Origin of the sequence: Gordonia sp. p3-SID1431 (genome assembly GCF_025143765.1) — a bacterium.
Lineage (GTDB): Bacteria > Actinomycetota > Actinomycetes > Mycobacteriales > Mycobacteriaceae > Gordonia > Gordonia hongkongensis.
This window is the reverse complement of sequence record NZ_JAMBDT010000035.1, coordinates 1-46,008: the sequence shown is the minus strand read 5'-3', so window position 1 is coordinate 46,008 and position 46,008 is coordinate 1. Positions and strand designations below refer to the sequence as shown.

Sequence of the window (46,008 nt, the reverse complement as noted above, 5' to 3'; positions counted from 1 at the left end):
GACCACGCCTCGGGCGAGTCGAGGGTGACGCCTCGCTCGGCCGCACGCGCTTCTGCCGCGTGCACGTCCGCCATCAACGCGAGCGCTCGGTCCCGCGCCTGCGCCTCGACGCTGTCGCCGCCGGCGACGACCGTCACGGTCAGGGTCTCCGCGGGGATGGTGTCGACGGGATAACCGGCCGCGGTGAGCCGTTCGAGGACCTTCTGCACCAGGGCGAGAGCGGGCTGGGTCGTGGCGACGCCGTCGAACACCGAGCCGCGGCGCTTCTCGGCCGCCTTGCGTTCCTCCCATTCCCGGATCTGGGTCTCCAGATCCGAGTGGGCGCCGGACAGCACACCGGGGGTCCGGCCGGTCACCTTCGACGTGAAACTCCGTGCGACGTCGTCGATGTCGAACGGCGACTGCGGGTCGTCGGCGGCGATGCGCGCGTGGAACAGCACTTGCAGCAGGAGGTCGCCGAGTTCTTCACGGAGCTCCACGGGGTCACCGGCCTCGATGGCGTCGAGCAACTCGTAGACCTCTTCGAGCAGGTAACGCCGCAACGAGTGGTGCGTCTGGGTGCTCTCCCACGGGCCGTTCCGACGCAATGTGTCCATCAATGCCACGGACTCGAGAAGCGCCATGCCGGAGACCGTCTGCGCCGCGATGACGTCTTCCCCGCGCGCGATTCGCGCCTGCACCAGCGGATGTTCGGGATCGGTACTGACGAGCACCGATCCCGGATCGACGGGTGCGTCGTCGAAGACGGGTTCGACGTGGTCGAACTCCCACAGCATCGCCGCGGGCACGTCCTCGGTGACCTGCACCGGCCCGGCTAGACACGAGCGTGCGCGGATGGGGATCAGGTCTGGCCGCGCCGGGTCCAGCAGCACCACCGTCACGTGACCGGCTCCGGCCGCAATTGGGTGAGGAAGGTCGTCAGGTACTCGATCAGTTCGTCGTCGCGCAGGCGCGCCGACCCCACGCCTCCGGTGCGCGGGATGGGCAGCGTGACCACCGACGTCGTCGCCCGGTAGGTGGCCGACGAGTACAGGCGACGAAGACGTACCTGCTCGCTGTCGAGCAGCGACAGCGGCGAGATCTTCATTCCCTGTCCGGCGAGACCGATCTCGGTGATCCCCCGCTCCCGGCATCGCAAGCGCAGCCGGGCGATGGACGCCAGCCGCGTGGTCTCCACCGGTGGTGGGCCGTAGCGGTCGTTGAGTTCGACGAGGACCGAGTCGACCGCGGCGTCGTCGGTCGCCGACGCGAGCTTGCGGTACGCCTCGAGACGCAGGCGGTCGGAATCGACGTATTCGACCGGGATGTGTGCGTCGACGGGGAGGTCGATGCGCACCTCGCCCGTCTCCCGGGATTCGACGGGCTTCCCGTCCGCGGCGGCACGGTAAGCCTCCACCGCCTCGCCGACCAGCCGGACGTAGAGATCGAAGCCGACGCCCGCGACGTGCCCGGACTGCTCGGCGCCCAACACGTTTCCGGCGCCGCGCAACTCGAGATCCTTCAGCGCCACCGCCATTCCCGCGCCGAGCTCGTTGTTCTGCGCGATCGTCGCCAGGCGGTCGTAGGCGGTCTCGGTCAGCGGCCGGTCGGGGCTGTAGAGCAGGTAGGCGTATCCACGCTCGCGGCTGCGACCGACGCGACCGCGCAGCTGATGTAGCTGCGAGAGGCCGAGGTTCTCGGCGCGGTCGACGATCAGGGTGTTGGCGTTCGAGATGTCCAGACCGGTCTCGATGATCGTCGTACAGACCAGCACGTCGTACTCGCGATTCCAGAATCCCGACACCGTGCGCTCGAGCTGATCCTCGCCCATCTGCCCATGTGCGACAACGACTCTCGCCTCCGGGACCATCGCCGCGATGTCCTTGGCCATCTTGTCGATGGTCGACACCCGGTTGTGCACGTAGAAGACCTGGCCGTCACGCAACAGCTCGCGGCGGATGGCGGCGGCGACCTGCTTGGGCGCGTAGGCGCCGACGTAGGTGAGCACCGGGTGCCGTTCCTCGGGCGGGGTCAGGATCGTCGACATCTCGCGAATCCCGGCCATCGACATCTCCAGCGTGCGCGGGATCGGGGTGGCCGACATCGTCAGCACGTCGACATGGGTGCGCAGCGACTTGATGTGTTCCTTGTGTTCCACACCGAACCGCTGCTCCTCGTCGACGATCACGAGTCCGAGGTCTTTCCATACGATCCCGGTCTGCAACAGTCGGTGGGTACCGATGACGACGTCGACCTCGCCCTTCGACATCGCCTCGGCGATCTCGCGTGACTCCTTGGCATCGGTGAAACGCGACAGGCCGCGCACGCGCACCGGGAAGCCGCTCATCCGTTCGGTGAAGGTCTGCAGATGTTGTTGCGCGAGAATCGTCGTCGGGACCAGGACCGCGACCTGCTTGCCGTCCTGGACGGCCTTGAAGGCGGCACGGACGGCGATCTCGGTCTTGCCGTAACCGACGTCGCCGACGACGACGCGATCCATCGGCACCGCACGTTCCATGTCGGCCTTGACCTCGGCGATGACCGTGAGCTGATCCACGGTCTCGGTGAAGTCGAAGGCGTCTTCCATTTCCTGCTGCCACGGGGTGTCGGGACCGAATGCGTGTCCGGGCGCGGCGTGGCGGGCGGCATAAAGCTGTACGAGCTCGCCGGCGATCTCGCGAACAGCCTTGCGCGCCTTGCGCTTCGTGTTCTGCCAGTCCGACCCGCCGAGTTTCGACAGCGACGGCTGTTCGCCGCCGACGTACCGCGAGAGCTGGTCGAGTGCGTCCATCGGGACATACAACCGATCGGCCGGCTGGCCGCGTTTGCTCGAGGCGTACTCCAGGACGAGGTACTCGCGCCGGGCACCCGAGACGGTCCGCTCGATCATCTCGACGAACCGGCCGATGCCGTGCTGGTCGTGCACCACCAGGTCGCCGGCGGCCAGGGCGAGCGGGTCGACCTGGTTGCGCCGCTTCGCCGGCAGCCGGCGGCCGTCCCGGACGTTCGCGACCCGTGTACCGGTGAGGTCGGCCTCGGCGACCACCACGAGACCCGCGTCGGGACAGACGATCCCGGCACGCAGCGGCGCGCAGAAGACGGTCACCTCGCCGGGCTGCGGCCGATGCCCGGGTTCGGCGATCACGTAGGGCACCTCGGCGTCGGACAGTCGTTCGCCGACACGCTGCGCGGTGCCCTTGCCCGCCACCACGATCGCCGCCGTCTTGCCGTCGGAGACGTGGGCGCGCAACTGCGCGAACGTCGCCGCGATCTCGCGGTCGTCGCCCCGTGGCGCCGGGCCGGGAGCCAGGTCCAGTTCGAGTTCGTCACCGCTGCCGGTCGCGAGTGGACTCAGGGTCCACCAGGGCCGGCCGGCGGCGAGCGTCGCCTTCCGCACCTCGTCGAGAGAGCGGTACGCGCTGGCCTGCAGGTCGATGCCGAGGCTCTCCGACGACCGGCCGTCGATCGGCGCCGAGGCGCCCATGGCGGCGGCGGTCCACGACGCCTCGAGGAACTCCGCACCCGTCTTCGACAGATCGGAGGCCCGGGTCCGCACCTTCTCCGGGTCGAGGATGAGGACCCGTGTGCCGTCGGGGATCACCTCGGTCAGCAACTGCATGTCGCCGTCGACGAGCGCGGGGATCAGCGCCTCCATCCCCTCCACCGGGATGCCCTCGGCGAGTTTGCCCAACATCTCGGTCATGGTCGTGTCGCCCGGATCGGCGGCCGCGAGATCGGCGGCCCGCGCACGGACCTTCTCGGTCAGGAGCAGTTCACGGCACGGGTGAATCCGCACCTCGCTGGTCTCGACCTCGGGCTGGCTGCGCTGGTCGGCCACCGAGAACGCACGCATCTCGGTGATCTCGTCGCCCCAGAACTCCACGCGCACCGGATGATCGGCGGTCGTCGGAAAGACGTCGAGGATGCCGCCGCGTACCGCGAACTCGCCGCGTCGGCCGACCATGTCGACGCGCTCGTAGGCCATCTCGACCAACTGGGACAGCAGTGCGTCGAAGTCGACCTCGATGCCCTCACGCAGGGTCACCGTGGCGACGTCGGCGAGGCCCGGTGCCATCGGCTGGACGAGCGAGCGAACAGTGGTCACGACGACCCGCAGCGGGGTGTCGCCGGGGTTCGCCAGGCGGTGCAGCACGGCCAGTCGCTGTCCGACGGTGTCTGCACTCGGGGAGAGCCGCTCGTGCGGCAGCGTCTCCCAGGACGGGAACTGTGCGACGGCCCCGGCGTCGTCGAGGAGTTCGCCCAGCTCGGCCGTCAGATCGTCGGCCTCGCGGCCGTTGGCCGACACGACCAACAGCGGCGCCTGCGCATCGGTGACCAGGCACGAGACGAGGAAGGGGCGCGCGGCATCCGGCGCGGTGATGTCCAGTCGGCGCTCGTCGCGGTGCTTGTGCACCTCGCGGAAGGACTTGTCCGCACACGCGAGTGTGGCCAGACCGGACAGGGCAGACAGCGTCGACACTCCGTCGATTGTATGGGTCGCCGATCGGCCCGCCCTGCCCGGTCGGCGGACTCGTCCCGACGGAGTTCTCGCCGTCGGCGCCCCTGCCCTACTCTCATCGGCATGAGCGACCGCACCTCCGGCGCGACCTCGCCCCCGATCCGCGTGTCAGACGCGATGATCGACGATTGCGAGGCCGTCGCGGACATCTACGCGCACTACGTGCAGCACACCGTCGCGACCTTCGACTACCTGGTTCCGTCGGTCTCGCAGTGGCATGCCAAGCACGCCGCGATCACCGCTGCGGGCCGGCCGTTCGTGGTGGCCCGCGCGGTCGACGACGGGGTCGAGCACGTCGTCGGATACGCCTACCTGGGGACGTTCCGGACGATGCCCGCGTACGACCTGTCGACCGAGGACTCGATCTACGTGCGGCCCGGTCACGGGGGGCGCGGGATCGGCACCGCGTTGATGTCCGCGCTGCTCGCCCGCGCCGACCCGGACAACGTCCGCCAGATCGTCGCGGTCATCGCCGCGACCGGGGGTGAGGGCTCGATCGCATTGCACCGGCGGTTCGGATTCGACGAGGTGGGTCGCCTGCGCGCCATCGGTCACAAGGCCGAGCAGTGGATCGACTGCGTCTACATGCAGAAGGACCTCTGGAACGGCGACGATGCTCCCGTCGCGGGCGCCTGACCGGCCTGGCCACCGGGTCGGGGTCAGCCGTCGCTCAGCGTTCCAGACCCGCGGCCTCGGCAGCCGCGTCGGCCAATCCGACGCCGGTGCCCTCGTAGATGTGGAACGCCACGTCGGCCCCTCGCTGGAGTAACTCGTCGCGTTCGTCGTCGTACTGCGCGACGACGGCGATGGTCCCCGTGACGCCGAGCTCCTCGATCCGTTCGAGCGCCACGAGATTCGAGCCGTGGAAGGGCATGGCCAGGACGAGCAGTTCGAGGTCGCCGACGCCGACGGCCCGGTCCCAGAAATCGGTCTCGGTGGCGTCGGCGTCGAGTACCCGGACACCCTGCTGGGCCAGTTCGCTCGCCTTGAGCGGGTCGTTCTCCACGCCGATCACGGGCAGGCCGTATTCGTCGATCAGCCGGTCGTAGACCGAGTGGCCGACGCGACCCATCCCGAGGACGAGTACGCGCGCCGGCGCCAGCACGATCGGCGCGTCGTCGGGGTGCGCCCGGGCGGCGGCCGTGGTCGGGACGAACGCCGACAGCCGGGTCACCAGGCCCGTGCCGCGTCGATTGACGAGGGTGGAGAACACGAAGCTTCCCGCCACCGCGACCGATGTCACCACCAGCCAGTTCTCGCCGATGATGCCTGCCCCCACACCGGTCGCGATCACGATGAGCCCGAATTCCGAGAAGTTGGCCAGAGCGAGTCCGGTGAGGATCGACGTCCGGCGACGCAGGCCGAACAGCGAGAGGACCAGCGTGTACACCGCTCCCTCGAGCGGCAGCAGGATGAGCAGGAGCAGGCCGAGCAGCACGGTCTCGGTCGTCGGTGTGACGTGCAGGCCGATCGACACGAAGAAACCGACCAACAGCAGCTCACGCAAACCGAACAACGTCCGCGACAACTCCCCCGCACGCGGGTGCGAAGCGAGGAGGACGCCGATGATCATCGCGCCGAAGTCGCCCTTGACACCCACGGATTCGAAGAGCCAGTAGCCGGGTACGAGCGCCATGACGATCCCGAACAACGTCTGCAACTCGCCGTGGCCGAGGGTGTTCCACAACCGCCGGACGATCCACGCGCCGGGGATCAGCAACACCAGGGCCAGCGCCCAGGGGCTCGGCGGCTCGCCCTGCATGGCGGTCAGATAGACGACGGCGACGATGTCCTGCAGCACGAGGACGCCGATGGCGATCCGGCCGTAGAGGGAATGCGACTCCGACCGCTCGTCGAGTACCTGGACGACGAACACCGTGCTCGAGAAGGACAGCGCAAATCCCAACAGCGCCACCGTCTCCCAGCCCTCGCCGGCGAGCAGCCGCACCCCGATGGCACCCAGGACGCCGAGGAAACCCATTGTGAGCCCGAGGATGACGAGCAGGTTCGCCGCCGTGGTGATGACGACCTCGCGCCGGAGCAGCATCCGCACGTCGAGCTTGAGCCCGATCGTGAACAACAGGATCGTGACGCCCAGTTCGGCCATCGTGTCGATGATCGGCAGTTCGTCGATTCCCGGTGCGTGCAGGATGAACCCCGCGGCGAGGTAGCCGACGAGGGTCGGCAGGCGGGCCACACGTGCGAGGAACCCGCACGCGAAGATGACGACCAGGTAGATGCCGACGGTCTCCACGCGCGGCGCCTCAGCGGGATGCGATGGCCGGCCGGCCGGCGCCGTGCGGGGTCGACATCGGTTGATCCTTCCGGCCGGGGGACGCAGAGTGAATCAACAATAGACGCGGTCCGGGCCCCGTGCCGGGCACCTCGGGTCGGGTGTGGGCCGGGCCCCCGGTCATGCGTCGTCGACGGTGGTCCGCTTGCGCGATTCGACGTAGTCGGGCCCGACGAGTTCGGGATCGGGTTCGAGTCGGGTGAGCCCGTTCCAGCACAGGTTGACCAGGTGCGCCGCCACGACCTCCTTCGACGGTTCGCGGACGTCGAGCCACCACTGCGCCGTCACCGACACCATCCCGACGAGCGCCTGGGCGTAGAGCGGTGCGAGGGCGGGATCGAAGCCGCGTCGTTCGAAGTCCCCGGCCAGGATGTGCTCGACCTGACTGATCGCGTCGTTCAGGAGACTCGAGTAGGTCGCCGTCTCGTCCGTGCTCGCGGTGCTGTCGCCGCGGACCAGGATGCGGAAGCCGTCGGTGCGCTCTTCCATGTACGTCAGCAGCGCGAGTGCGACCTGCTGGATGCGATAGAGCGAGCGGTTCTTCGACAGCGACGAGGTCACCATCTCCAGCAGGGTCTCCATCTCACGGTCGACGACCACCGCGTACAGACCTTCTTTGCCGCCGAAGTGCTCGTAGACGATAGGTTTCGAGACACCGGCGCGCTGCGCGATCTCTTCGATCGACGTGCCCTCGAAACCCCGTTCGGCGAACAGCCCGCGCGCCACCTCGATGAGCTGCAATCGCCGTTGCGCGCCGGTCATCCGTGCCCGCGGCGCGCGCTGCACCTCCGCCGAACCCTCCGATGGACGCCCGATAGCCATGGGCCCAGCGTAGTGGTGCATCTCGGGAGATTCCGAGCGGTCGCGCGAGGTCGGGTTCAGTACAGGCTGGACCAGTACGACCAGAATCGCACCGCGATCAGCACGATCACGAGGCCGACCGCCGCGACGAGGATGGGGGCGTGATTGCGGGCCAGGGCGAGCGCGACACGGGACCGCGAGGTGAGACCGCTCGCGTGCGCGTTGCGCACGCTGACCAGGACGAAGATCGGCAGCGTGACCGCCCAGACGACCATGCAGTAGGGACACAGCGCCCCGATCGAGTAGAGGCTCGAATAGATCAGCCACCCGATGAAGACCGTCGCCGCGGTGACCCCGACCTGTAGCCCCGCCCAGTACCAGCCGGCGAGGCGCGCCCCGGCCAGCAAGGCCATCCCGGTGGTGATCGCGACCGCGAAACCGGCGATCCCGAGCAGCGGATTGGGGAACCCGAAGAGCGCCGCCTGCGGCTGCGCCATCACCGAACCGCAGCTCAGCACCGGGTTGAAGTTGCAGGACGGCACGTAGTCGGGGTCGGCGGCCAGTTCGAATCGTTCCACGGTCAGCACGAACGCGGCGACGAAGCCGATGGCCCCGCCGACACTCAGCACCCAGGCGACGATGCGCGTCCAGGAACGCACGGCCTCGGCCAGGTGGGCCCGATCGTCGTCGGGTCCGACCTCCGAGCTGGTCAGCGCAGTCTCACTCACCCATCCAGGATGGCACCGCGTCGAGCGGAGATCGACCCACGCCGCGTGAAAGTCACACTGGATCGGTCCAAATGTCGGCAGTCTCGTTCAACTCTGCGTAATGTCGACGCAGACACCGGGGGTGGGACACCGGGGATGGGACACCGACAGTGCAATTGTGGGATTACCTCAGCGAGAACGCCCGATCACTCACTTTTCTGACCTATCAACACGCGTCGCTGTCATTCCAGACAGTGCTCGTGGGTACGGCCGTGGCGATCCTCATCGCCGCCGTGGTCTATCGCCTCCCGCTCGCCAGCGCGCTGACGCTGACGTCGAGCCGTGTGGCACTGACCATTCCGTCGCTTGCCCTCCTGGCCCTGTTGATCGTGCCGTTCGGACTCGGTGTGACGCCGTCGTTTCTGATGCTGGCCTTCTTCGCCACGCTGCCGGTGATCGGCAACGCGGTCGTCGGCCTACGGTCCGTGCCGCCGGCCGTGGTCGAATCCGCCCGCGGCATCGGGCTTTCGAGATGGCGCATCCTGCTCACCGTCGAGTTGCCGATCGCCTGGCCGGTGATCCTGACCGGCATCCGCGTGTCGACCCAGATGATCGTCGGTGTCGCCGCGATCGTCGCCTACGTCCTCGGCCCCGGCCTGGGATCGCTGATCTTCAACGGGCTTTCCCGCCTCGGTGGTGCCAATGCACTCGAAATGGCGCTCGCCGGAACGATCCTGATCGTCATCATCGCCCTCGTCTTCGACGCTCTCCTGGTTCTGCTCGGCCGACTCACCATCTCCAAGGGACTCTCATGACCGACTCCGCCACCTCGTCCGCGCCGAACGGCAACAACCGCAACGTCACCGGCGAGTCCATCCGCCTCGACGGCGTGGCCAAACGTTACCGAGGAGCCACCACACCGGCCGTCGCCCGTCTCGACCTGGAGATCGACGCCGGTGACATCGTCGCCTTCGTCGGCCCGTCCGGATGTGGCAAGACGACGACGCTGAAGATGATCAACCGCCTCATCGAACCCACCGAGGGTCGCATCTACATCGGCGGACGCGATGTCACCGCCGAGAACCCGGACAAGCTGAGGCAGTCCATCGGTTACGTCATCCAGTCCGGCGGCCTCTTCCCGCACTGGTCGGTGAGCAAGAACATCGGTGCCATCCCGCGAATCCTGAACTGGGACAAGAAACGTATCGCCGAGCGCACCGAGTACCTGCTCGACCTCGTCGGACTCGACGCCGCGACCTTCGCCGACCGGCTCCCCAAGGACATGTCCGGCGGCCAGCAGCAGCGGGTCGGCGTCGCACGCGCCCTCGCCGCCGATCCCCCGGTGCTGCTGATGGACGAGCCGTTCGGCGCCGTCGATCCGATCACCCGAGCACGCCTGCAGGACAAGCTGATCGCGATCCAGCACGAGCTGGCCAAGACCATCGTCATCGTCACCCACGACTTCGAGGAGGCGACCAAACTCGGCGACAAGGTGCTGATCCTCTCCGAGGGCGGTCACATCGAACAGTTCGCGCCGCCGGAGGAGATCCTGGCCAATCCGGCGAGCCCGTTCGTCGAGGAGTTCGTGGGATCGGGTGCGACTCTCGCCCACCTGACCCTCACCCGCGTCCGCGATGTCGACTTCAAAGAGGTGATCACCGCCCGCGTCGGAGAACCGTCCGGCGCCGTGGTGACCCGCGCGAAGGCGGCCGGCGAGGACTGGGTCGCCGTCGTCGACCAACACGGCCGCCCACGCGCCTGGCCGTCGGTCGAGGAGATCCGCGCCAAGCCGGAGGTCTCCGACTACCTCGACCATCGCCTCCCGGTCGTCGCCAAGTCCTCGACGCTGAACGACGCCCTCGACTCGATGCTCGCGACGAGCCAGGGCGGCGTGCTCGTCACCGACGGACGCGGCGCGGTCGTCGGGGCACTGAACATCGCCTCGGTGATGGAAGCGATCCGCGGTCAGCTCGCGACGGTGCGGGAAGATGACGACCACGGCGGCTATCTCGACCACGCCGAGGGTTCGGCTCCCGTCGAGACCCCGGTCGTCGCGGCCGACGACGAGCCCGGCCTGGAACCGGCCGCAGGCGCCGGTTCCGCGACAGCGCCGGTGGGCACGCCCGAGACGAGCGCCGAGCGGTGACGGGTTTCATCGCCGAAGAGGCGAGGATCACCGAGACCGCGAAACCGCCTGCCCCGGAGTCGGTCCCGAGCGGCTTTCGACGACGGCTCTCCCGTATCCCCATCGACGTGTGGTTCGAACCGCTCGTGATCGTGGTCGTCGGCGTGGGTTTCGCCATCTGGTACGCGAACACCACGTTCACCACCACCGAGAGCGCGTCGATGTCGTGGGCCGCGCTGCGCGCCACCATCCTCGATCACATCCAACTGACCCTCGTCGCCACCGTCATCGTCGTCGTGATCGCGATCCCACTGGGTATCGCGCTCACCCGACCGTCGCTCCGGTGGCTCAACCCGATCGCGGTCAACATCGCCAACATCGGGCAGGCGGCGCCGGCGATCGGTCTGCTGGTGCTGTTCACCTTCTGGCTCGGCACCGGTTTCAACACGGCCGTCGTCGGCCTGGTCGTCTACGCGGTGCTCCCGATCCTGCAGAACACCATCGTCGGATTGCGTCAGGTCGATCAACGGACCGTCGAGGCATCCCGGGGCATCGGCCTGTCCGCCGTCCGCACCCTCGTCCAGGTCGAACTCCCGCTCGCCGTACCCGTCATCCTCAACGGGGTGCGGACCGCACTGGTGATCCTGGTCGGCACCGCCACCCTCAGCACGTTCATCGGCGCGAACAGCCTCGGCACGCTCATCACCACCGGCATCACACTGTTCCTGCCCAAGCTGCTGGTCTCGGGCGCGATCCTGGTCGCCCTGCTCGCCATGACGATCGACTGGCTCGGCCGCCTCGTCGAACTCGTCGCGACACCACGGGGGATCGCATGATGACACGGTCGCAGTCGGCCCGCTCGCTGCGCTCCCGGCGCCGGTCACATTCGGCCCGCTCGCTGCGCTCCCGGCGCCGGTCACATTCGGCCCGCTCGCTGCGCTCCCGGGCACTCGCAATCCTGGCTGCGTCGGCGGCCCTCGTGATGACGCTCTCGGCGTGTGGTCTGGTGAGTTCGTCCGGAACCTTCCGTCCCGCTTCCCTTCCCGGCGGTGAACGCCCGCTGGAGGGCACGTCGGTCGCCGTGACGTCGAAGAACTTCACCGAACAGGTCCTGCTCGGCAAGATCACCGCGACCTATCTGGCAGCGGCCGGGGCCGACGTCGACGACCTCACCAACGCACCGGGTTCGATGTCCTCGCGGCAAGCGGTTCTCAACGGTGACGCCGACATCGTGTGGGAGTACACGGGCACCGCCTGGCAGACCTATCTCGGTGAGACGGAGACCATCGCGGATCCGCAGCAGCTGTACGAGCGCGTCCGTGACGCCGAACGCGCCAACGGTGTCGAGTGGCTCCCGCCTTCGTCGTTCAACAACACCTACGCATTCGCCGCCTCGGCGCCGACGGCCGAGCGGTTGAACGTCACCAAGATGTCCGACATCGCGAAGCTGCCAGAATCCGAGCGGACGTTCTGCATCAACGATGAGTTCCTCTCGCGCGCGGACGGTTTCATCCCCATGCTGGAGGCATACGACATCCCGCTCGACGCCCCCGGCGGCGTGCCCAAGAGCAACGTGACGACCATGGACTCCGGCGTCGTCTACACCTCGACCGCACGGAGCGAACCCTGCAACTTCGGCATGGTCTACTCCACCGACGGCAGGATCAAGAACCTCGACCTCGTCGTCCTGGAAGACGACAAGAAGTTCTTCCTGCCCTACAGCGGCTGCCTCGTGGTGAGCACCGGCGTCAACGACGCGAACCCGGAAATCGCCGAACTCATGGCTCCCGTGTCGGCGAAACTCACCGACGAGCTCATGCAGGAACTCAACGGACTCATCGACATCGACGGCGCCGACCCCTCCGACGTCGCCTACGACTGGCTCGTGAAAGAAGGCTTCATCGTCCCGGTCGACTGACCGTCGACTCACAGTCAATGAGACTGGTTCGGTGCGTAGACCGTCATCCAATGCGGGTGCAGGCGAAAGTAGATGACCTCGACGTCCCAGTCGAACGCATCGTCGCCGTAGATCGTCTTGAAGTGGGCCACCAACTCGGGCCAGTCATCGGCGCGGTCGCCGTCGAGCGGATTGAGGATCTCGACCGTCCCGTGCGTGAACACCCCGAGCTCCTCGCCCTGGATGTGAGCCGCGCTGGCGGCCGGACGGGCGGCGAGGTGCCGAGCCTTCGCAGCTGTGCGCGCCGTGCCGAAGATCCACTTCCCGTGGAGGAAATGCCCGTCGACGGCGCTGATCCTCGGCTCGCCCGCCGCGGTCACGGTCGAGAGCGCGAGAACACGCATGCCCGTCAGGATGTCGACCAATTGCGGTGCGCCGACCGTGTTCTCGCTGCTGATGATGGACCGCAGATGATCAGTCGATCGGGACAGGGACGCGTCGAGAAGGGTCTGCAGTTCGTGTAGTTCATCCGGGGTCTCGTACATGGTGGGCGTCCTCGTGGCTGCTCGTCGGCGACGACCGTCGTCACCGGAGAACCTCATGGTGCCACCGGGACCCGGTTATGAGACCTTTCCGCGGCCGACCGTTCTTGCTGACTCCAACGGGAGACCCAGGGGCGGTGCCTCCGGATGCAGCGCCGCACACACGGCGAGAAGGTCCACGTCGACACGACGCCGGATGCCGGTGAGCAGCGCCCTCAACGACGACCGCCCACCGGCGCGTCGTCCGAAACCCTCTGCCGCATAGCCGGTCATCTCACTTCCGTCGCAATCCCCATGCGGCCGCCAGCAATTCATGCGACGCCAGCCGATGGTCGAAGTCGTGGGTGACGCTGGTGACGAGCAGTTCGTCGGCGCCGGTCACCCGCACGAGTGTGCGCAGCCCGTCCACGACGGTGTCGGGGTCGCCGACGAACTGGGTGCGCACGCGATCGTCGACCAGCGGGAGCGCGTCATCGTCGAGCGGCCGTGCCGTGTCAGGGTCCGGGTAAGGTTGCGCGCCGGCTCCGCTGCGGATGCCGTACACCCAGTGTCCGTAGGTGGATGCACGGTGCCGTGCGGTCGATTCATCAGCGGCGACAACGACATCCGCGGAGACGACCACATACGGCTCGGCCAGGACCGGCGACGGCCGGAACGCACTTCGGTATGCCTCGACGGCCTCCAGGACCGTGCTCGGGCTGACGTGATAATTGGCGACGAACGGCAACCCGCGCGCACCTGCGGTCTGGGCGCTCTGCCCCTTGCTGCTCCCGAAGATCCAGACCGCCACGTCGGCGCCCTGCCCCGGCACCGCGGTCAGTTCGACGTCGCGGTGACTGAACCCGCCCGTCAGGAGCGCCAGGACATCACCGACGGCGTCGTCGAAGTCCGGCGGCGACCCACCGTCGAACTGCGAGGCCTCGAACGCGGCGACGACCCGCGGTGCGTTGAGGATCGACTCGACGGGGAACGGCGACGGTATGAGCAGGCCGTCGACGACCTCGTCGGGCTGTCGGGGTGCGGGCTCGCGGGGTGCGGATTTCCGGTCGGCGGTCGCCAACTCGGTGCGACGCTGCGCGGAACGACCGAGACCCAGGTCCAGTCGGCCGGGGTGGAGCGCGTCGATGGTCCCGAAGGCCTCCACGATCGACACCGGGGTGTGCAGGCCGCTCTGGACCGCCGCAGATCCCACGCGGATGGACTCGGTCGCGCCGGCGATGAGTCCGATGAGCGTGGTCGTCGACGAGCTGGCCACTGCCACGAAGTGATGCTCGGCGAGCCAGAAGCGGTGATATCCCAGACGTTCGGCGTGCCGGGCCAAGGCAACGCTGCGACGCACCGCCGTCGCCGCGTCACTTCCCTCGGTGACCGGCGCGAGGTCGAGCACCGACAGCGGTATGGGTTCATGTCCCGTCATACCGCTCCCCGACCGTCTCGAGTCCTGTGCCGAACACACCTCATCCTGATCACCGAAGCGGCATCGGCGGGACATCGGAAGGGTTAGGCCCACGCCGATCCGATGACCGGGCCCTGGAATCCCGTGTCATGCCGCCACTGTTCGAGACGGAGACACACATCGACGACACGACTCGAGGGGAGACTCGATGACCGAACACGTACGCGTCGCCGTGGCGCTGGACGGTTGCGGGTCGCATCCGGGTGCGTGGCGTGCGCCCGGGGCCCGGGCAAACGCGCTCACGACAGCGGCGCACTGGCAGCAACTGGTCGGCGAGGCCGAAGCCGGGGTCCTGGACTTCGTCACCCTCGCGGATACCTTCGCCCTGCATCGCGGGCATCCCCGCACCGACCGGGCGACGGGAGGACTCGACTCGGTACTACTCGCCTCCCGTCTCGCTCCCACGACCCGTTCGATCGGGCTGATCCCGACGGCGACCGCCACCCACACCGAGCCGTTCCACGTCTCCAAGGCGATCGCGACCCTCGACTATGTGAGTCAGGGTCGCGCCGGGGTCCTGCTGCGTACGACCGCGGACCCGGACGAGGCCGCGCTGTTCGGCCGACGACGATTTCCCGACGATCCGGCGGTGCTCGCCGATCTCGCGTCCGAGGCCCTCGACTTCGCGACCGTGCTCGGTCTGCTCTGGGATTCGTGGGAGGACGACGCCGAGATCCGCGACGTCGCAACCGGTCGCTTCGTCGACCGGGACAAGCTGCACTACATCGACTTCGCCGGGGATCATTTCTCGGTGCGCGGCCCCGCCATCACGCCGCGCCCGCCGCAGGGCCGGCCGGTCATCGCCGCGACCGGCGCCCACCCCACCGATCTGCGGCTGATCGGTCGGGGCGCCGACCTCGGGTTCATCAGCCCGCGCGACGTCGACGACGCCGTACGCGCGGTGGACGCCGTGGGCACCGCACACTCCGACGCCGGTCGCGAGATCACCGATCCAGCACTCCTGTTCGTCGACCTGTTCGTCGTGCTCGCCGCATCGGAGGCGGAGGCCGACGACCGTCGGGCGCGGTTCGACGACTTAGCCGATGGACCGTTCACGCCCGACAGCGCGGTCTTCACCGGCACACCGGTCGGGCTCGCGGACGAGATCGAGCGCTGGGCCGCGGTGGCAAGGATCAGCGGAATACGACTGCACCCGGCCGCCTTGCCCGAGGACCTGCGCGCAATCACCCGAGAGCTCGTACCGGAACTCCGGCGCCGCAACCTGTTCCGCGATGAGTACAGCCATCCGACGCTGCGCGGGCACCTCGGCCTGGCGCGCCCGTCCAATCGTTTCGCCACTGGAAAGGCCGGTGTCGTATGACCAAACAGGTCCATCTCGCCGCCCACTTCCCCGGGGTCAACAACACCACGGTGTGGAGCGACCCGGCGTCGGGCAGCCAGATCGAGTTCGACTCGTTCGTCCACCTCGCACAGACCGCCGAGCGCGGGAAGTTCGACTTCTTCTTCCTCGCCGAGGGACTGCGGCTCCGCGAGCAGAACGGGCTGATCTACGACCTCGACGTGGTCGGTCGACCGGACACCTTCACCGTGCTGTCGGCGTTGGCCGCGGTCACCACCCACCTCGGCCTGACCGGCACCATCAACTCGACCTTCAACGAACCCGTCGACGTCGCACGGCAATTCGCCACCCTCGATCATCTGTCCGCCGGACGCGCGGCCTGGAATGTGGTGACCTCGTGGGACGAGTTCACCGGCGAGAACTTCCGCCGTGGCGGCTACCTGCCCGAGGACCAACGGTACGCGCGCGCCAAGGAATTCCTCACCGCCGCCGCGACTCTCTGGGACTCGTGGCGCGACGATGACGTCGTCGCCGATGCCGAGAGCGGCCGGTTCCTGGCACGCCTCGAGGCGGGTGAATTCGAGTTCACCAGTTCACAGTTCGACATCCGCGGGCACTTCCCGACCCCTCGTCCGCCACAGGGGCGGCCGGTCATCTTCCAGGCCGGGGACTCCGACGAGGGTCGGGAGTTCGCGGCCGCGACCGCCGACGCCATCTTCTCCCGGCACGCCACTTACGACGCCGGCCGGGCGTTCTACACCGACGTCAAACGACGACTCGCCACGTACGGCCGACGCCCCGACCAACTCCTCGTGCTGCCCGCCGCCACCTTCGTCGTCGGCGACACCGACGCGCAGGCAGCCGAACTCGCCCACGAGGTGCGCCTGCAACAGGTCAGCGGGCAGACGGCGATCAAGTTCCTGGAACAGCTGTGGAATCGGGATCTGTCCGACCACGACCCCGACGGTCCGCTGCCGCAGGTGGATCCGATCCCGGGCGAGAACACGGTCGCGAAGGGACGCGCGAGCGTGCGTATGCACCGTGACCCGGTCGCCGTGGCACGCGAATGGCGCGACCTGGCCGAGGCGAAGAACCTGACGACGCGTGAACTCATCATCGAGGTGACCGGGCGCCAGTCGTTCGTCGGCTCGCCGCAGACGATCGCGCACACGATCAACGATTTCGTGCAGGCCGACGTCGCCGACGGTTTCATCCTGGTGCCCCACATCGTGCCCGGCGGGCTCGACCGGTTCGTCGACGAGGTGGTGCCGGTGCTGCAGGAGCTGGGCGTGTATCGCACCGACTACGAAGGATCGACGCTGCGGGACAATCTGGGACTGGCGCGCCCGGGGGGTTGAGCCTCGCCGGGGACCCGCTGCTCGTCGTGAGACTCTCCGGAGGCCGCGGCTGCGCCGCGACTCATGAGCTCCGCCACCAGGACTCGAACCTAGAATGCCTGAACCAAAATCAGGAGTGTTGCCGATTACACCATGGCGGATCACTGCGCTGACGATTGTGCCACAGCCCGCGGGCACTCACGCCAGGTGACCACTCGACGTCAACTCGACTCACAGACTTCGATCGAGGTCTGGGAGTCGAGTCGACGTCTGGGAGTGATCAGTCCTTGGGGCCGCCGGCCACGTAGACGACCTGCCCCGACACGAAGCCGGCACCTTCGCTGATGAAGAACGACGCGGTGTGGGCGATGTCCTCGGGCACGCCGACGCGGTTGACCGGGATCTGGCCGGCGGCGGCGCGCTTGAAGTCCTCGAAGGGCACGCCGACGCGCTCGGCGGTGGCGGCGGTCATCTCGGTCTCGATGAACCCGGGCGCGATGGCGTTCGCGGTCACGCCGAACCGGCCCAGTTCGATGGCGAGGGTCTTGGTGAAGCCCTGCATGCCGGCCTTGGCCGCCGAGTAGTTGACCTGTCCCCGGTTGCCGAGTGCCGAGGTGCTCGACAGGTTGACGATGCGTCCCCACTCCGCCTCGACCATGTACTTCTGGGCGGCCTTGGTGACGTTGAACGCGCCCCGCAGGTGCACGGCCATGACGGCATCCCAGTCATCGACGGTCATCTTGAACAGCAGGTTGTCGCGGGTGATGCCGGCGTTGTTCACGACGACGGTCGGCTTGCCGAGTTCGGCGACGACCTTGTCCACGGCCGCGTTCACCGAGGCCTCGTCGGCGACGTCGGCACCCACCGCGACGGCCTTGCCACCGGCGTCGGTGATGGCCTTGACGGTGTCGGCGCAGGCGTCGGCGTCGAGGTCCAGGACGGCCACCGCGAGCCCGTCGTCGGCCAGGCGCTTGGCCACCGCCGCACCGATCCCCCGTGCGGCCCCGGTGACGATCGCCGTCTTCTGCGTGCTCATTCACTACCTCCGTGTGGTCGTTTCGCGAGCCGGACAACTCCGGCGCGCATGGTTGGTTCCACCGCACCCACCCTGTTCCGTCAGCGACAACGGCAATGATCTACCGATTGATCGCTCGGCGTTGCGGTCCCTATGTGTTCTATCAGGCCCGGTCGCGAGGTTTTGCCACAAACAGCGCGCTGCATTTCTGCCATCGCGTACCGATGCGTAGGATCGCACCCGACGTGCGACCGCGAACCCGGTCAGCGACCCCCGCCGGCGCCGTCGGACAGACATGATCGTGGCAGTCACCGATCAGGAAGAGGGTGGGCATTCGATGACGGGAACGTCGCCGTCCGTGGCCGTGATCGTCCTGGCCGCGGGTGCCGGTACCCGCATGAAGTCCAAGACCCCGAAGATCCTGCACACCATCGGCGGCCGCTCGCTCGTCGGCCACGCGCTCCACGGGACCGCGGGCATCGACCCCGAGCATCTCATCGCCGTCGTCAGCCACGAACGCGAACGGGTCTCGGCTGCCATCGGCGAGATCGGGGCAGGCCTCGGCGTCGAGATCGGGATCGCCGAACAGGACGCGCCCCGCGGGACCGGTGACGCCGCCCGCGTGGGACTCGGCGGGCTCCCCGACGACTTCGACGGCACCGTCGTCGTCACCGCTGCCGACGTCCCCCTCCTCGACGCCGACACCCTGCGCGCGCTCATCGACACCCATCTCGCCGACGGCGGGGCCGCGGTCACGCTGACGAGCTTCGTCGCCGACGACCCGACCGGATACGGACGCATCATCCGCGACGGGGACGCCGTCACCGCGATCGTCGAACACAAGGACGCCTCCCCGGAGCAGCGCGCGATCACCGAGGTCAACGCCGGCGTGTACGCCTTCGACGCCGCTGCGCTGCGCGACGGGTTGTCGAAGCTGTCGACGGACAACGTGCAGGGCGAGTACTACCTCACCGACATCGTCGAGATCGCCCGCGGCGAGGGGCGGGCAGTCCGCGGACACACCGTCGCCGATCCGGTGCTCGTGGCCGGCTGCAACGACCGTGCCCAACTCGCCGCCCTGGGCGCCGAACTCAACCGCCGCATCATCCGTCGTCATCAGCTCGACGGGGTGACCGTCGTCGACCCCGCCACCACCTGGATCGACACCGACGTCACCATCGAGCCCGACGCGCACATCGCGCCCGGCACACAGCTGCACGGGCGCACGCACATCGCCGCCGACGCCGTGATCGGACCCGACACCACTCTCACCGACGTCACCGTCGGACGCGGCGCGCAGGTGATCCGCACGCACGGCAGTGACGCGGTCATCGGCGCCGAGGCCACCGTCGGGCCCTTCGCCTACCTGCGACCGGGCACGGCCCTCGGGGACGCGGGCAAGATCGGCACCTTCGTCGAGACCAAGAACGCGACCATCGGTGCCGGGTCCAAGATCCCGCACCTCACCTACGTCGGCGACGCCACCATCGGCGAGCACTCCAACATCGGCGCATCGAGCGTCTTCGTCAACTACGACGGGGTTGCCAAGCACCGCACCGTGATCGGCGACCACTGCCGCACCGGCTCGGACAACATGTTCGTCGCGCCGGTCAGCGTCGGCGACGGGGCATACACCGGCGCCGGAACCGTGGTGCGGCGAGATGTACCGCCGGGAGCCCTCGCGGTCTCGGCGGGCGAACAACGCGTCATCGAGGACTGGGTCGTGCGCAAGCGGCCCGACACCGCGGCGGCGCGCGCGGCCCTCGAGGCACGCGACAACGACTCCGGGACGGCCTGACACCCCGACCCGCGCTCGACCCTGCAGATCCGAAACGACACGAACAGAAGAGTTTTCATGACCTGGACCACTGACAACCAGAAGAACCTGATGCTGTTCTCTGGTCGTGCCCATCCCGAACTCGCCGAAGCAGTCGCCGATGAACTGGGCATCAAGGTCACCCCGCAGACCGCCCGCGACTTCGCCAACGGCGAACTGTTCGTTCGTTTCGAGGACTCGGTCCGCGGTTCGGACGCCTTCGTCCTGCAGAGCTGCCCGTACCCGCTGAACCAGTGGGTCATGGAGGCGCTCATCATGATCGATGCCCTCAAGCGCGGCTCGGCGAAGCGCATCAGCGTGATCCTGCCGTTCTACCCCTACGCCCGCCAGGACAAGAAGCACCGTGGGCGTGAGCCGATCTCCGCCCGCCTCATCGCCGATCTGCTCAAGACCGCGGGCGCCGACCGGATCATCACCGTCGACCTGCACACCGACCAGATCCAGGGCTTCTTCGACGGCCCGGTCGACCACATGCACGCTCAGGGACAGCTCGCCGAGTACATCCGGGGCAAGTACGGCACCGACAACATCGCCGTCGTCTCCCCCGACTCCGGTCGCGTGCGCGTCGCCGAGAAGTGGGCCGACACCCTCGGTGGAGCGCCGCTGGCGTTCATCCACAAGACGCGTGACCCGCTCGTGCCCAACCAGGTCAAGTCCAATCGCGTGGTGGGCGAGGTCGAGGGACGCACCTGCATCCTCATCGACGACATGATCGACACCGGCGGCACCATCGCCGGCGCCGTGCGGGTCCTCAAGGACGCCGGCGCAGGCGACGTCATCATCGCCACCACCCACGGCGTGTTCTCCGATCCCGCGGCCGAGCGTCTCGCCTCCTGCGGCGCCAAGGAGGTCATCGCCACCGACACCCTGCCGATCCCGGCCGAGAAGCGCTTCGAGAACCTCACCGTCCTCTCCATCGCACCGCTGCTCGCGCAGACGATTCGCGAGGTCTTCGAGAACGGTTCTGTCACAAGCCTTTTCGACGGCATCGCCTGACCGTTCGAGGCTCGCTGCGCTCGCACCTCAACATCTGCGGCCTCGCGGCCGTCGTGGACTCCGAAGAACCCGTTGTGTTGGAGCGAGCCCAACCACTGCTCCCTGAGGAGGCCGGAGCTTGGGGAGGCCGTCACGAAGGGTCCTGGCGAGATGACGTTGCCAGCCCTTCGAGGCTCGTCGCTTGCGCTCCTCGCACCTCAGGGAGCAGAGGGATTTGTGCTTCTCAGGGAGCAGAGGGATTAGCGCTCCTCCGAGAGCAGAGGGATTGACGCTCTTCAGAGAGCAGAGGGATTGGCGCTCCTCAGGGAGCAGAGGGATTAGCGCTCCTCAGGGAGCAAGCTGCGGCTCCCCGCACCTCAGCCAACAAGCGGCGCCCCGCCGGGTACCGTGTCACCCGTGGACGCGACGATCTATCACAACCCGAAGTGCTCGACCTCGCGGAAGGCGTTGCAGGCCCTGCGCGACGCCGGGATCGAGCCGGCAGTCGTGAAGTATCTCGACGAGCCGTACAGCCGCGAACAACTCGTCGAGTTGTTCGCCGACGCCGGGATCACACCTGCGCAGGCGGTCCGCAAACGCGAGGCCCTCTACAAGGAGCTCGATCTCGCATCGGCCACCGACGAGCAGATCCTCGACGCCATGGTCGAGCACCCGATCCTCGTCGAACGTCCGATCGTGGTGACCGACAAGGGCACTCGCATCCCCCGGCCGATCGAGAAGCTCGACGAGATCCTCTGACTCCGAGGCGCGGCAGCGCTCAGGTCAGGCCGACAGGGCCGGCGCGGGCAGCGGCCGCTGCACCGACGGCACGGCCAGTGCCGCGACGCCCCGCGCGAGCGCCTTGGTCATGTCGAAGTAGTCGAAGTAGTCGCGCCACACCGTGATCCGGCCCTCCCGTACCTCGAACCGGCCGCAGACCCAGAACTGGAGATGCAGCCGCCCGAACCGGAGTTCGTCGACGCGCTCGGTCAGCACCACGCCGGTGTCGTCGGCGGACACGTTGATCATCCGGTAGTTGAAGCCCACCGACTCCTTGCGCGCGACCCCGCCCAGGACACCGGCCACCTTCCGCTTCCCGCGGATCGTCGGCAGCGAGACGTTCGTGTAGGCGATGTCCTCGTCGATGGTCTCCAGCGCGGCGGGCACGTCGCCTCGCGCGAACTCATCCAGCAGGGTCGTCACGATCTCGATCGGCGTCTGTGAGGTCATGGCTGACAAGTATCCCCCAGCGCGGCGAACCGAGCGGGCGATGTGACATCCCGGCAGGTCATCGACTACTCTGATCGCCGTTGTCTCGGCGAGGGTGACCCAGTCACCGTGATCGGCGCGGCCATCGCAGGTCTTCCTCACGCCCTTCGGGCGAATGGAACGCCCGCGGTCGGAACTCGTGCCCGGTGTTGCTCGTCGCGACGCCGACAGAACGTACCCACCGATCGCGAGGAGACCGTCATGGCCACCCAGACCAGCAAGCTGTCCGTCAGCACACGTACCGAGAAGGGCAAGGGCGCAGCCCGCCGCGCGCGTCGCGAGGGCAAGGTCCCCGCCGTGCTGTACGGCCACGGCACCGACCCGCAGCACCTGCACCTCCCGGCCCGCGAGTTCGCCGCCATCCTGCGTAACAGCGGCCTCAACGCCGTCATCGATCTCGACATCGAGGGCAGCAGCCAGCTCGCACTGACCAAGCAGGTCGACGTCCACCCGATCCGCAACTACATCGAGCACGCCGATCTGCTGATCGTCCGTCGTGGCGAGAAGGTCACCGTCGAGATCGCGATCATCGTCGAGGGCGACGCCGCCCCGGGCACCCTCGTCGTCCAGGACGCCAGCGTCGTCGAGGTCGAGGCCGACGCCCTGTCGATCCCCGAGCAGATCGTCGTCAGCGTGGAGGGCGCCGAGATCGGCCTGTCCGTGCACGCCTCTGATCTGGACCTGCCCGAGGGTGTGACCCTCACCGCCGATCCCGAGACCCTCATCGTGTCGGTCACCGAGGCTCAGCTCGCCGCCACCGAGTCCGACGCCGACGGCTCGGCAGACGCCGCGGCCGAGGGCGACGCCGAGGGCGAGGCGACCGAGGAAGCCGCCGAGGAGTCGGAGTAACCCGACCCCGAACTGCCCGGCTCGGGTGGTGAAACTGCGTAAGTGGTGAAACTCATTGTCGGACTCGGCAACCCCGGGTCCAAGTACGAGAAGACGAGGCACAACGTCGGCGCGATGGTCGCCGACGGCCTCGTCGCCTCGGCCGGCGAGCGCTGGAAGGTGCACAAGAAGTCCGGCGCCGAGGTCGCCGAGGTACGCCTCGGCGGCCAGTCGGTACTCGTGGCCAAACCCCGCACCTACATGAACGAGTCCGGCCGTCAGATCGGCCCGCTCGCCAAGTTCTACTCGGTCACGACTGACGACCTGATCGTCGTCCACGACGAACTCGACATCGACTTCGGCGCCGTCCGTCTCAAACGGGGCGGCGGCGAGGGCGGCCACAACGGGCTGCGGTCGCTCAGTCAGGCACTCGGTACGCGCGACTATTTGCGCGTGCGCATCGGCATCGGCCGGCCACCCGGCCGGCAGGATCCCGCCGATTTCGTGTTGAAACCGTTTCCGTCCTCGGCTCGCAGCGAGGTCGAACTCCTCATCGCCAACGGTTGCGACGCCGTCGAACTATTGCTCGGACACGATCTGGAGTCCGCGCAGAACACCGTGCACGCCTGGTGAGGACACCGAATTCGGCGGCCGCGCGGCCGTAGAATCGCTGCGGCGGGCAATGCGAAGGGATCGGCAACAGTGGTCAACCTCTCGGTGAAGACCGGACACCAGAACGTCTCGATGCTCGGCATCGGCGCCTACCGTCCGCGACGCCTGGTCAGCAACGACGAGGTCTGCCAGGTCCTCGATTCGTCCGACGAGTGGATCTTCGAGCGGAGCGGTATCCGCAACCGCCGATGGATCAGCGGCGACGAGTCGGCGCGTTCGATGGCCGCCGCGGCCGCCGAGCGGGCCATCGCGAACTCCGGGGTGGCGAAGGAGAAGATCGGTGCGCTGATCCTCGCCACCAACAGTTGGAAGACCAAGATCCCGCACGGTGGCCCGATCGTCGCCTCCGACATCGGGCTCAACGGCATCCCCGCCTACGACGTCGCCGCCGGGTGCGGCGGCTTCGGCTACGGACTCGGCGTCTCCGCCGACACCGTCCGCGCCGGCAGCGCCGAGTACGTCCTGCTCGTCGGCGTCGAGACCATGTCGGTGGTCATGGATCCCACCGACCGCAACACCGCGTTCATCTTCGGCGACGGAGCCGGGGCCGTGGTCGTCGGGCCGAGCGAGGACAACGGCATCTCCCCGACCGTCTGGGGCAGCGACGGCGAGAACGCCGAGGCGATCGGCCAGAACTGGGACATCCCCGAGTACATGGACCGCGCGCAGGCCTACCAGGACAAAGACCCCGAGACCGACCCGGTCGGTCGCATGGTGGTGACGATGGCGGGACCCAAGGTGTTTCGCTGGGCGGCCGTCACCCTGCCCCGGGCCCTCGCCACCGTGCTGGAGACCTCCGGCGTCGGCGTGGAGGACATCGAGGTCTTCGTGCCCCACCAGGCCAACGCCCGCATCAACGACCTGATGAAGAAGAACCTCGGCTTCCCCGACGACCTGCCGATGGCGAACGACATCGAGAACACCGGGAACACCTCGGCGGCCTCCATCCCGCTCGCCATGGAGGAGATGCTCGCCACCGGCAAGGCCAGGGGCGGACAGACCGCGCTGCTCCTCGGCTTCGGCGCCGGCCTGAGCTACGCGGGCGCGGTCGTCACCCTGCCCCCGGCCCCGGCGATCACCAGCTTCGACTGACCCCCGCTCCCTAAGAGACTGCTGAAATAGTCGGCGTCGTTTCGGTGTGGGGTGAGCGGGTTTGCCTGGTGGGCTGGGATCCTGGTGGGTATGCAGGGTGAGCCGGATCGTCAGGGTGAGTTTCTGGATGTGAACTCGGTCGTCGGGCATTTGCTGGCCGAGGGCAGTGTGTTCGCGTTTTTGGCTGCTCATCGCGAGCAGTTGTTCCCTGCGGAGATGTTCGCGGACCTGTTTCCCAGCGGCCGGGGCCGTCCGTCGATCCCGCCGGCCACGATGGCGTCGGTGATCGTGCTGCAAACGCTGCAGGGTTTGTCCGATCGCGAAGCCGCTGATGCGGTCACTTTTGATCTGCGGTGGAAAGCGGCGTGTGGATTCGTGTTGGGTAACAAAGGTTTTCATCCGTCGACTCTGACGTACTGGCGTCGGCGACTGGCAGCCAGCGACCGGCCGTACCGCATTTTCGAGGTGGTACGCGAGGTCATCACCACCACCACCGGGGTGCTCGCGGGTAAGAGCCGTCGAGCGCTGGATTCGACGATCTTCGATGACGCGGTGGCCCGCCAGGACGCCATCACCCAGGTGATCGCGGCGATCCGGCGGGTCGCCCGAGAGGTCGACGGTGGTGCGGTGGTGGTCGAGCAGCACGCGACTCGTCTGGCCGCGTTGACCGGCGGCGGCTATGACCGGCCCGGCAAGCCGCGGATCGCCTGGGATGATGAGTGTGCTCAACAGGACCTGATCAGCGCCCTTGTCGAAGATGGGTTGGCCGTGCTCGACGGTCTGGACCTCGAGGCCATCGACAAGGAACCGAGTAACCAGGCCCAGGCGCAGGCGGTGGCATTGCTGGCATTGGTGACCGGCCAGGATGTGGAACCGGCACCAGGTTCTGATGGCACCGACGGACGCTGGCGCATCGCGCCCCGGACCGCCCCGGACCGGGTGATCTCTACCGTCGATACCGACACCCGCCACGCCCACAAAACCCGGGCACGCCAGCAGGACGGGTTCAAGGGCCACATCGTCAATGAACCGGAGACCGGGTTGGTCACCGCGATCGAGATGACCAAAGCCGCTGGTCCGGACACTTCCGACGGAGCAGTCGGGGCACGGTTGTTGCTGAGCGATCCGACCGTCGCCGACGACGCCGACGATCGTGAGGTGCTGGGTGATTCAGCGTATGCCTCCGGTGACATGCTGGCCACGCTGGCGCGGACACGATGGAACGCGGTGATCAAACCCAAGCCACACATGCCGGCGGTTGCTGGTGGTTTCGTCATCGACGATTTCACCTTCGACGCCGACGCGAACACATTGACCTGCCCCAACAACCTGACGGGGGTGTCAGATGGTCTGTGTAAGTCCAGTGCTCATCAGTGAGAGGACAATCTATGAGCATGGCGTTAGACGATAAGCAGCACGACGACGGTCAGCAGCTGCCTGAGTTGGCTGAGCCGCGTTCGACCGCGGAGGTGGCCGAGGCGCTGGAGGCCTCGGGCATGGTCGATGAGTTGTTGGCCCAGATCGATACCGGCCAGGTCCAGATCACCGGCGACGGCGGCCTGATCCCGGGTCTGATCAAACTCGCCCTCGAACGCGGCCTGAAGGCCGAGCTGACCGATCACCTCGGCTATGCCAAGGGCGATCCGGCCGGTCGGCAACTGCCCAACGCCCGCAACGGGTCGAGCCCGAAAACGGTGGACTCCGCGGCCGGGCCGGTCGAGTTGAACGTTCCTCGTGACCGTGCCGGCACGTTCACCCCACGCCTGGTACCGAAGGGTTCCCGCCGGCTCGGCGGGCTCGACGACATGATCATCTCGCTGTATGCCGGTGGCATGACGTTGCGCGACATTCAGCATCATCTGGCCTCGACGATCGGCACCGATCTGTCGCATGAGACGATCTCGAAGATCTGCGACGAGGTCCTCGACGCGGTCGATGAATGGCAGAACCGGCCGCTGGAGGCGTTGTATCCCGTCATCTACCTCGACGCCCTGGTGGTGAAGGTCAAAGACGGCGGTCATGTCCGAAACAGGCACGCCCACATCGCTATTGGTGTCGACATGGCCGGCGTCAAGCACGTGCTGGGCATCTGGATTCAGGCCGAGGAAGGCGCGAAGTTCTGGGCCGGGGTGTGTGCGAATCTGGCCAACCGCGGCGTCAAGGACGTGCTCATCGTGTGCTGCGACGGGTTGACCGGGTTCCCCGAGGCGATCGAGGCGACCTGGCCATTGGCCACGGTGCAAACGTGTGTGGTGCATCTGATTCGCAACTCGATGCGGTTCGTGAACTACAAGGACCGCAAAGAGGTCGCGCGGGCGATCAAACCGATCTACACCGCCCCCGACGCCGAGACCGCCCGCCGCGAATGGGAAGCCTTCCGAGACTCGGAACTGGGGACCAAATATCCGAGTGCCGCAGCAGCTTTCGATCGAGCGTGGGACCGGTTCATTCCGTTCTTGGCGTTCCCGCCCGAGCTCCGCAAAGTCATCTACACCACCAACTCGATCGAGTCGCTGAACTACCAGCTCCGCAAGGTCATCAAGAATCGGGGACACTTCCCCAACGATCTCGCGGCGCGCAAACTGCTGTGGCTGGCGATCTGCGACATCGAGGACAAACGGGCCCGGCAACGCGAGAAGGAACGCGGCAAGCCCGCCGCCACGCGCAGAGCCCCCGGCAGACTCGTCGAGGGCCAAGTCGTGACGAACTGGAAACAGGCCCTCGGGCAACTAGCCCTGGCCTACCCCGACCGCATCGAACCCCACCTCAACTAGACCCAACCAGCAACCACAGGAAACCCAGGAGTCACGTTCTTACACAGACATCTTGACAAGCTCAACCTGACCCGACCGGTCAGCGCGAAAGGCCACGTCACCTACGGTGCGGCCTGCCAAGACTGCCCACTTCGGGCACGGTGCACCACCGCGGTTCGTGGACGCAAAATTAGTTTCGGCGAACACCACCAACTCCAGCGCGAACACCGACAACACTTCTCTGACAACACTATTGCCGACACCTACCGCCAGCATCGACCCATGGTCGAACGGACGATTGCCTGGCTCACCCGCGGTAACCGGCGGGTTCCCTACCGTGGAATCGAACGCAACAACAACTGGCTGCACCACCGCGCCGCCGCGATCAACCTACGCCGCCTGATCACCCTCGGACTGACTACCACCAACGGCACCTGGACACTGGCCACCGCCTGAACCGCGGCACCGCCGCCCCACCTAGATCGATCACCACGACCACACCCCGGAACCGACACATCCCCGCAGCAGGAACCTCAACCCAGGCTGGACCCTAATTCAGCAGGCTCCTAATCCGAAGGAACGACATAGCCGTTGCTCCCTGAGGTGCGAGGAGCGTTAGCGACGAGCCACGAAGGGTCCTGGTGAGATGACGTCGCCAAGACCCTTCGTGACGCTCGCAAGCTCGCTCCTCAGGGAGCAGGGGGGCGGGCTCACGCCTCAGGCGTTCTCCTTGCGGAACACCGAAGTGCCCCACAGGGTTCCGAGTACGGCCAGGATGAGCGATGCGAGGACGCCCCAGAGGACCTGAGCACTGGCGAGGTCGCCGGAGAAGGTGTCGCGCACCGCGTCGACGATCCACCGGAACGGCATGAAGTCGCTGAGACTCTGCAGCCACGACGGCCCGAGGGTCATCGGGAGCAGGATGCCCGACAGCAACAGGACCGGCATCATGACCATGTTGATGAGCGGCGCCATCACATCCTCGCTCTTGGTGGTCAGCGCCAGGGCGTTCGACGCCGCGGCGCACGCGCCACCGATCAGCATCGTGATGATGATGCCGAGGATCACGCCGATCACCGAACCGCGCATGCCCATCAGATAGCCCAGCACCACCAGGATCAGTGCCTGCACGAGAAGTTGCAGCATGTCGCGCATGAGTCGACCGGTGAGCAGGGCGGTGCGGCTGGCCGGGGTCACCCGTTCGGCCTCGATCACACCCTCGCGCCATTCCCCGATCAGGCTGAATCCGGCGAACAACGCGCCGAACAGACCGAGTTGCACGAGCAGACCGGGGACCAGGAACGTGTACGGATTGTCGGCGCCGCCCGGGAACTGCGCGACGAGGGGCTTCAGCAGCGGCCCGAAAAGGACGAGGTAGAGGACCGGTTGCATCACCCCGATGAGGACCCAGGCCGGGTTGCGCAGGTTCATGCGGATCTGTCGGCGGAACACGATGGTGCTCTCGCGGAGGAACGTGGTCATCGGCTGGCTCCCTGCCGGTTGAGTTCGGCCGACGGGGCGTCGGCGCTCGTCGAATCCGTTGTTTCCGAATGGATCTCGTTGCCCCGCTCGGTCTCGGCGTCACGCAGCGACCGACCGGTGAGGGTGAGGAAGACGTCGTCGAGGGTCGGGCGGATGACCTCGATGGAGTCGAGGGTGATGCCCGCGGCGTCGAGGTCGCGCAGCAGTCCGGGGACGGCCCGGCCCGCCCGCGGCACCCGGCTCCGGACATGCCGGCCGTCGATCTCGATCCGGCCGTCCCCGCGGCCACCGGTGACCGAGGCCAGTTTCTCCGCGGCGGTGGACACCTCCGCGGAGTCCGCGACCTCGAGTGCCACCAGATCGCCGGACACCTGCGCCTTGAGGTTGTCGGCGGTGTCCGCGGCGACGATCCGGCCGTTGTCGATGATGATGATCCGATCGGACAGTTCGTCGGCCTCGTCGAGGTAGTGCGTCGTCAAGAAGACCGTCGCGCCGCGTTCGGTGCGCAACCGCCGGATGTGGTCCCAGAGATTGGCCCTCGCCTGCGGGTCGAGGCCGGTGGTCGGCTCGTCGAGGAAGACCAGGGACGGTTCGTGGACCAATCCCATCACGATGTCGAGTCGGCGTTTCTGCCCGCCGGACATGTTCTTGGGCTGGCGTTCCCACAGGCCGTCGAGTTGGAGCTGGGAGAACAGGGCGTGGCCGCGGCGGGTCGCCTCGGCCCGGGACAGCCCGTAGAGCATGCCGTGATCGACGATCTCATCGCCGGCCTGGGCCTGGCTGAAGGTGCCGCCGGCCTGCGAGACGTAGCCGATGCTGCGGCGGACCGAGACCGGGTCGGCCACGACGTCGTAACCATTGACGGTCGCGGTTCCCGCCGTCGGCCGCAGGAGGGTCGTCAGCATGCGCAGCGTGGTGGTCTTGCCCGCGCCGTTGGGCCCGAGGAACCCGACCACCTCCCCTTCGGCGATGTCGAGGTCGACGCCGTCGACGGCCCTCACCTCGCGCTTCTTCTTTCCTTTCCCGGTGCTGAACACCTGGACCAACCCGCGTGCGTGGATCATGCGGACTCCCCTTCTCGATGCCGTCGAATGGTGTGCTGACTCGTGCGTTCGGCGTTGCGCGCACGTCATCGTGTGCTGATCGTCGTGACCGCGGGCCGCTTTCCGACGCCCCGGCGGTGGTCGACCGACCTGCGGACCAGCATTCCCTTCATCGAGGACGACTTCGGTCCGCATTCAGCAGCTCCGTAACGATTGCGGGCGGGGTCCCGCTACTTCCCAGTAAGAGGCGGTGTGAGTACCGTCGTATGTCGGGTCACATATTCGCCGGGCACGTTTTGGGAAGGGTTCACCATGGCGGTCATCGCAGACACCACTGGCATCAACAACATCGGCATGCTCGGCATCGGCGCGTACCGCCCCGAACGCGTCGTCACCAACGAGGAGATCTGCCAGCACATCGACTCCTCCGACGAGTGGATCTACACCCGTACGGGAATCAAGACGCGCCGGTTCGCGCGTCGCGACGAGAGCGTCATGGAGATGTCGGTCAACGCCGGCCGCAAGGCGATCGCCAATGCGCTGCTCCAAGGCTCGGACATCGACGCCGTCATCCTCGCCACCAACACCCACCTGCTGCTGACCCCGGCCGGAGCCACCAAGGTCGCGACCGAACTCGGCTGCAACGGCGTGCCCGCCTTCGACGTCACGGTCGGCTGCGCCGGCTTCGGCTACGGCATGGCACTCGCGTCCGACATGATCCGCGGCGGCAGCGCCACCCACGTGCTGGTCATCGGCGCCGAGCAACTCTCGGTGACCATGGACATGACCGACCGCACCAACTGTTTCATCTTCGGCGACGGCGCCGGCGCGGTCGTCGTCGGACCCACCGAGCAGCAGCAGCTCGGCCCGGTGATCTGGGGCTCGGACGGCTCCCAGTTCAACGCGATCCGCCAGGACTTCGACTGGGTCACCTTCCTCGACAGCGACCGTACCCAGCGTCCCTACCTGCGCATGGAGGGCACCGCGGTGTTCCGCTGGGCCGCCTTCGAGATGGGCAAGGTCGCCCACCGCGCCCTCGAGGCCGCGAAGCTTGGCTCCGAGGACCTCGACGTCTTCGTGCCGCACCAGGCGAACGCCCGTATCAACGAACTGCTCGCCAAGAACCTCAAACTCCGCGACGACGCGGTCGTCGCCAAGGACATCGAGTACACCGGCAACACCAGCGCCGCCTCGATCCCGCTCGCCATGGAAGACCTGCTGTCCACCGGCAAGGCACAGCCCGGCCAGACCGCGCTGCTCCTCGGCTTCGGCGCCGGACTCTCCTACGCCGCGCAGGTCGTCACCATGCCGCCGGTTCCGTTCGAGTAGGGCGCCGTATCGAGTCCGGGGGCAATCTGATCCGCTCAGCGGTTCATGATGCCCCCGGATTTGTCATGCCGGCCGGTCGCGCTGCAAGCCGAGCGCCTGGCGGACACGCGCCACGACGTCGTCGGGCCGCTCCCGCAGATCACTCCACGTGAAGTTGAGGACGGTCCAACCCAATGCGATGAGGTCGTTTCGGCGTCGGCGGTCTCGCTGGAACGTCTCCGCGTCGCGGTGGAACGCCATCCCGTCGATCTCCACCGCCAACAGCCGATCCGGGAACGCGAGGTCGATGAAGTACCCGCTGGCCGGGTGACCGCACGACCAACCGCTCACACCTCCGGCGCTCAACACGTCGACAGCCAGCCGCTCCGCCACCGAGCGCGCGCCGGATTCGACGCCGTCGACGAGGGCCGCAATCGCGGGTCCATCCTCCTTGCCACGTCGACGATCAGCGGCGACGCGCAGCTGACGCAGCGAGACCTTGCGAACGAGCAGCGCGTTGTCGAGGACTCCGCTGTCGCGCTCGAGTGCGGCTTCCAGCACGGACAGCGGCAAGGCTGTCACGAGCAACTCCTTGCGGGTCACCACCTCCGCGTCCGCGAGGCAGCGGCGCCGGACCCGAACGCCCTCGACCGGAGAGCCATGCCGCGATCGCGGTGCGGTGACCGTGAACTTCTTCGGCGGCTCGTCGAGGAGCCCGTGCCACCACGCCGCTCCCGCTCCGGACAGCGCCGCACCGCGGCCCACGCTCGCGACTGCCAGTCGCGCACGGGTGGCCGGCGTCGTCGGATGATCAGCGAGCGAATACACCCCGCGCGTGTGCGGCATCCAGTCTCCGCAATCGACTCGACGCCGGACCGCGGACCGCGTGAGGCCGAATTCGAGCGCATCCGCCATGATGGTCAGTACCCCGTCACGGGCGAGAACGCGGCGCCGAAGGCCCGGTGGAAGCTGCACGACCATCAGACGCACAGCAACGGTGACGGGTTCCCAGTTTTTTGGCGGGGGCACAAGGTGCCGCATACCGGCACAACCTGCCCCGGCACTCCACCGCGAGCGAGTTTGGCCGCCCCCTGCACGCCCGGTAGCCTGGAACCTCGTGAGTTCCGAGGTGATCAGTCGCGAAGTGACGCGTCGTCGTACCTTCGCCATCATCTCCCACCCCGACGCCGGTAAGTCGACGATGACCGAGGCGCTGGCGCTGCACGCGCGGATGATCAGCGAGGCCGGCGCCGTCCACGGCAAGGCCGGTCGTAAGTCGACCGTCTCCGACTGGATGGAGATGGAGAAGGCGCGCGGCATCTCCGTCAGTTCGACGGCGCTGCAGTTCAACTACTCGGCCGCAGCCCAGGCCGACCCCGAGATCCCGAGTGTCATCAACCTCGTCGACACCCCGGGTCACGCCGACTTCTCCGAGGACACCTACCGCGTGCTGACCGCGGTCGACGCCGCGGTGATGCTCATCGACGCCGCCAAGGGACTCGAGCCGCAGACCCTCAAACTCTTTCAGGTGTGTCGCCACCGGGGCATCCCGGTCATCACGGTGATCAACAAGTGGGACCGGCCGGGGCAGAGTCCCCTCGAGCTCATCGACGAGATCACCGAGCGCATCGGCCTCACCCCGACCCCGCTGTTCTTCCCGGTCGGTATCGCCGGCGACTTCCGCGGCCTGCTCGACCGGCGCACCGGCGAGTACGTGCACTTCACGCGTACCGCCGGCGGCGCGAAGATCGCGCCCGAGGAGATCATGTCCGCCGACGACGCGCTGGCTCGCGAGGGCGACGAGTGGACCTCGGCACTCGAGGAGAGCGAACTGCTCACCGAGATGGGCCAGGACCACGATCAGGAATTGTTCCTCGCCGGGCAGACCTCGCCGATGATCTTCGCGTCCGCGATGCTGAACTTCGGTGTGCGGCAACTCCTCGAGGTCCTCGTGGAGCTCGCTCCCCCGCCCGGGCCGCGGGCCGACATCGACGGCGATCCCCGCCCGGTGACCGACCCGTTCAGCGCGGTGGTCTTCAAGGTGCAGGCCGGGATGGACTCCAGCCATCGGGATCGCCTGGCGTACATGCGGATCGTGTCCGGCGAGTTCGAACGCGGCATGGTCGTGACCCATGCGCAGACCGGAAAGCCGTTCGCCACCAAGTACGCCCAGGCCGTCTTCGGTCGCGACCGCTCGACGGTCGACACCGCCTACCCCGGTGACGTGGTCGGTCTGGTGAACGCGACCGCGCTCGCGCCCGGCGACACTCTCTACGACGGCCCCAAGGTGCAGTTCCCGCCGATCCCGTCCTTTGCGCCCGAACACTTCTCGACCCTGCGTGCGACCACCGCAGACAAGTACAAGCAGTTCCGCAAGGGCATGGACCAGCTCGAGAGCGAAGGCGTGGTCCAAGTCCTGCGCAACGACACCCGCGGTGATGCGTCGCCGGTGCTCGCCGCCGTCGGACCGATGCAGTTCGAGGTCGTGACCGCGCGGATGAAGGCCGAGTACAACGTCGACACCATCATCGAGCCGCTCGGTTACACACTGGCCCGTCGCACGGATGCCGACAGCGCGCCCGAACTGAATCGGCAACGCGGCGTCGAGGTCTTCACCCGCACCGACGGCGCCGTCCTCGCCCTCTTCAGCGACAAATGGCGCCTGCAGTACATCGAGAAGGAACACCCCGACCTCACTCTCGAACCCCTTGTCGCGGCAGCGGACTGACCGGTCGACGAGCGCCCGGGGACGGCCGGTGCGCGCCGCCGTGCTGATGTGCGCGGCGGTGTCGTCCCTCCTCGCCGCCTGTGGCTCCGACGCCCCGCCGCAGTCCACACCCACCACCTCGACGCCGATGCCCACCGTACGTCCGGTCGACTCGGCGCTCTGCACCGAGAAACCACCGCAGGGCAACGTCGACCGCAGTGGCCAGAACTTCGAGTTCCGTCACGGCAACATCAAGATCGCGGTCGCGGACACGCCGGCGGACTCCCGACGCGGACCCGCGGTGGGCGCCACCCCCGCCGAGGAGCCCAACTGCTATGAGTTCGACCGGTGGGGCCCGGCGCGGCCCGACGTGCCGCCGGACTCGCTGCTCTTCGTGTTCAAGGACGCCGGCACCGGCGGCGCGCAGATCGAGTTCCTGATCAGCGAACTGACCGGCGGCCTGTTGCCACCGGTGGGCGCGACGCGTCCGACCGTCGGGCCGTTGACACGGCCGATCAACGCCCAGATCGGGGTCTCGATCAACGGCGACTACCACCACTCGTCCGCGTGCCAGCTCAGCGTGAGCGGCATGTCTGGCTCACTCGCGGCCGGCTCGTTCACCTGCCCGACGGCGTCACGGGTCGAGGCCAACCCGCTCGCGCCCGACGACGACGTCCGCTACGACCTCGACGAGTCGTCGGCCACGAAACAGCCGGAGTCCGAGGGCAACTCGACCGACAGCGTGTCTTTGTCGGGGTGGTTTCAGCTCACGCCCTGAGATCTGCCGGTCGAGCAGCGTCGAGCGAGCGTAGTAAGGACGCCACCCCCCGCTGGTCGAGCAGCGTCGACCGAGCGTAGCGAGGACGCCGCGTCCGTCGAGGCCACCTCGGCAACCGACCTCGCAAACCCGACCAGTGGCTTCGACAAGCTCAACCAGCGGGGAGGCGGCTCAACCAGCGGGGAGGCGACTCAACCAGCGGGGAGGCGACTCAACCAGCGGGGAGGCGGCTCAACCAGCGGTGGCACCGACGATCCGGGCCACGACGGCGGGATCGACGTCGTCGATGCGCGCCGGATCGAATTCGGGATTGCGATCCTTGTCGACGAGCACGGCCCGCACCCCCTCACGGAAGTCGTGGGTCTTCGTGATCTCCTCTGCGGCATGCAGTTCCCGGTCGAAGCACTCGTCGATCCCCGACCTCGCCCCGGCGCTGATCATCGCCGCGGTGACCCACAGACTGGTGGGTGAGGCGCCCTCGAGCAGACCGACCATCTCCTGGGCCCAGTCGTCGCCGACCGCGCCGCGCAGGCCGCCGAGGATGGCGTTGACGTTGTCGTCGGCGAAGTACTCGCCGATCTTGCGCAACGGCACGTCGCTGGTGTCCTCGGTCCCCGACGTGGCCAGCGCGTCGGCCAGCGGTGCGCCCGACCGGATGCTGTCGGCGACCGCCGGCAGGTCTGCGGAGGACACGAAATGCGTTGCCAGGCCGACGGCGACCGCGTCGACTCCGCGGATCCGGGCGCCGGTGAGTCCGAGCCACATGCCCACGCCCTCCGGGAGCCGCGGCAGGAAGTAGGTCGAACCGATGTCGGGGAAGAACCCGATCGCGGTCTCGGGCATGGCGATCATCGCCTTCTCGGTGACGACCCTGATCTCGCCGTGCACGCTGATCCCGAGACCCCCGCCCATGGCCGCCCCGTCGATCAGGCTGATGTAGGGCTTCGGGTAGTCGGCGACGAGCTGATCGAGCCGGTACTCGCCGGCGAAGTAGCGGCTGATCGAGGCGTGGTCGCCGTCGATGGCGTGCTCGCGGATCGCACGAATGTCGCCTCCGGCGCAGAACGCCCGGTCGCTCGCCGAGGTGACCAGGACGGTGTCGATCGCGTCGTCGTCACCCCATTCGCCGAGCGTGACGTACATGTCGTCGATCATGCTCTGGTCCAACGCATTGAGAGCCTTGGGCCGGTCCAGGACGATCTCGCCGACGCCGTTGGACACCGAGGTGCGGAGAAATGACATACCCCAACCGTAGCGGTGAGCCCGGATCCGATTCGTCGGCGGATAAATCCGTTGGCAACTCCGAGCGCGTCCGCTACGGTGGTCACCACTTGCCCCCAGACCCGTCAGGAGTGATCCACCGCGATGAAGAACTGAAGTGGCCCCGGCCGTCGGCACCGCCGACGGGCTCCACCGACGCCTTGTCGGTGTACCCGACCCACTTCAGGAGCGCTCATGCCATCTTCCATCGTGCTGTCCGACGTCTCGTTCGCCTGGCCCGACGGGACAGTCGTCTTCGATCACCTCGACCTCGCCCTGGGCGCCGAGACCTACTCCCTCATCGGCGCGAACGGTGCGGGCAAGTCCACCCTCCTCGGCCTGATCGCCGGACGATCACGCCCGGCGTCGGGCAGCATCACGATCGCAGGCGATACGTCGACGACCGATGTCGCTGTGGTCGTGCAGGACCCGCAGTCCGATCCGTCGTCGACCGTGGCACAAGCCCTCGGCATCGACGGGATTCGTTGTGCGATACGACGAATCGAGAGCGGGTCGGTAGATCCGCAGGACTTCGACGCAGTCGGCGACGACTGGGGCGTCGAGGAGCGCGCTATCGGACTCCTCGAGCAGATGGGATTGCCGCCCGACCTCGACCGTCCGGTCGGCGCCATGTCCGGCGGTGAGGCGACCCTGCTGGCGACCGTCGCCGCACTCATCGCCGACCCGGCGATTCTGCTCCTCGACGAACCGACCAACAACCTGGACACCGACTCCCGCGCCCGGCTCTTCGACGCCATCGAGTCGTTCCCGGGCACGGTGGTCGTGGTCAGTCACGACCTCGAACTCCTCGAACGTGTCGATACGACGGTCGAGCTGTACCGAGGTCGGGTGCGGCTGTTCGGCGGCCCCTACTCCCGGTACCGCGAGATCATCGACGCCGAACAAGACGCCGCCGAGGCGGCGGTTGCCACCGCCGCCGGCGATCTGCGCAAGCAGCGCCGCGAGATGACCGAGGCGCTGATCAAACTCGATCGGCGGGCCCGGACGGGCGCGACGGCCGAACGGGAGAAGCGGGTGCCGAAGATCGTGGCACACAACCGCCGGAGCGAGGCGCAGGTGTCGGCGGGCAAACTGCGCAACGCCCATCGTGACGACGTGGCGTCTGCGGCAACACGTCTCGACGAGGCCCGCGAGGACATCCGCACCGACCGCACCGCGCGGATCGTCGTGCCGACGCCGGAAGTGGCCCCGCGCGCCCAGATCGTCGTCGACGACCGCCTGCGCATGGACGGACCCGAGCGGGTGGCTCTGGTGGGGCCCAACGGTTCCGGGAAATCGACACTGATCGCGGAGCTGATCGCATCCGAATCCGTCGTCGTACCGTTCGCCTTCGTGCCTCAGCAGATCACCTTCCCCGACTCGACCGTCTCGATCGCCGAGCATCTCGCGCGGACCCACCCGGACATCTCGACGCAGGAGGTGCGGGCGCATCTCGCGCGGTTCCTGTTCCGGGGTGCGCGCGCCGATCGCGCACTCGCCGAACTGTCCGGCGGCGAACGGCTGCGCGTCGCACTGGCCGATGCACTGCTCGGTGACCCGACACCGAAGCTGCTGATCCTCGACGAGCCGACGAACAACCTGGATCTCGACACCGTCACGCAACTCGTGGACGCACTCGAGGCCTGGACCGGTGCGCTGCTGGTCGTCTCCCACGACGCCGGGTTCCTCGACCGCATCGGCATCGGTCGGCGCGTGTCACCGGTGCCCCCACCGGGCGAACCGTCGGGAACGCCGGGGCAGATAGGTGCCGAACAAACCGACGTCGAAGCAGATCGCTGACGAACAGTCGGTGACGCCGGCGGCGTCGAGAACCGTTCGGCGGCATACTGCGTGCGATGGCCGAGCCCGTACCCGTTCCCGTCGACGCGGCGGTGGTCGAACCCACGCCCGTCGTCCTCGTCCACGGTTTGCGCGTGAGCGGCGCGACCCTGCACCGGGTCGCGGCGGCGGTGGCCGGTCCCGACTCGAGGCGCGCGGTCGCCACCCCCGACCTCCCTGGCCACGGGCAGCGCCGCGACGAGACGTTCACGATGTCCGGCGCGGTGGACGCCGTGCTCGCCGAGATCAGCAGGTTCGGCCGGCCGGCGGTCGTGGCCGGGATGTCGATGGGCGGCTATGTGGCGATGGCGGTCGCCGGACGCCATCCGGAAGCCGTCGCGGCCCTCGTCCCGATGTGCGCGACCGCGCAGCCCAGTCCGCTGCTGGCCGCGCCGTTCGAGACGTTCGGTGCGGTCACCGCGTTCCTGCCGCGTCAGGCGGCGATCATCAGTCAGGTGGCCACCCGCCTCGCCGTGGGACGTCAGGTGTCCGCCGACATGGAGATCGGCGGACTGGCACTGGGGTCGATCGCCGACGTCGTCGCCGAGATCAAGCGGTTCGACGCGCTCGGCGAGGTCCGGCGCTACCCCGGCCGAACGATGTTCGTCAACGGTAGCCAAGACCAGTTCCGGGTCCACGAACAACGTTTCGTCGAGGCAGCACAGCACGCGTCGCTGACCGTCGTCCCCGGGGCGAGCCATCTGTTCCCGCTCATCCAGCCGGAACTCGCCGGGCGACTGGTTCACGACGTCGCGGCGAGCTGCGACGGCGCCGCGGCCGGACTCGCCGACCTGGATCCATAGGTCCTACCTCAGGATGTCTGAGCCGCCCCCAGCTTGAGCGCGATCGCCTCTCGTGATCGGATGACTGTTGATCACTGCAACGATCATCAGCGGTGTCACCACGCGACGGACCCGGCGGGAGGCTGGATGGGCACGATCGAGGTCACCGGCACGCTGCAGAAGCAGGCCTGGGCCGACAAGGTGTTGCCCCCGGTCGAGGAGGTCCGGCCGCAGCTGTGGTCGATCCCGGTCCCCATGGGATCCAATCCGTTGCGATACGTCCTGGTCTACGCCCTCGGATTGCCCGACGGCGGTCTCGCACTGATCGACGCCGGCTGGCCGTCCGACGAGTCGTGGGACATCCTCGTCGCAGGCATCCGCTCCACCGGCCACGACCTCGCCGACATCAGGTCCATCGGCGTGACCCATCTGCACCCCGACCATTTCGGGCTCGTGCCGCGTCTACTCGAGCACGTGGACGCCGAGCTGTGGATGCATCGCAACGATTCCCGGTACCTGCGCCACTACTCCGATACCGAGGTGGAGACCCAACTCGGCCAGGCGCGATCCGAACTCCGCGCTCTCGGCGCACCGACCGAGGTCGCCGACGAGGGGCTGGTCGGTTTCATCCGCCTGCCCGACGGGCGGGCCGTCGACCGCGAGCTGACCGGGGACGCCCCGCTCGACATCCCCGGCTGGGATCTCCGCGCCGTCTGGACCCCGGGCCACACCGCGGGGCACCTCTGCTTCGCCGACGACACCGCCGGCATCGTCTTCACCGGCGACCACCTGCTGCCGCGGATCAGTCCGAACATCTCGACCAATCCCATGCAGACCGACAGTCCCCTCGCCGACTACCTGATCTCGCTGGCCAACACCGAGAAGATGCGCGACCACGAGGCGCTGCCGTCCCACGAGTACCGGTTCCGAGGCCTCGGCGACCGCGTCACCGGTCTCCTCACGCATCACGAGGAGCGGCTCGACGAGATCGCCTCGACCGTGACCCGATACCCGGAGAGCACGGCCTGGGAGATCACCCGGTCGGTGACGTGGTCGCGTCCGTTCGAGGAGCTGTCCCTCACCCTCAGCCGACTCGCGTTGCGGGAGACGCACGCCCATCTCGTCGTCCTGCAGGAGCGCGGTGTCCTCGACGCTTACGTTCCCGATGAGACGGCGACCGATCCGACCACCCCGGAACCGATCCGCTGGTTTGCCGCCGGCGAGCCCACACCGGCTGAGCCGCAACAGATCTCCACATCCGAGAACACCTGACCGCCCGTGCGTCCACCAACTCCAGGAGTCCCATGAGTGCCGTGCTCACCGAGTTCGCTGACGGCGTCGCCGTCATCACGATCAACCGCCCCGAGGCGAAGAACGCCGTGAATCTCGAGGTGTCGGAGGGTATCGCCGCCGCGATCGACGAGCTCGAGTCGCGTGACGACCTCACCATCGGCATCCTCACCGGTGCCGGTGGCACGTTCTGCGCCGGGATGGACCTCAAGGCCTTCGCCCGCGGCGAGGTGGTGTCCCTGGAGGGTCGCGGGTTCGGTGGCCTCACCGAGGCCCCACCGACCAAGCCCCTCATCGCGGCCGTCGAGGGCTGGGCGCTGGCCGGCGGATGCGAACTCGCGTTGTCGGCGGACCTCGTCGTCGCAGCAAACGACTCCAAGTTCGGCATCCCAGAGGTCAAGCGCGGACTCGGCGCCGCCGCCGGCGGCCTCCTGCGCCTCCCGAAGATCCTCCCCTACCAGCTCGCCATGGAACTCGCGCTCACCGGTGACCCGCTCACCGCCGCACGCGCCCACCAGTTCGGCCTGGTCAACCGGATCACCGAACCCGGCGAGGCACTCGCCGGCGCACGCGAACTGGCCGCCGCCATCGCCGCCAACGGCCCCCTCGCCGTCCGCGCCACCAAACAGGTCATGTCAACGGCAATCCGCTACACCGATCCCGATCTGTTCAAGAAGCAGTGGGACTTCCTCGGTCCGGTGTTCGCCTCCGACGACGCCAAGGAAGGTGCGATCGCCTTCGCCGAGAAACGCGCGCCGCGCTGGACCGGCAAGTGACCTGACACTCGGGTCACTAGAGTGACCGGGGTGGACCTGCACCTCGTGACCTACTTCGTCGCCGTGGTCGACCACGGCGGCATCACGAAGGCCGCCCAGTCGCTCTACATCTCACAGCCGTCGCTGTCCCAGGCGATCCGCACCCTCGAGAGACGTCTCGGCGTCACCCTGTTCGACCGCACCGGACGACGCCTCGAACTCACCGAGGCCGGACGCAAACTCGACGTCGCCGCCCGGCGCATCCTGGCCGACGTCGACCGCGCGAAGGCCAAGGTCGACGCCGTTCGGGAGCTGCGCGCCGGTCGCGTCGACATCGTGACCTACGCGGCGTTCAGCGTGGACCCGGTGGTCAACATCGTCCGCCTGTTCCGGGAACGGTTCCCGCGCTTGTCGGTTCGAGTCGTCTCCGCCGACAGCCCCACCGGGGTGTTGTCGGCGTTGCGATCCGGGGACGCCGAGGTCGGGATCATGGACTCGGCCGCCGAACACGCAACCTTCACCGCCATCCCGATGGCCGAGCAGGAACTCATCGTCGCGGCGCCGACGACGCTCGCCGACGGTCTGCCCGAACCGATACCGCAGTCTGCGGTGCGCTCGCTGCCACTCGTCGTCGATCACAGCGACCCGATCACCGCGGAACTCCTCGGCGGACTCCTCGACGACAACGCCAAGAACGTGGTGGTCGACTGCCAATTACCGTCCGCGGTGTGGAGTCTGGTCAAGAAGGGCACGGGCGCAACGATTCTCCCACGCACCGTGGCCGACCGGCAGCTTGCGGGACTCCGTCGACTCGCGCTCGACCCACCACTCACCCGACCGTGGGGTCTCGTGCTGCGATCCGGGCTCCCGTCACCGGCCGCCCTCGCCTTCATCTCTGCGGCGAAGGTCCACTGCGGGATCGCGCCGGACCCCGCCGAACCACGGGATTGGTGACACGCCATGGAATTGCGACAGGTCGAGTACTTCCTGGCGGTGGTCGAGAACAAGGGCATCGGCGGGGCCGCGTCGGCTCTCGGTGTCGCGCAACCCACGGTGTCCCAAGCACTCCGGGCGCTCGAACGCGAACTCGGAGTCCAGCTGTTTCACCGCATCGGTCGCGGGATGGTCCTGTCGGCGGCCGGGCGCACGATGGTCGGTCCCGCGCGACAGATCGTGCGCGACATGGACGCCGTCGACGATCTGCTCTCCGCCTCGGCGGACGAACTCACCGGCCACCTCGAGATCCTGGCCTTCGCCGCGACCGCGGTCGGGCCCGTCGTCGATCTGGTCGCCCGGTTCCGGGCCGCCTATCCGCGGGTTTCGGTGCGACTCGGCGAGTTACGCGATGAGACCAGGGCCGCGTCGGCCATCGAGGACGGTCATTGCGAGTTCGCCGTCGCCCACCTACCCATCGCCGGCGACGACCTCGAGGTGATCGTGATCGGCGAACACGAACACGTGCTCGTCTACCCGCCGGGCACCGACGTACCCGAGGGCCCGATCCCGCTGAACAATCTGCCGGCGATCCCGATGGTGTTCGTGCCACGCGGCTACTCGGTGGCCGACGAGTTCGAGGAGGCGATCCGCGTCGGGGGCGTCCGTCCGCCGCTGGCTGTGCTGTCGGAGATCCGCGAGGAACGGCTCCCGATGGTGGAGTCCGGAATCGGCGGCACTCTACTCGAACGATCGGTGGCGGAGTCGGCCGACGAGCCGGTCGTGATCCGTGAGATCGAACCGAATGTGGTGCGACCCTTTGCCATCGCATTCCACCCGCCGTCGCTGTCGGCCGTCGGTCAGGCCTTCGTCGACCTCGTGCGCAAAACTGCGGGATGAACGGGTGGAACACCGGGCCCCACCGGTGCGGATCAGGTGGGGCCCGGTGAGTCTCGAGGTCAGCTGACGCGTTCGAAGACCGCGGCGAGGCCCTGGCCACCGCCGATACACATGGTCTCCAGGCCGTAGCGGGCCTCGCGCCGGTGCAGTTCACGCGCCAGGGAGGCCAGCATGCGTCCCCCGGTGGCGCCGACCGGGTGGCCCAGCGAGATGCCCGAGCCGTTGACGTTGGTGCGGTCGAAATCGCCGCCGGCACCGAACCGGCCGAAGCCCCACTCGCGGGTGACGGCGAGTGCCTGGGCCGCGAATGCCTCGTTGAGCTCGATCACGTCGATGTCGGCTAGCGTCAGACCGGCCTTGGCAAGCGCCTTCTCGGTCGCGGGGACCGGCCCGATCCCCATGGTGCGCGGCGGCACACCGGCCAGACCCCACGACACCAGCTTCACCAGCGGGCGTAGACCCAGCTTCTCGGCGACCTCGGGGGTGGTCACGATCGCCATCGACGCGGCGTCGTTCTGACCGCTGGCGTTGCCCGCCGTCACGGTTGCGTCCGGGTCGGTCTTGCCCATGATCGGCTTCAGCTTCGACAGCGATTCGACCGAGACATCCGGGCGTGGATGCTCGTCGGTGTCGATGACCCGATCACCAGACCGGGCGCCGGGAGCGGAGCGAGCGGGCCCACTCGCACCTGAAGCCACGGTGACCGGGATGATCTCCTCGGCCAGTACGCCATCCTTCTGGGCCCGCACCGCTCGTTCGTGCGATGCCACAGCCAGCTCGTCCTGTTCTTCCCGGGAGATCTCGTAGTCCTTGCGCAGGTTCTCGGCCGTCTCGATCATGCCGCCGGGCACCGGGTAGTTCTTGCCGCCGGCGGTCGAGCGCGCCCGGACGAGGCTGTCGTGCATGGCAATTCCGGTCCAGGCCCCACCCCACCGCATGTCCACCGAGTAGAACGACGCGTTGCTCATCGACTCAGCACCGCCGGCGACCACGACGTCGTTGTCCCCCGAGGACACCTGGTAGGCGGCCTGGATGACGGCCTGTAGTCCCGACCCGCAACGACGATCGATGTGCATGCCGCCCACTGTGATCGGCAACCCGGCATCGAGTGCGATGACTCGTCCCAGGGCGGGCGCCTCGCTGTTCCCGTTACAGTGACCGAGGATGACGTCCTCGACCTTCTCCGGGTCGAGTCCGGTCCGGTCGAGCATCCCCGTCAGCGCGGCGACCCCGAGATCAACGGCGGTGAGATTCTTGAACATCCCGCCGTAACGGCCGATCGGGGTACGGACCGGTTCGCAGATGACGACGTCGCGCATGGGTGACCTTTCGGTGTCAGAGGAGGCATGGAGCAGGGCCGGCGGTCACATGAAACGGCCGCCGGTCACCTCGAGGACGGTGCCCGTCATGTACGACGACATGTCACACGCCAGGAACAGCACGACGCTCGCGACCTCACCGACCTCGCCGGCGCGCCGCATCGGGATCTCCGCCATCTTCTGGTCCCACGCTTTCTGCGGCATCGCCTCGGTCATCGCCGACCGGATGAGGCCGGGCTGGATCGCGTTGACCCGCACGCCGTGATGGGCCATCTCCTTGGCCGCGGCCTTGGTGAGGCCGACGATGCCCGCCTTGGCGGCCGAGTAGTTGGTCTGCCCGACCATGCCGACCTTGCCCGACAGCGACGAGATGTTCACGATCGCACCACGCTTGGCCTCGCGCATGATCGCCGCCGCCTTGCGTGTGCCGTTCCAGGTGCCTTTGAGATGCACCGAGATGACCTGATCGAAATCGTCTTCGGTCATGGTGCGCATCGTCGCGTCCCGGGTGATCCCGGCGTTGTTCACCAGCACATCGAGTGACCCGAACCCGTCGACCGCGGCCGCGAGCAGCGCGTCGACCTCCCCCGCGTCGACGACGTCGCACCTCACCGCGCGGGCCACGTCGCGGCCGCCGAGCTCGTCCGCGGCCGCCCGCGCGGCGTCGAGGCTGAGGTCACCGAGCACGACTCGCGCGCCGGCGTCGACGAACGAGCGGGCGATCTCGAAACCGATGCCCTGGGCTCCGCCGGTCACGACGGCGGTACGACCCTCCAGCAACGCGGCGGCGGGCGGGTGCGATGACATGTATCGGAGTCCTTTCGAGGGCGGCGGGGTGACGGTCGTCGGGCAACCGGTCGCGAAGCGCCGGGCCCGCGGTGAGTGCCGCGGGGACAAATCTATCGAGGTTCCGCCCCGATCGACCCCTCCGCGCTCATACGCAACGGCTATCGCAGCGATCCCGGTTTCGTATTGGACCCCTCGCCCGCCGGCCGCGAGAGTGACAGCATGACCGGAGTGATGCATTCAGCGCGGACGACCTCCTCCGAGGTGGGCGACGAGGACTTCGCCGACATCCTCGCCGCGACGCGCGAGTTCGTCCGCGAGGTGGTGGTCCCGCGGGAGCAGGAGATCCTCGACACCGACGCCATCCCCGACGACATCCGCCAGACGGCGAAGAGCATGGGCCTTTTCGGCTACGCCATCCCGCAGGAGTGGGGCGGTCTCGGCCTCGATCTGACCCAGGACGTCGAACTCGCGATGGAGCTCGGGTACACATCCCTGGCGCTGCGCTCGATGTTCGGCACCAACAACGGCATCGCCGGCCAGGTCCTCGTCCACTTCGGCACCGACGAGCAGAAGTCCGCGTGGCTGGAGAAGATCGCGTCCGGCGAGGTTGTCGCCTCGTTCGCGCTGACCGAACCGGGGGCCGGGTCCGATCCGGCCGGACTGCGCACGAAGGCCGTCCGCGACGGTGACGACTGGGTGATCACGGGCGAGAAGCGGTTCATCACCAATGCGCCGCTGGCCGATCTGTTCGTCGTGTTCGCACGTACCCGTCCGGCCGACGAGAACGGCACGGGCATCGCGGTGTTCCTGGTCCCCGCCGACGCCGCCGGCCTCAGCGTCGGCGCCAAGGACCGCAAGATGGGCCAGGAGGGCGCCTGGACCGCGGACGTGCACTTCGACGCCGTGCGGGTGCCGGCGTCGGCACTGGTCGGCGGCAGCGAGGACGTGGGCTACAAGGCCGCGATGATGAGCCTGGCCCGAGGCCGGGTGCACATCGCGGCTCTCTCGGTGGGCACCGCGCAGCGTGCGCTCGACGAGTCGGTCACCTGGGCCGCCACCGCCACCCAGGGCGGTACCGCGATCGGCGAGTTCCAACTGGTCCAGGCCATGCTCGCCGACCAGCAGGCCGGGGTGATGGCCGGGCGCGCACTGGTGCGCGAGGCCGCCCGGGCGTGGGTCGACGACACCGACCGCCGCATCGCCCCGTCGGCTGCCAAGCTGTTCTGCACCGAGATGGTCGGCAAGGTCGCCGATCTCGCCGTGCAGATCCACGGCGGCAGCGGTTACATGCGCGATGTCGCGGTGGAACGCATCTACCGCGAGGTGCGGTTGCTGCGCCTGTACGAGGGCACCAGCGAGATCCAGCGACTCATCATCGGGCGCAACCTGATCAAGCGCGCGCAGCGCTGACCACACGCGCGTGCGC

General features: G+C 67.9%; 41 protein-coding genes, 1 tRNA gene and 1 pseudogene. 26 read left to right on the top strand and 17 right to left on the bottom strand.

Annotation, left to right across the window (positions count from 1 at the left end; all coding sequences use genetic code 11):
* Positions 1–881: MazG family protein (locus M4D77_RS11220; RefSeq protein ID WP_259936212.1), on the bottom strand; the 881-nt coding region annotated here is incomplete at its 3' end.
* A complete protein-coding gene (mfd, locus tag M4D77_RS11215; RefSeq protein WP_065630920.1) occupies positions 878–4,459 on the bottom strand; it encodes a transcription-repair coupling factor in 3,582 nt (1,193 codons plus the stop codon). The genes mfd and M4D77_RS11220, both read right to left, overlap by 4 nt.
* Before the next feature lie 102 nt (positions 4,460–4,561).
* Here mfd and M4D77_RS11210 point away from each other — a divergent pair, with 102 nt between their 5' ends.
* Positions 4,562–5,134: a GNAT family N-acetyltransferase gene (locus tag M4D77_RS11210; protein ID WP_259936211.1), complete on the top strand. Its 573-nt coding sequence runs from the start codon at positions 4,562–4,564 to the stop codon at positions 5,132–5,134.
* Between the two features lie 34 nt (positions 5,135–5,168).
* Here M4D77_RS11210 and M4D77_RS11205 read toward each other — a convergent pair whose 3' ends face one another.
* The 3 genes from M4D77_RS11205 to M4D77_RS11195 all read right to left on the bottom strand — a co-directional run bounded on the left by M4D77_RS11205 (position 5,169) and on the right by M4D77_RS11195 (position 8,320).
* Positions 5,169–6,752, bottom strand: coding sequence for a cation:proton antiporter family protein (locus M4D77_RS11205; protein ID WP_259936210.1), 1,584 nt, complete (start codon positions 6,750–6,752; stop codon positions 5,169–5,171).
* Positions 6,753–6,911: 159 nt separating this feature from the next.
* Positions 6,912–7,613, bottom strand: coding sequence for a TetR/AcrR family transcriptional regulator (locus M4D77_RS11200; RefSeq protein WP_068971913.1), 702 nt, complete (start codon positions 7,611–7,613; stop codon positions 6,912–6,914).
* Between the two features lie 56 nt (positions 7,614–7,669).
* The gene (locus M4D77_RS11195) at positions 7,670–8,320 is read right to left on the bottom strand and encodes a vitamin K epoxide reductase family protein (RefSeq protein WP_259936209.1); all 651 of its coding nucleotides are present in this window, start codon (positions 8,318–8,320) and stop codon (positions 7,670–7,672) included.
* Positions 8,321–8,469: 149 nt separating this feature from the next.
* Here M4D77_RS11195 and M4D77_RS11190 point away from each other — a divergent pair, with 149 nt between their 5' ends.
* From M4D77_RS11190 to M4D77_RS11175, 4 genes are all read left to right on the top strand, one after another.
* Positions 8,470–9,114, top strand: a complete 645-nt coding sequence (locus tag M4D77_RS11190) for an ABC transporter permease (RefSeq protein WP_058250824.1) — start codon at positions 8,470–8,472, stop codon at positions 9,112–9,114.
* Positions 9,111–10,445 carry an ATP-binding cassette domain-containing protein gene (locus M4D77_RS11185; RefSeq protein WP_137810734.1) on the top strand — a complete coding sequence of 445 codons (1,335 nt, stop codon included), beginning with the start codon at positions 9,111–9,113 and terminating at the stop codon, positions 10,443–10,445. Before M4D77_RS11190 ends, M4D77_RS11185 begins: the two co-directional genes overlap by 4 nt.
* Positions 10,442–11,260 carry an ABC transporter permease gene (locus tag M4D77_RS11180; RefSeq protein WP_058250826.1) on the top strand — a complete coding sequence of 273 codons (819 nt, stop codon included), beginning with the start codon at positions 10,442–10,444 and terminating at the stop codon, positions 11,258–11,260. The genes M4D77_RS11185 and M4D77_RS11180 overlap by 4 nt, the downstream gene beginning before the upstream one ends.
* Positions 11,261–11,406: 146 nt before the next feature.
* Positions 11,407–12,342 carry a glycine betaine ABC transporter substrate-binding protein gene (locus M4D77_RS11175; protein WP_078112134.1) on the top strand — a complete coding sequence of 312 codons (936 nt, stop codon included), beginning with the start codon at positions 11,407–11,409 and terminating at the stop codon, positions 12,340–12,342.
* Positions 12,343–12,356: 14 nt separating this feature from the next.
* Here M4D77_RS11175 and M4D77_RS11170 read toward each other — a convergent pair whose 3' ends face one another.
* The 3 genes from M4D77_RS11170 to M4D77_RS11160 form a co-directional block, all read right to left on the bottom strand.
* The gene (locus tag M4D77_RS11170; protein ID WP_078112135.1) at positions 12,357–12,866 is read right to left on the bottom strand and encodes a pyridoxamine 5'-phosphate oxidase family protein; all 510 of its coding nucleotides are present in this window, start codon (positions 12,864–12,866) and stop codon (positions 12,357–12,359) included.
* A 75-nt stretch (positions 12,867–12,941) separates the two neighbouring features.
* Complete coding sequence (locus M4D77_RS11165) at positions 12,942–13,136, bottom strand: hypothetical protein (protein ID WP_259936208.1); 195 nt, start codon at positions 13,134–13,136, stop codon at positions 12,942–12,944.
* A gap of 1 nt (position 13,137) precedes the next feature.
* Positions 13,138–14,280, bottom strand: coding sequence for an LLM class flavin-dependent oxidoreductase (locus M4D77_RS11160; protein WP_078112136.1), 1,143 nt, complete (start codon positions 14,278–14,280; stop codon positions 13,138–13,140).
* A 187-nt stretch (positions 14,281–14,467) separates the two neighbouring features.
* Here M4D77_RS11160 and M4D77_RS11155 point away from each other — a divergent pair, with 187 nt between their 5' ends.
* Together M4D77_RS11155 and M4D77_RS11150 are read left to right on the top strand one after the other, a co-directional pair.
* The gene (locus M4D77_RS11155; protein ID WP_259936207.1) at positions 14,468–15,640 is read left to right on the top strand and encodes an LLM class flavin-dependent oxidoreductase; all 1,173 of its coding nucleotides are present in this window, start codon (positions 14,468–14,470) and stop codon (positions 15,638–15,640) included.
* Positions 15,637–16,977, top strand: coding sequence for an NtaA/DmoA family FMN-dependent monooxygenase (locus tag M4D77_RS11150; protein ID WP_259936206.1), 1,341 nt, complete (start codon positions 15,637–15,639; stop codon positions 16,975–16,977). The genes M4D77_RS11155 and M4D77_RS11150 overlap by 4 nt, the downstream gene beginning before the upstream one ends.
* A gap of 68 nt (positions 16,978–17,045) precedes the next feature.
* Here M4D77_RS11150 and M4D77_RS11145 read toward each other — a convergent pair.
* Positions 17,046–17,117 (bottom strand) — tRNA-Gln (locus tag M4D77_RS11145).
* 119 nt (positions 17,118–17,236) lie between these two features.
* Positions 17,237–17,992 carry a 3-oxoacyl-ACP reductase FabG gene (gene fabG, locus M4D77_RS11140; RefSeq protein ID WP_137808842.1) on the bottom strand — a complete coding sequence of 252 codons (756 nt, stop codon included), beginning with the start codon at positions 17,990–17,992 and terminating at the stop codon, positions 17,237–17,239.
* A gap of 316 nt (positions 17,993–18,308) precedes the next feature.
* Between fabG (M4D77_RS11140) and glmU the strand changes: the two genes are divergently transcribed.
* From glmU to arsC, 3 genes are all read left to right on the top strand, one after another.
* A complete protein-coding gene (gene glmU, locus M4D77_RS11135) occupies positions 18,309–19,769 on the top strand; it encodes a bifunctional UDP-N-acetylglucosamine diphosphorylase/glucosamine-1-phosphate N-acetyltransferase GlmU (protein ID WP_259936215.1) in 1,461 nt (486 codons plus the stop codon).
* 57 nt (positions 19,770–19,826) lie between these two features.
* Positions 19,827–20,804, top strand: a complete 978-nt coding sequence (locus M4D77_RS11130; RefSeq protein WP_004022643.1) for a ribose-phosphate diphosphokinase — start codon at positions 19,827–19,829, stop codon at positions 20,802–20,804.
* A 396-nt stretch (positions 20,805–21,200) separates the two neighbouring features.
* Positions 21,201–21,542: an arsenate reductase (glutaredoxin) gene (arsC, locus tag M4D77_RS11125; protein ID WP_137808843.1), complete on the top strand. Its 342-nt coding sequence runs from the start codon at positions 21,201–21,203 to the stop codon at positions 21,540–21,542.
* 24 nt (positions 21,543–21,566) lie between these two features.
* Here the strand turns inward: arsC and M4D77_RS11120 are convergent, their stop codons facing one another.
* Complete coding sequence (locus tag M4D77_RS11120) at positions 21,567–22,013, bottom strand: limonene-1,2-epoxide hydrolase family protein (RefSeq protein WP_259936205.1); 447 nt, start codon at positions 22,011–22,013, stop codon at positions 21,567–21,569.
* Between the two features lie 240 nt (positions 22,014–22,253).
* Between M4D77_RS11120 and M4D77_RS11115 the strand changes: the two genes are divergently transcribed.
* The 6 genes and pseudogenes from M4D77_RS11115 (at position 22,254) to M4D77_RS11090 (ending at position 27,853) form a co-directional block, all read left to right on the top strand.
* Positions 22,254–22,901 (top strand): 50S ribosomal protein L25/general stress protein Ctc, encoded by a 648-nt coding sequence (locus tag M4D77_RS11115; RefSeq protein WP_137808845.1) that lies wholly within the window; start codon positions 22,254–22,256, stop codon positions 22,899–22,901.
* Positions 22,902–22,946: 45 nt separating this feature from the next.
* Complete coding sequence (gene pth, locus M4D77_RS11110) at positions 22,947–23,513, top strand: aminoacyl-tRNA hydrolase (protein ID WP_259936214.1); 567 nt, start codon at positions 22,947–22,949, stop codon at positions 23,511–23,513.
* Between the two features lie 111 nt (positions 23,514–23,624).
* Positions 23,625–24,644, top strand: a complete 1,020-nt coding sequence (locus tag M4D77_RS11105) for a beta-ketoacyl-ACP synthase 3 (protein ID WP_396266576.1) — start codon at positions 23,625–23,627, stop codon at positions 24,642–24,644.
* A 90-nt stretch (positions 24,645–24,734) separates the two neighbouring features.
* Positions 24,735–25,967, top strand: a pseudogene (locus M4D77_RS11100) (transposase); the annotation flags it as partial.
* 65 nt (positions 25,968–26,032) lie between these two features.
* A complete protein-coding gene (locus tag M4D77_RS11095; protein WP_159370889.1) occupies positions 26,033–27,418 on the top strand; it encodes an IS256 family transposase in 1,386 nt (461 codons plus the stop codon).
* A gap of 66 nt (positions 27,419–27,484) precedes the next feature.
* On the top strand, positions 27,485–27,853 hold the full coding sequence (locus M4D77_RS11090; protein ID WP_396266575.1) for a transposase: 369 nt from the start codon (positions 27,485–27,487) through the stop codon (positions 27,851–27,853).
* Positions 27,854–28,114: 261 nt separating this feature from the next.
* On the opposite strand, the gene M4D77_RS11085 is transcribed toward M4D77_RS11090, so the two are convergent.
* On the bottom strand, positions 28,115–28,879 hold the full coding sequence (locus M4D77_RS11085) for an ABC transporter permease (RefSeq protein WP_159370407.1): 765 nt from the start codon (positions 28,877–28,879) through the stop codon (positions 28,115–28,117).
* Positions 28,876–29,943 (bottom strand): ATP-binding cassette domain-containing protein, encoded by a 1,068-nt coding sequence (locus tag M4D77_RS11080; RefSeq protein WP_259936203.1) that lies wholly within the window; start codon positions 29,941–29,943, stop codon positions 28,876–28,878. Before M4D77_RS11080 ends, M4D77_RS11085 begins: the two co-directional genes overlap by 4 nt.
* Positions 29,944–30,234: 291 nt before the next feature.
* Between M4D77_RS11080 and M4D77_RS11075 the strand changes: the two genes are divergently transcribed.
* Positions 30,235–31,251 (top strand): beta-ketoacyl-ACP synthase III, encoded by a 1,017-nt coding sequence (locus M4D77_RS11075; RefSeq protein ID WP_004022635.1) that lies wholly within the window; start codon positions 30,235–30,237, stop codon positions 31,249–31,251.
* Positions 31,252–31,314: 63 nt separating this feature from the next.
* Here M4D77_RS11075 and M4D77_RS11070 read toward each other — a convergent pair whose 3' ends face one another.
* Complete coding sequence (locus M4D77_RS11070) at positions 31,315–32,205, bottom strand: DUF559 domain-containing protein (protein WP_259936213.1); 891 nt, start codon at positions 32,203–32,205, stop codon at positions 31,315–31,317.
* Positions 32,206–32,347: 142 nt separating this feature from the next.
* Here M4D77_RS11070 and M4D77_RS11065 point away from each other — a divergent pair, with 142 nt between their 5' ends.
* Both M4D77_RS11065 and M4D77_RS11060 read left to right on the top strand, forming a co-directional pair.
* A complete protein-coding gene (locus M4D77_RS11065) occupies positions 32,348–33,958 on the top strand; it encodes a peptide chain release factor 3 (protein ID WP_259936202.1) in 1,611 nt (536 codons plus the stop codon).
* Positions 33,959–33,986: 28 nt separating this feature from the next.
* Positions 33,987–34,715, top strand: coding sequence for a hypothetical protein (locus M4D77_RS11060; RefSeq protein WP_259936201.1), 729 nt, complete (start codon positions 33,987–33,989; stop codon positions 34,713–34,715).
* Positions 34,716–34,946: 231 nt separating this feature from the next.
* On the opposite strand, the gene M4D77_RS11055 is transcribed toward M4D77_RS11060, so the two are convergent.
* A complete protein-coding gene (locus tag M4D77_RS11055; RefSeq protein ID WP_078112142.1) occupies positions 34,947–35,957 on the bottom strand; it encodes an enoyl-CoA hydratase/isomerase family protein in 1,011 nt (336 codons plus the stop codon).
* Positions 35,958–36,170: 213 nt separating this feature from the next.
* On the opposite strand from M4D77_RS11055, the gene M4D77_RS11050 reads away from it, so the two are divergent.
* From M4D77_RS11050 to M4D77_RS11025, 6 genes are all read left to right on the top strand, one after another.
* Positions 36,171–37,775, top strand: a complete 1,605-nt coding sequence (locus tag M4D77_RS11050) for an ABC-F family ATP-binding cassette domain-containing protein (RefSeq protein ID WP_259936200.1) — start codon at positions 36,171–36,173, stop codon at positions 37,773–37,775.
* Between the two features lie 56 nt (positions 37,776–37,831).
* Positions 37,832–38,617, top strand: coding sequence for an alpha/beta fold hydrolase (locus tag M4D77_RS11045; protein WP_259936199.1), 786 nt, complete (start codon positions 37,832–37,834; stop codon positions 38,615–38,617).
* Positions 38,618–38,743: 126 nt separating this feature from the next.
* Complete coding sequence (locus M4D77_RS11040; protein ID WP_259936198.1) at positions 38,744–39,868, top strand: MBL fold metallo-hydrolase; 1,125 nt, start codon at positions 38,744–38,746, stop codon at positions 39,866–39,868.
* A gap of 32 nt (positions 39,869–39,900) precedes the next feature.
* Positions 39,901–40,662 carry a crotonase/enoyl-CoA hydratase family protein gene (locus M4D77_RS11035; protein WP_259936197.1) on the top strand — a complete coding sequence of 254 codons (762 nt, stop codon included), beginning with the start codon at positions 39,901–39,903 and terminating at the stop codon, positions 40,660–40,662.
* A 30-nt stretch (positions 40,663–40,692) separates the two neighbouring features.
* A complete protein-coding gene (locus M4D77_RS11030) occupies positions 40,693–41,595 on the top strand; it encodes a LysR family transcriptional regulator (protein ID WP_259936196.1) in 903 nt (300 codons plus the stop codon).
* 6 nt (positions 41,596–41,601) lie between these two features.
* Entirely contained in the window at positions 41,602–42,474 is an 873-nt protein-coding gene (locus tag M4D77_RS11025) for a LysR family transcriptional regulator (protein ID WP_259936195.1), read from the top strand.
* A 59-nt stretch (positions 42,475–42,533) separates the two neighbouring features.
* Here the strand turns inward: M4D77_RS11025 and M4D77_RS11020 are convergent, their stop codons facing one another.
* Positions 42,534–43,793 carry an acetyl-CoA C-acetyltransferase gene (locus M4D77_RS11020; RefSeq protein ID WP_259936194.1) on the bottom strand — a complete coding sequence of 420 codons (1,260 nt, stop codon included), beginning with the start codon at positions 43,791–43,793 and terminating at the stop codon, positions 42,534–42,536.
* Positions 43,794–43,838: 45 nt separating this feature from the next.
* Positions 43,839–44,600: a 3-oxoacyl-ACP reductase FabG gene (gene fabG, locus M4D77_RS11015; RefSeq protein WP_065630898.1), complete on the bottom strand. Its 762-nt coding sequence runs from the start codon at positions 44,598–44,600 to the stop codon at positions 43,839–43,841.
* Between the two features lie 201 nt (positions 44,601–44,801).
* On the opposite strand from fabG (M4D77_RS11015), the gene M4D77_RS11010 reads away from it, so the two are divergent.
* Entirely contained in the window at positions 44,802–45,992 is a 1,191-nt protein-coding gene (locus M4D77_RS11010) for an acyl-CoA dehydrogenase family protein (RefSeq protein WP_068972416.1), read from the top strand.
* The last annotated feature ends 16 nt before the right edge of the window (positions 45,993–46,008 follow it).

Coding starts and splice junctions, on each gene's coding strand:
- M4D77_RS11210 (WP_259936211.1), top strand. CDS start 4,562: ATGAGCGACCGCACCTCCGGCGCGACCTCGCCCCCGATCCGCGTGTCA.
- M4D77_RS11200 (WP_068971913.1), bottom strand. CDS start 7,613: ATGGCTATCGGGCGTCCATCGGAGGGTTCGGCGGAGGTGCAGCGCGCG.
- M4D77_RS11185 (WP_137810734.1), top strand. CDS start 9,111: ATGACCGACTCCGCCACCTCGTCCGCGCCGAACGGCAACAACCGCAAC.
- M4D77_RS11175 (WP_078112134.1), top strand. CDS start 11,407: ATGACGCTCTCGGCGTGTGGTCTGGTGAGTTCGTCCGGAACCTTCCGT.
- M4D77_RS11170 (WP_078112135.1), bottom strand. CDS start 12,866: ATGTACGAGACCCCGGATGAACTACACGAACTGCAGACCCTTCTCGAC.
- M4D77_RS11165 (WP_259936208.1), bottom strand. CDS start 13,136: ATGACCGGCTATGCGGCAGAGGGTTTCGGACGACGCGCCGGTGGGCGG.
- M4D77_RS11160 (WP_078112136.1), bottom strand. CDS start 14,280: ATGACGGGACATGAACCCATACCGCTGTCGGTGCTCGACCTCGCGCCG.
- M4D77_RS11155 (WP_259936207.1), top strand. CDS start 14,468: ATGACCGAACACGTACGCGTCGCCGTGGCGCTGGACGGTTGCGGGTCG.
- M4D77_RS11150 (WP_259936206.1), top strand. CDS start 15,637: ATGACCAAACAGGTCCATCTCGCCGCCCACTTCCCCGGGGTCAACAAC.
- fabG (WP_137808842.1), bottom strand. CDS start 17,992: ATGAGCACGCAGAAGACGGCGATCGTCACCGGGGCCGCACGGGGGATC.
- glmU (WP_259936215.1), top strand. CDS start 18,309: ATGACGGGAACGTCGCCGTCCGTGGCCGTGATCGTCCTGGCCGCGGGT.
- M4D77_RS11130 (WP_004022643.1), top strand. CDS start 19,827: ATGACCTGGACCACTGACAACCAGAAGAACCTGATGCTGTTCTCTGGT.
- M4D77_RS11120 (WP_259936205.1), bottom strand. CDS start 22,013: ATGACCTCACAGACGCCGATCGAGATCGTGACGACCCTGCTGGATGAG.
- M4D77_RS11115 (WP_137808845.1), top strand. CDS start 22,254: ATGGCCACCCAGACCAGCAAGCTGTCCGTCAGCACACGTACCGAGAAG.
- M4D77_RS11105 (WP_396266576.1), top strand. CDS start 23,625: ATGCTCGGCATCGGCGCCTACCGTCCGCGACGCCTGGTCAGCAACGAC.
- M4D77_RS11095 (WP_159370889.1), top strand. CDS start 26,033: ATGAGCATGGCGTTAGACGATAAGCAGCACGACGACGGTCAGCAGCTG.
- M4D77_RS11085 (WP_159370407.1), bottom strand. CDS start 28,879: ATGACCACGTTCCTCCGCGAGAGCACCATCGTGTTCCGCCGACAGATC.
- M4D77_RS11080 (WP_259936203.1), bottom strand. CDS start 29,943: ATGATCCACGCACGCGGGTTGGTCCAGGTGTTCAGCACCGGGAAAGGA.
- M4D77_RS11075 (WP_004022635.1), top strand. CDS start 30,235: ATGGCGGTCATCGCAGACACCACTGGCATCAACAACATCGGCATGCTC.
- M4D77_RS11055 (WP_078112142.1), bottom strand. CDS start 35,957: ATGTCATTTCTCCGCACCTCGGTGTCCAACGGCGTCGGCGAGATCGTC.
- M4D77_RS11050 (WP_259936200.1), top strand. CDS start 36,171: ATGCCATCTTCCATCGTGCTGTCCGACGTCTCGTTCGCCTGGCCCGAC.
- M4D77_RS11045 (WP_259936199.1), top strand. CDS start 37,832: ATGGCCGAGCCCGTACCCGTTCCCGTCGACGCGGCGGTGGTCGAACCC.
- M4D77_RS11040 (WP_259936198.1), top strand. CDS start 38,744: ATGGGCACGATCGAGGTCACCGGCACGCTGCAGAAGCAGGCCTGGGCC.
- M4D77_RS11035 (WP_259936197.1), top strand. CDS start 39,901: ATGAGTGCCGTGCTCACCGAGTTCGCTGACGGCGTCGCCGTCATCACG.
- M4D77_RS11025 (WP_259936195.1), top strand. CDS start 41,602: ATGGAATTGCGACAGGTCGAGTACTTCCTGGCGGTGGTCGAGAACAAG.
- M4D77_RS11020 (WP_259936194.1), bottom strand. CDS start 43,793: ATGCGCGACGTCGTCATCTGCGAACCGGTCCGTACCCCGATCGGCCGT.
- fabG (WP_065630898.1), bottom strand. CDS start 44,600: ATGTCATCGCACCCGCCCGCCGCCGCGTTGCTGGAGGGTCGTACCGCC.
- M4D77_RS11010 (WP_068972416.1), top strand. CDS start 44,802: ATGACCGGAGTGATGCATTCAGCGCGGACGACCTCCTCCGAGGTGGGC.